Source organism: Ureibacillus chungkukjangi, from assembly GCF_044795995.1.
GTDB classification, from domain to species: domain Bacteria; phylum Bacillota; class Bacilli; order Bacillales_A; family Planococcaceae; genus Ureibacillus; species Ureibacillus chungkukjangi.
This window is the reverse complement of sequence record NZ_CP085009.1, coordinates 1,225,759-1,283,429: the sequence shown is the minus strand read 5'-3', so window position 1 is coordinate 1,283,429 and position 57,671 is coordinate 1,225,759. Positions and strand designations below refer to the sequence as shown.

Below are 57,671 nucleotides of genomic sequence, written 5' to 3'. Positions count from 1 at the left end.
AATCATAACTGGCGGTAGCATCATCATCCCCATAGACATCAGGACGCTGGCTACAATCATATCAATCACTAAGAATGGTATGAAAATCATAAATCCTATTTGAAAGGCTGTTTTTATTTCACTTAAGGCAAATGCCGGTACGAGCATGGTTAGTGGAATATCTTCCACTGAAGCTGGTCTTTCGGCTTGGTTGTAATCTAAGAAAAGCATTAAATCCTTTTGCCGTGTATGCTGTGCCATAAACTCTTTAAAAGGGAGGGCAGCTTTTTCGTACGCCTCTTCCAGACCTATTTCTTCATTAAATAACGGCTGAAGTGCTTGTTCGTTTACCTGTTGGAAGGTTGGGGCCATTATGAAGAACGTCAAAAACAATGCTAATCCAATTAGCACTTGATTTGGTGGAGAGGTATTGGTTGCCAACGCGGTTCTTGTAAAGGAAAGCACAATCATAATTCGTGCAAAGGATGTCATCAAGATTAAAATACTTGGTGCTAATGATAGTACAGTTAATAATAGAAGTAACTTAACAGAAGTCGAAACATTGGTCGGATCGTTTTCAGAAAAGAAGGACATAAAATCTTCCATTACTTATCCCTCTCCTTTTCCTTCCATTTATCCAATTCGCTTTTACGTGTCTTTGTAAGCTCTGTAAGTCGTTTATTGAACATTTCACCAAAGTTTTGATTTGACTTTTTTTCTTCTGTTTGTTCTTCTGTATTTTTGCCTCTTAGCTTTTTAACTAGGTCTAAAATATATGGTGTCGTGCTATCTACAAATGATTGCTTCTCATTATAAATTTCTAATAATCGCTCAATTTCTTCTGGATTATCAATTTCTTTAATGAGTTGTACATCGTCTCCAACACCGACAATATATAATTTATCGCCAATATGAAGCAATTGAACTGATTTTTGTGCCCCAACAGAAATGCCGCCGATATTTTGCACGACACTGTTTTGTTGATAGCTTGCACTTTTTTTGTTGAGAAATTTAAGAACAAAGATTAAAAGTGCAAGTACAAAGACAAGGGAGAATAACATTTTCATGTAATCCCAAAGACCCAGACCCACGTTTGCCGAAGTAGAATTCTCATCTTCGGCAGCAGGGTTTGAGTCTTCACAACCTTCTGCTTCAGGATTTTGCCAGCATTCAGTAACCGATTGGCTACCTTTTGCTGCAGATGCAAAATTCATTGGTGCTAGAAAAGCTAATGCTATCATGATCGCAAAAAGAACACGCGCTATTGCAAAACCTTTTCTTTTCATTTTATCAACCTAATGCTTTTTGAATTGCTTCGATTACACGATCAGCTTGGAATGGTTTTACGATAAAGTCTTTTGCTCCAGCCTGGATAGCGTCGATTACCATTGCTTGTTGTCCCATTGCAGAACACATAATTACTGTAGCATTTGGGTGTGATGATTTAATGGCTTTAAGAGCCGCGATTCCATCCATTTCAGGCATCGTAATATCCATTGTTACTAAATCCGGATTAAGCTCGTTAAATTTTTCTACAGCTTGAAGTCCATCTGCTGCTTCTCCAACTACCTCATAACCGTTTTTAGTTAGAATATCCTTAATCATCATGCGCATGAATGCTGCATCGTCTACTATTAAAATCCTTTTAGACATGTAAATTCCCTCCAAATAATCCTATTTCAAATTGTTTAATCGTTCTGCCTGACTCATAATGTCCGTAATACGTACACCGAAGTTTTCATCGATTACGACTACTTCTCCTTTTGCTATCAAACGGCTATTCACCAAAATATCCACTGGTTCACCAGCTAGCTTGTCCAGCTCAATAATTGAACCTGATGCTAATTGTAATATTTCTTTAACCGAATGCTTTGTACGTCCAAGTTCAACCGTCACTTGTAATGGGATATCAAGCAGCATATTTAAGTTGCGTGCCTCATCCTGTGAAATTGGTGCGTTTCCAAAGGATGCAAATTGTGCTTGTTGAACATTCACAGGCTGCTGCGGTTGTTGATATGTAGGCATCGCATAGCTTGTTGGTGGTTCTTGGTAAGTTGTAGCAGCTTGTTGTTGGTAAACAGGTGGCTGCTGATAAGTAGGCTGTTGCTGTACTGGCGGCTGTTGCATTTGCTGTTGTACCGGTTGTTGTGCTATTGGTGCAGGTGCAACAGGCTGCGTTGGCTGCTGTACTTGGGCTTCTCCTGCAGAATCGTCTTCACCAAGTAGTGACTTAACAAGTTTTTTCCCAAATTGAAGTGGGAATAATTGCATTAAGTTTGAGTCGATTAATGACCCAATTTTAAGTCGGAATGATACCTTCACTAATAGGTCATCTTCAGGAATTTGATCAGTTCCCTCATTTTGTGAGATATTCATTAAATCAATTGATGGTGGTGAAATATCTACTTTTTTGTTAAATACAGTTGACATTGAAGTAGCAGCTGAGCCCATCATTTGGTTCATCGCTTCTTGAACTGCACTAAGCTGGATTTCACTTAAATCAATACTTGGGTTTAAACCATCTCCACCAAGCATTAAGTCTGCAATAATTGCAGCATCCTCTTGTTTAATAACTAAAAGGTTTGCTCCAGATAAGCCTGTCGTATATTCCACTTGTACGGCTACATAAGGGTGTGGAAATTCTTCTTCTAAAAAATTTCTATTAAGAATTGAAACGACTGGTGTTGTAATATCTACTTTCTGTCCTAAAAGTGTAGAAAGAGCTGTTGCTGAGCTACCAAACGAGATATTTCCTACTTCACCCAGAGCATCTTGCTCCATAGGATCTAAATAGTCTTCAACACGTAGTGGTTCGTTTTCTGTAGAAGATTCAGATGCTAAATCGTTAATCTTATCGTCTAACGATTCACCCCTTAATAACGCTTCAATTTCTTCTTGGGAGAGCATACCATCACTCATCTTCGTCTCCTCCTTCTAATGGTGCGATAATTTGGATTGCCATTTTTTTATTTCGTTTTCCTGGCTGTGCAGTAAATTTCGGTATACTACCTACTTTTAAAACAAGTGGTTCTTCAATATTTTGGTCTAATTGAATGACATCACCAAAGCTCATATAAAGAAAATCTTCAATTGTAATATTAGTTGTACCAAGTTCGGCAATCAAAGGTAATTCTGCTTGCTTTACTCGTCTTTCTAACATTTGTGCCTGTTCTGGTGAAGCTTCTTTTGTATTAGATTGCATCCAATATTGAACTGATAAATTTTGAATAATCGGCTCTAGCACAACATGTGGAATACAAATATTAATCATTCCAGTTGTATCGCCAATAATTGTATTTAACGAAATAACGATTACCGTTTCATTTGGTGAAATCATTTGTAAAAATTGCGGATTCACTTCTAGTTCTACTAAGATTGGGTCAATTTCAGCAATTGTATCCCAAGCTTCTCGTAGGTTATCAAAGGAACGCTCAAATAAACTAGTCATTATTTTTTGTTCAATTTCAGTTAAATTAGCTACATTACTATAGCTTGAACCACTTCCGCCCATTAAACGATCTAGCATGGAGTACGCGATATTTGGATTGATCTCCATTAAGATATTACCATCTAGCGGCGGTACTTCAAACACATTTATTAATGTCATGTTAGGAATTGACCGAACAAATTCTTCAAAAGGTATTTGGTCGACAGAGGCTACTGTAATTTGTACATAGGTTCTCAATTGTGCTGAGAAGAATGTTGTTAATAGCCTTGCAAAGTTTTCGTGTATACGGGTCAAACTTCGGATTTGATCTTTTGAAAAACGAAGAGCTCGTTTAAAGTCATAAATCTTAACTTTTTTCGTTTCATCTTCTTTTTTCATTTCATCCGCTGACATTTCACCGGTTGATATTGCAGAAAGTAGCGCATCAATTTCGGATTGGGATAATACATCTCCTGCCATTTGCCCACCTCCATTTCAAGATGTTTCACATTTGGGTTACTGTATGATGTAGGAGGTAATGTAAACTTCCTTAACTTCTCCCTCTTGCATCAGTTCATTTAGTTGTGATTTTAAAGTAGATTCAAAAGTTGCTTTACCATCCTTACCTTTTAAATCGGCCTCTGTCATTTCAGACAGCTGTGTAATGATAAGATTCTTTGCTTGGAAATCACGCTTTGTTAATTCAGCAGCAGCTTCTTTACTATCAGTTTGAATTTTTAGTGAAAGCATAATAATTCGATTATCAGCTAAATTTGTTGTGATTTCTGTTACATCAACAGAAGATTCTACAATCTCATCAATTGTCGGCTCTTCTGAAGCTGTTGTTGTTTGTTTATTAAATTGTGTTAATAAAACAAAAACTACAACCCCTATTAATGTAATAGTTACTAAAATAATCAGCATTACAGTTAATAATTTATTGTTTTTCATCGTCATCACCTCGGATATGCGGGTTGGATAATACTTGAATACTTTGATAAAATTTTGCTATTTTACTTACTACCACTTCTTCACTTTCAACGACAATATATTTTCTACTATTTGTTAATGTAATTGTTGTGTCCGGAAATGACTCAACTGATTCTATGTATAATGCATTTAATGAAAAAGTTTTTCCATTTAATCTTGTTAATTGGATCATTATAATTGGGCCGGGACTCGTGTCCTGTGAAGCCGACCCGACCCTCCCTTATTAGAAAACTTGGGTAATCGCCTTACCTTTTTGCGTTGAGCCTTAGTTGCAATTATACGGATAAGAAAGTTTTACGCTAACTTATCCGTCAAATGAATTATTTTTATCTAGATTATCGTTTTAAGTTAACAAGCTCTTGCAGGATTTCGTCTGAAGTTGTAATGATACGAGAGTTTGCTTGGAAACCACGTTGTGTAACGATCATGTCTGTAAATTCTTCAGAAAGGTCAACGTTTGACATTTCTAGGAATCCAGATTGAACTGAGCCGATACCTGATTCAGTCGCTGTACCAAATAATGGGTCACCAGAGTTAGATGATGGTTGGTAATAGTTAGAACCAGTTTTTTCTAAGCCTCCTGTATTAGGAAACTTCGCTAATACAAGCTTACCTGCTGTTTGTAAATCTCCAGTTGAATCTACATAGCTTACAGTACCATCTTGTCCAATACTCATAGATTGAGCATCAGTTGGGACCTGTATTCTCTCTGTAACAACTTGAATATTTGGAGCAGTACCAGTTCTTGACTTTTCACCAGCTAAATATTTACCTTCACCGTCAACAATATAGCCTTCAGCATCCATATAGAAGTTTCCTGCTCTTGTATATCTCACGTTATCTACTTCATTGACAGTAGAAGTGGCTGCTGCGCCAGTGTTATCACCAACCATAAAGAATCCATCGCCAGAGATAGCTAAATCTAATGTGCGAGATGTTGTTTGAAGTGCCCCAGTACCATGAATTGTATCAATTGCAGCAATTTGTGAGCCTAACCCAACTTGTTTAGCGTTAACTCCCCCGCGTGTATCAGTTACACCAGAAGCACCAGCAGTTGTTTGTGAGATTAAATCCTTGAATACTACACGACCCTTTTTGAATCCGTAAGTATTTACATTTGAAATATTATTCCCGATTACATCAAGCTTAGTTTGGAAGTTTTTTAAACCAGAAATACCTGAATACATTGAACGTAACATTGTTATGTTCTCCTCTCGATTTATCCGTTATTTTTGTTTGTTTTTTGTTTTGGTGTGCTACGTCTGTCATTCGGCAACACGGAAGGCATCCTATCTGAAGCTTTTTGTTACTTCATACTGGTCCTGCCTTTATAAGACGATTGTTCCATCGATATTTGTAAATAACTGATTCTTTGTTTCTGAGCGTTCCATCGCTGTTATAACCGTTTCATTTTTAGCACTTACGATTAATGCCGCTTGATCCATCAAGACTAGTGGTTGATTTACGCCCTTTGAACGTGCCTCATATACCTTGTCCGACACTTGCTGCCACTCTTGGTCTGAAATTGAAATTTTTCTTTCTAGTATTCTATCATTTGCATGTTTACTGATTTTAAGCTTTTTGCTGCTTACCTCATGTAAATGATCGACAAAAGTTGGATTTCCTTGAGTGATTGCTGTCGATTTCTTTTGAGTCTGTACAGTTGGTTGTAATGGCAAGTGCTGAATAGAAAATCGATTCATCATTGTCACCAACCTATTCACTTAATAAATTAAATTGATCCTTTTGCAAACGTGTACCGTTCGTTAAAATATATTCTATTAAACTACCATTTGTTGAAACTGACTCTATTTTTGCAGTTAGCTGTTCACCGTTTAATTGGTATTGCGCCATTTGCCCGATTAACTGACTAGCTGCTACTAATGGATTTTCAGTAGTTTCGTTTGTTTTTGAGCTATTATTTAAAAGTGATGAGATATTTCCTGCTGTAATCTCTTTTCCATCAGCTAGAATGAAAACAGGCTCACCATCTTTAAATTTCAGTTCATTAATTACCCCAGTACCTTCGTTAACTATATAGTTTCCTTTATCGTCAAATTCAGATGTTACTTCGTTCCATTTCACTTCTTTTCCGATAAATGATGTATACCCCATTAGTTGAGTTTCATTCTGCGAAACTAGTAAGTTCTGCATGGATGTCGTCATATTTTGCATTTGCTCCAAAGAAGAGAATTGAGCCATTTGAGATATAAATTCTTTATCGTCCATCGGCTTTGTTGGATCCTGATTTTGTAATTGAGTAATTAGGATGTTCAAGAATGCATCTTTACCTAAAGTAGAATTATCACCCGTTGTACTAATCTTTGGCCCTTTAGTTGAAGCTAAGTAATAATCATTAGTAATACCTGCAGTTGCCATTCTCTACACCTCCTCGTTTATTAGATAATCACTAAAGGATAGTTTTTCTGATTCCTCTTCGTGGTCATCCTGCTCATGCTCTTGTTGCTTTGACTGTTGCTTAAACTGCTGACCAAATTGATTTTGTTCCTTGTTACGGTCGGTTTCCTGAAGACTTTGTGCTATATCAATGCGATCCATTTGGATATTCGCATTTGCAAATGCATTTTTCAGCTGGTTCAATTGACTATCTAGTAGTTCTTTCCCCATTGCTGTTGTTGTCAGCAATCGAGCAGATAGAACGCCATCCTGCTGCATAATCTCAATTCGAATTGACCCTAGATTTTCTGGATATAACTTGAGTAGAAGCTTCGTCATACCAGGTGTGCTAGAAATTTGACTTCTATTAAGCAAGTTTTGCATTTCTTTAGCAAGTGCTTCCGATTGCGCGCCCTTTTCTGTTGGAAGCGTAATCGTTATGGTTTTTGTTGCGTTTGTCACACTAGTTGTTGGAACCACTGTTGCTTTATTAGTATCGGCTGTTTCTGTTTTTTCTACAGTTTCAGTAGTTGTTTTAACTATTTTTTGAACTACCAGCTCAAAGCCCTGTAAAGATACTTTATTTTCAGTAGTTTGTGTAATCTGTGTACTAGCTTGTGCTGCAACATTTTTTAGCATGTTATTTAACTGATCCAAAGTAGCAGCTTGTCCACTAAACAAGTCTGTATTCTTCCCACTTACTTGAGCTAGTTTTAAAAACTGTAATAGCTCCTCTGCTTGCTTTGGGGTCACCTTTTGTTCACCCTGTAAAGCAGTTATTAGCTGTTGTACGATTTCTGTATCTTGCCCTAACACTTCGTTAATAAGCTGCCATAAATCCTGTGAGCCTTCCATTTCGCTACCTGTAAGCTGCTTGATAGTTTCTACTAATTGCGCCTGTTCAATTCCTAACACTGCTAATAGGCTATCTAAATTCATGAGCTCCTCTGTTGCAACTGCTTGACCGTCCTGAAGCATTAGTAGCCCTTCATCCTGTGGAATGCCCAGTAAATCTAGTACTTCTTCAATAGATTGAGAGTTTAATAGGTCATCTAGCTTTTCCACATCTACAGATTCAATCTTACTTTCCTTTACAGTTGTCTGTTCAGTTTTAGAGGAAGCATTAATCACTTTGTTAAAAACATCGCCAAAGCTATTTGTCTTCTCAGCTGTTTGAGTTGAAGTAGCTGATCCTTGGCTTTTAGCAGTTGGTTTAGAGCTGATGCTAATATTTGATAATTGCATGATTCCGATATTCACATTTTCACCTCCTTAAGGTCTATTTCGATAATAGTTCAGTGTAACGAGCCGCATCTGCTGGACTCATTTTAGCTAATATTTCCGATAAAACATCTGGCGTCATATTGGCTAAAATTTTCACTGCCTCATCATCGCTCATTTCAACTAAGATTGGTGCAGCTGATTTTGCAGACATTTGTTCAAAGGATTTTAAGATATCCTCATATTCTTTCTTCGCTTCTGTTTGATCACGCTGAAGCTTATCAATCTCGTATTGTAGCTGCTCTTGTACTATAAGACCTTCTTGATTTTCAGCCTTCGCCTTCTCTAAATCTCCTTGCAGCTTTTCAATTTCAGCTTCTTTTTCTTTAACTTCTGCTTCTAAGCCTACGATTTTCTCATTATATTGCTCCGTATCATTGCCTGCTGTTGTTTCCTCTGTAGTATCCTTTAGATTCGTAAGCTCTGCTGCTTTCTCAAAAACATTAAAGTTAGTAAAGGTAGCTACTACTAATAGAATCGCAACAACAAATAATAACGGGATAATGAACCAAAAGATGAGCTTTTGAAAAATACCTGGTGAGTTATCTTCATGCGTTGCTGTATTTACTTTTTTAGTTTTACTCTTTGCCATGAAATCACCTAAATTCTTTTTTTGAGTACATAAGTGTTGAGAGCTCATCTAGATAAAGCATTTCTTCTCTATCCTGCTCATTCTTGAAGGTTGCAAAATCTTTTTCTTTCATTTTTTCAAACTTACGTATTTCTAGATTTTTCTCTAATAACTTTTGTTCATGCCAAGTCATCTTCGCACGAGCCTGAACCACTTTTTGCTGAACCTCTGCAATTGAGCGCTCTAAAGTATCTATAAAAGTAGCAAAATGGTGAATTTGATCAATAGACGAGCCAACAGCTAAACGATCATTTTGATAGGTAATTAAATCTTCCTTTTTCTTTAAAAGATCGTATAGTTTAGTAGCTACTTCCTCAAAGGCACGTACCGCCTCTTTATAGCTTGCCTCTGTTTGTTGCTTCTCTTGCTCACGGATCGTCAATATCTTCTCAAAACGATATGTATATTGAACCATTACCTACCTCCACCATTTGATAATGCGATAATTTCTTCTACAGTACTTTCTAGCGATACTTTATCTTTATAGCCTTGTTTTAAAAAGTTAGTAATCAGTGGTTCATATTGAATTGCTTCATCTATTTCTCTTGAGGTACCTCGTTTATAAGCACCGATATTTATTAAATCCTCAGATTTTGCATACGTATAATATAGTTCTCGAAGTCTTTCAGCTGCCTTGACGTGTTCTGGTAGAGATATATGATTCATCAAGCGGCTTACACTTTTGAGAACATTGATAGCTGGATATTGTCCTTTGTTTGCTAATGTACGGTCTAAAACTATATGTCCATCAAGTATTCCTCGAACAGTATCAGCGATAGGCTCATTCATATCATCACCATCTACTAATACTGTATAGAATGCAGTTATGGAGCCATGTTGATTTGTACCTGTTCGTTCTAGTAGCTTCGGTAGAATCGAAAACACAGATGGCGTATACCCTTTTTGAGCTGGTGGTTCACCTGTTGCAAGACCGATTTCACGTTGGGCCATCGCAACACGAGTAACTGAATCCATCATTAACATGACATTCATTCCTCGATTTCTAAAGTACTCGGCAATTGCAGTTGCTGTAAAAGCTCCTTTAATACGCATTAGTGCTGGCTGATCACCTGTAGCTGCTACTACAATCGAGCGCTTCAAGCCTTCTTCACCTAAATCTCTTTTGATGAATTCTAGTACTTCACGTCCACGCTCTCCGATTAAAGCAATAACGTTTAAATCAGCCTTGGTATTTCGAGCTATCATTCCAAGCAATGTACTTTTACCAACACCCGAGCCAGCAAAAATCCCAACTCGCTGACCATTACCAACAGTGAGCATTCCATCAATTGCTTTTACCCCAACCTCAAGCTGATCTTCAATGGGTGGTCTCTTTAAAGGATTAGGAGGCTCCTGCTCAGTTTGAACAGTTGCTAATCCTTTGGGAAGAGCTGAACCATCAAAAGGATTACCCATCGAATCTAGTACTTTTCCGATAAGCTCAGGACCAACTTTTACTTCAAGTGGTTTTCCTGTCCCTTCTACAAGACATCCAATTGATATCTCACGAATTGAAGTATACGGCATTAGAACAACAAATTCATTATTAAATCCTACCACTTCTGCTAAAATTATTTGGTGACCATTTTTCGGTGAGTGTACATGAATTTTACACACATCACCGATTGAACTTTCAGGACCTTGAGACTCAATCATCAGACCGACAACTCGATTAACTTTACCGAATTTCTTGAACGTTTCAATAGCTGGAATTGTATCTATTAATTGAGCCGCTTTCATCCTATCATTCCTTACTGTCTAAAATTTCATTTAGCTTTATACGTAGTTCACTTAACTGTTCATCTACTGATACAACGATTCGACCATGGTTAGTTTCTATATAACACTCGGTTTCGTTCAATTCTTCATCAACAAAAACTAGTAATGGAACATCTGTTGGGAACATTTCAACTAGCTCCTCGCGATGCTGTGAAACAAGCTGATGGTATCTTGGTGAAACATAGATTTTAACTTCTTTCATTTCTCTAGCTTCTTTTACACCTCTTTTAATGATTGATAAGAAAACCTCATCATCTCTATCTAAAGAAGTGCCAATAATACGTTCAGAGGCTGATATTGCAAGCTCTAAAATAACTCGCTCCTGCTCTTCGATATAGCTTTGTGCCATTGAACGAGAATCATCAATGATTTTGTTTGCAAGAGAATATGCTTCCTGCATATCGACTTGAGCTTTTTTCATACCCTCTTCATAGCCTTGCTGGAAGCCTTGATCGTAAGCATTTTGCTCTAAAACAAGTTTTTCTTCTTCCCACATTTTTCTGAGCTGATCAATATTTTCTATTTGTTCCTGTCGATATCGTTCAAATTCTTGCTTTTGAGCTTCAATTTCCATTTTGGCAATGGATAAAATCTGGTCTCTTTCCGCATTAATTTCCTCCATCGTTAAGGTTGGTTCTTGAAAATTATCTTCTCCTTCATAATCAACCTTGAACAAATTACGCACCTGGATTTTTACTTGTTCTTGTTTTTTTTGAGTTGCATTGTTTGAGCGGATGATTCTAGACAATTACGTCATCTCCTCCACCACGAGCTATGATGATTTCTCCTGCATCCTCTAGGCGGCGAATCACACCCACAATTCTTGATTGGGCTTCTTCAACATCGCGCAGTCGAACAGGTCCCATAATTTCCATTTCTTCTTTAAATGTGTCAGCCATACGCTGTGACATGTTGCGGAATAGAATATCCTTAACTTCCTCACTGCTTACCTTCATGGATAATAGTAAGTCTTCGTTTTCACAGTCACGAATAACACGTTGAATCGAGCGATTATCCAATGTAACAATATCTTCGAATACAAACATTCTCTTTTTAATTTCTTCAGCTAGCTCTGGATCTTGAATCTCTAACGCATCGAGAATTGTTTTTTCTGTTTGACGGTCTACTCCATTTAATACATCAACAACTGCGTCCACGCCACCAGTTTCTGTGTAATCCTGTGTAACAGTGGATGATAATTTACGTTCTAGGATGGATTCAATTTCACTGATTACTTCAGGAGAAGTAGAATCCATCATGGCAATACGTTTTGCTATATCAGCCTGAACTTCCTGTGGTAAAGACGACAAAATGACACCAGCTTGTCCAGGATCTAAATAAGATAAAATAAGTGCAATTGTTTGAGGATGTTCATTTTGTATAAAGTTAAAGATTTGTCCAGGGTCAGCTTTTCTAGCAAAGTCAAACGGGCGTACCTGTAGAGATGATGTTAAACGGTTAATAATTGCTTGTGCTTGATCTTGCCCCAGTGCTTTTTCTAATACCGTTTTTGCGTATCCAATACCACCCTGCGAAATATAATCCTGTGCAAGCGCGATATGGTGGAATTCTTCAATGATATCTTCCTTAATACCGGGTTCTACTTTTTTGACACTTGAGATTTCTAACGTAAGACGTTCGATTTCCTCTTCGTTTAAATGCTTATATACAGAAGCAGAAACTTCTGGCCCTAAAGAAATTAACAGCAAAGCAGCCTTTTGCTTTCCTGACAATTCTTTCTCCTTTTTGGACATGTTCGAACACCCCCATTAATCTTCGGTAATCCAACTGCGTAACAACTTTGCAAAGTCTTCTGGTTTTTCCTTCGCCATTTTTTCAAGCTGTTTACGACGTATTGTTCCTTCAGTTTCTTTTTCTTGATTTATGTCACTAACTATTAGCTCTTCTTGTTCTTCGATAATTGAGTAATCTTCTTCTGCTTCTTTACGTCTTCTAGAACGAACGATAAAGAATACAAGTAATAAGATTACAGCAACTAGGATTCCACCGACTACCCAAATCCACCATGGAATGATTGGTGTTTCTTCACCTGTTGCAGCGTCATTACCATAGAATGGCTGAACTGAAACAACTACTTTGTCATTGATTTGTTCGTTTGTTAGCTCCCCGGCAGCTTCCTTATCAATCGATGTACGAACAATAGTTGTAAGGATTTGCTCGATATCATTTACTACATCCTCAGAAAGTGTAGCAGGATCTGTCGGAGTTGGTGGTTCTACCATTACCTGGATTCCGATGTCACGCAGTTTATATGGACTTTCTTGAATATCTCTTGTGATACGATTTACGTCTTTGTTAATCGTTTCTTCGACTCTTTCGTAGTCGCCATCACCGCTACCTACTGAACTATAATCGACAAAGTTATCTGTTCCTGCACCTGCTTCAGGTGTTCCAGCAGCAGCATCTACACCAGAATAGGATTCAGTGATTCGTTGAGCACTAATTTCAAGTCCTTCCATGTTTTCCTCGTCTACAGGCTGAACTAGATTCTCTTGACGGTTCTCTTGTTTGAAATCGATATCTGTTGTTACTGAAACAACTACCTTATCATTCCCCATTAGAGTGCCAAGCATTTGTTGAACTTGTCTTTGTAAATCACGTTCAATAGTTTTCTTCACTTGCATTTGACCATCAACAGAATCAATTGAATTAGACCCAGAGGATGCAGATTCTAAATCGAAATACTCTGAGTATTGGTTCGTGATTACAATATTTTCTGGACTAAGGTTTGGAATACTTTTGGAAACTAGATTATATAAAGTGGAAATTTGTTCATTTGAAAATTGATGACCGGGCTCAGTATCCAATACGATGGATGCACTTGCCTCTTGTCCTGTGTCATTAACAAATACACCTTGTTCAGGCATATTGATCATTACATTGGCATTTTTCACACCATCAATTTTTCTGATCAAGTTTGCTAATTCTGTTTGTGTAGCAGCAAGCTTAATTACGTTAAATTCATTATCTGTCATACCAAATCCCGCATTTGAAGTGAAGAAGGAGTTGTTAATCTCTCCTGATTCAGGATATCCTTGTGCAGCTAGTGATACCGTTAATGAATCGACCTGCTCTTCAGGCACTAAAATATTCGTTCCACCTGGAGCGATTTCATATTTTACACCCTGTGCAGTTAAAACCTCAGCGATTTCTCCTGCTTCAGTAGCTGATAATTCAGTAAAGAGAGGTACCATTTTTGTTCTTGTTGAGAAGTATGTAAGTATAGCTGCAAGTGCAATTACACCTATCAATGTCCCGACAATTGCAACCTTTTGATTTTTAGTTCGACTCTTCCAAAATTGAGTCGAGTCGCTTTTCACTCTTGTAAAACGTTCATTCATTAGCTATCCCCCGATTTTTATGAATACACCTTTATTCGACTTACATTTGCGCATAATAATTTTACATAACGTAAGTTAAACGGTGCAGATAAAGAGTTGCTAAATGAAGTTAAATAGACATTCGCATAATTTCTTGGTATGCCTCAATTGCCTTGTTGCGAACTTCCATCGTAGCATTTAAAGTTACACTCGCCTTTTGAGCGGTGATCATTACTTCATGTAAATCAACATCTTCACCATTGATTAACTTTTGCGTCATTACATCTGATTGAACTTGTTGAGTATTAACAGAAGCAATAGCATCTTTTAATGTACTAGCAAAAGATTGCTGTGCCTCAAACGGTGTAGCAGCTGGTTTTATTTTATTTGTTTCATCTATTATTTGCGTATTTGCAACAGATAATGATACTGGATTTATTGCCAAATTAACTCATCCTTTCCACGTCTATTATTTTCCTATTTCTAATGCTTTCGTTAGCATAGATTTACTAGCGTTAAATACAGTTACATTTGCTTCATAAGAACGTGTAGCGGAAACTAGATCGACCATCTCAGTTAGAAGATCGACGTTTGGCATTTCAACATAACCATCCTCGTTCGCATCTGGATGTGTCGGATTGTAAACTAATTTGAAAGGTGTTTGTGTATCATCGTTGATTTTTGTCACCTTCACACCATTCCCCGCATTTTCCTTTTTCCCCATAGCTTGGTTTAGGAAACTAGAGAATTGTCCATTTTCTTCAGATAACGTTACAGATTTACGGCGATAAGGCTCCCATTCACCATTCACCTGTTTAGCGCGAGTCGTGTCGACATTTGCGATATTTGACGAAACAACATCCATTCGCAAGCGTTGAGCTGTTAAAGCTGAGGCAGTTGTATTCATGCTAGTAAATATAGACATATCTATCTACCTCCTTTAATAACTGTGTTAAGAGTGTTGAACTTACTAGAAACTCGTTCTACTAACGCATTATAGTAAATTGTATTTTCTGCTAGGCTTGCTTGCTCAGCATCCATATCAACACCATTCCCATTACTGCGATAGTTGAAGTTATCATAGCTGTAAACACCTGGAGTTGATTGTTGTATTTGAAAATCATAGTGTCTTGCATCAGTTCTTTTTGCAGATATAGTAGAAGCTTCTTTAGCATCCGACAACATTTGCTCAAAATTGACATTTTTCGCCTTATAATTAGGAGTATCCACATTCGCTATGTTCTGAGCGATTGTTTTATTCTTTAACGAAGCATAATTCAGACCTTTTTCTAGGCTGCTGATTGTTCCTCCGAATAAATTCAAACCATTCACCTCAAAATCTATTTTTATATTACATTATATTTCAATTCAATAACTTAATTTTAAAGTATAATACTACAAAGTGTCTATTGCCAATTGCTGTTTTTTAATAGTTAATCTGCACTATTTTTGCGCTTTTTAGACTTATTTCGATTCACAATTCTCCATAATTTCCATTATTTCGACAGTGTAAACCAGTAAAAATCTAAGCATCTTGGTCAGCTAATCTATTATCTATTATTAACTAGTAAATTGCACCCAGTAAAATATGTATATTATTTTAGACATAAAAATAAGGCTCTGCCATTTAAATGTGACAGAGCCTTTACTATTGTTTCGTAATTATTTCATCTTAATTTCAGCTAATGCAGTTAAGAACTTATCATTTAATACTTTAATATAAGTCCCTTTCATACCTAAAGATCTAGATTCAATCACACCAGCTGATTCTAATTTACGCAAAGCATTTACGATTACTGAACGAGTAATTCCAACGCGATCCGCAATTTTAGAAGCTACTAGTAAACCTTCGTTACCATCTAGTTCTTCAAAGATATGCTCGATAGCTTCTAATTCACTATATGATAATGAATTGATAGCCATTTGTACGACTGCTTTACTACGTGCTTCTTCTTCAATTTCTTCTGATTTTTCACGTAAAATTTCCATACCAACTACTGTTGCACCATATTCAGCTAAGATTAAATCGTCATCTTCAAAGCTTGCAGTGATACGACCTAAGATTAATGTACCTAAACGCTCACCACCACCGATGATTGGAACAATTGTTGTTAAGCCGTTTTTGAAAAGATCACGGTTTTCCGTAGGGAACACTGTATGCTCGCTGTTGATATCAATATTTGGTGACGTTTCAGAGATATCGAAAAGGTGCTGTGCATAGTCTTCCGGGAATTGACGATCTTCAACCATTTTTTGAATACGAGCATTTTCAATTTGTTGGTGAATTGAAATACCTAGCAATTTCCCTTTACGACTTACGATAAATACGTTGCTATCTATAATATCACCAAGAGTGTCTGCCATTTCTTTAAAGTTTACAGGTTTTCCAGCTGATGCTTGAAGCATCGAGTTAATCTTACGTGTTTTTGCTAATAAATTCATTTTGAAAATTTCCTCCTAAGGGGTGCTTATAATAATTCACTTAATATTCTAAAGGTTTCTACAATTTATTGTAACTAATAATGCTCGATTTATAAGATAAATTGTGACAAATCTTTGTTTTTTGAAATTTTTTCGAGTTTTTTGTCGACATATGCTGGTGTAATTTCGATATGTGCAGGTGTAATTTCAGATGCTTCAAATGATAATTCCTCTAAAAGTCGCTCCAAAATAGTATGAAGTCTTCTAGCACCAATATTATCAGTTTCTTGATTTACTTCTGTTGCAATCTCAGCAATCCTGTCAATTGCATCATCTGTAAACTCAATTGTTACACCTTCTGTTTCTAACAATGCTTTATATTGCAAAATGAGCGATTGATCTGGTTCTTTCAGAATTCGAACAAAGTCATCTTTTGTAAGCTTATCTAATTCGACACGAATCGGGAATCGACCTTGCAATTCAGGAATAAGATCGCTTGGTTTTGACATATGGAAGGCACCTGCTGCAATAAACAGCATGAAATCTGTTTTAACAGGACCATATTTTGTCGTAACTGTTGATCCTTCGACAATCGGTAAGATATCACGCTGCACGCCTTCACGTGACACATCTGCGGAAGATGCGCCTCCTCGACTAGCGATTTTATCAATTTCATCTATAAAGATAATCCCTGATTGCTCTGCACGACGAATTGCTTCGGCGGCTACCTCATCAGAATCGATTAGCTTATTCGCTTCTTCGATGATTAGTACTCGACGTGCATCCTTCACCTTCATCTTACGCTTTTTGGTTTTCTTCGGCATAAGACTAGAAAGCATGTCCTGCATTCCAGAAGCACCCATATCCATTCCCATACCTGGCATCATATCTAAAAATGGTGTATTTTGTTCAGTTACCTCAACAGTTACCCATTCTTCCTCAAGTTTACCCGATTTCAAATCTTGCGAAACTTGCGAACGTTTTGAACGAACCTCTGTTTCTTCATGAGTTGAATCCTCATCAGTTGTCTCATTTTTTTGACCAAAAAGCATTTCTAATGGGTTTTGAGCCATTTTCGATTTCACTTTTGATGGAACCAGTAATTTTACTAATTTCTCATTTGCATTTTGCTCTGCAACATCTTTTACAGCTTCCGTCATTTCGTCTGTAACTAATCTTTTCGAGCTTTCAACTAAATCACGTACCATCGATTCAACGTCTCGACCAACATAACCAACTTCCGTGAATTTAGTTGCTTCTACTTTAATGAAAGGTGCATTCGTTAGTTTGGCAATACGGCGTGCAATTTCTGTTTTACCAACACCAGTTGGACCAATCATTAAAATATTTTTTGGAATAATTTCATTTTGCAAATCTTCACTTAGAAGTGAGCGGCGATATCTGTTACGAAGAGCAATCGCAACAGCTCTCTTCGCATTATTTTGTCCAACTATGTGTCGATTTAACTGTTCTGTAATTTGTCTTGGCGTTAAATTTTGTTTTGTCATTCTTCAAGCGCCTCCACTACAATATTATGGTTTGTATAAACACAAATATCAGCAGCTATTGTAAGAGCAGCTTTTGCTATTTCACTAGCTGTTAGGTGATCTCCAGAGTATTGTTTTAACGCTCTCCCTGCAGATAGTGCATAATTACCGCCCGAACCAATTGCTAATATACCATCATCAGGTTCAATTACTTCACCAGTACCAGATACAAGTAAAAGTGTCGATTGATCCATTACTAAAAGAAGAGCTTCTAGCTGGCGTAGCATTTTATCTCCTCGCCACTGCTTTGCAACCTCGACTGCTGCTCGTTGTAAATTCCCACCATATTCATTCAGCTTCGATTCGAACATTTCAAATAACGTGAACGCGTCAGCTACTGAACCTGCAAATCCAGCTAATACTTTACCATTGAATAGACGTCTGACCTTTCTAGCGGTATGCTTCATGACAACTGAATTTCCTAATGTAACCTGCCCATCTCCTGCCATCGCACACTTTCCGTTGTGATGAATAGCAAATATGGTAGTTGCATGGAATTGTTCCATTTTCATTCCTCCTAAAATCAAGCTCGTGGATGAGTATTCATATAAGTATTTCGAAGATGTTCTTTCGTAACATGTGTGTAGACTTGTGTTGATGACAAACTTGCGTGACCTAGTAGTTCTTGAACTGTTCTTAAATCTGCTCCCTGATTTAACAAATGTGTGGCAAATGAATGTCTCAACATATGAGGGTAAATTTTCGTATGCATTGATGCATTCTTTATCATGTCGTCAAGTATATAACGTACACCTCGAGGAGTAAGTTCTCCTCCGCGCATATTCACAAAAAGCTTTTTGTGATTTTGATTTTTCATAAGCTTTGGACGAACCGTTTCAAGATAGATACTTAAAGCCTCGTGTGCATACTGACCAAAGGGGATAATCCTTTCTTTTCTACCCTTTCCCATTACTCGAATAATTGAATAGTGAAAATCAATATCTTGCATATCGATTTCTGTACACTCACTTACACGGATACCTGTGGCGTACAATAATTCAAGTAAAGCCATATTGCGCACAGATTTGTCATCAGCGCCAATATTTCTTTCGAATAACTGTGAAAGCTCTTCTTCATAGAAAAAGTTAGGCAATCGCTTTTCCTTTTTCGGATGATAAAGTGAACGGAATGACGAATCATCTAAATTAAATTCCCGATTTAAGTATTTAAAAAAGGAACGTATCGAAGAAATCTTTCTAGAGATCGAATTTCTTGCCTTCTGTTCATCGTAAAGCTTAGTTACATATATCCGCGCATGGATATATTCAACTTCTTCTAAATTAGAAATTCCTTCTGATTTTAAAAAGTTAAGAAAATCATTTAAATCAAACTCATATTCCCTAACAGTATGTACTGAGAAGTTTTTTTCGAGTTGAATATATTTGAGAAACTTATCTAGGCTTTCTGCAAATGTTAGAAACAATAGCAAAACACCTCCAACGAATTCACATGAAATAAGGCGCTACATAAAAAAATGATTGTGTTTATAAATGGACCATAATTTTATTCACTATTTTTGTGGCTGTAAAATTTTCTATCACCTTTTGAAAACATACATTATGACACTAAACCTATCTTGGAAAGATATCAAGTATTTAGTAAATAAAATTTGTAAAATATTTGTGAACAAGCATCATTTTAACTATAAACCTGTATAACGCTTACTTATTTTTACTGAATTGGTTATTATTTTTGGACAAAAAGAAAATGCCTCATAAATTATAACAATTTATAAAGGCATTTTGCAATTATATTGTGTGAGAATTCATAAAATTTAGAATTATGCTTCAGTCAGTATCTACGTCTCTACATAGCAAAGTATTTTTTCTTAATAGAATCTCCCGAGTATAAGAGAAAGCTCATTGTAAACAGGTAAGCCTCTTATTGTGTCGGCGCTTCTTCATAATCACATTTAGTACATTGAATTTGAGTACCTTTTTTAATCTTCTTCTCAACTAATAATGAGCTACATTTTGGACAAGGTCTGTTGATTGGCTTATCCCATGAAACAAAGTCGCACTCTGGATATGTGTTACATCCATAGAATAAACGCTTTGTTTTACTTTTTCGTTCCACAATTTCGCCTGTGTCACAGCTTGGACATTTTACGCCAATCGGTTTCATGATGGCTTTAGTATTACGGCAATCAGGGAAATTCGAGCAAGCCATGAATTTTCCGTATCTACCTAGTTTGTAAACCATTGGAGATCCACATTTCTCGCAATCTTCCCCAGCTGGTTCATCCTTGATTTCAATTTTCTCCATTGCATCGTCAGCGTACTTTACTCGAGGTTCAAAATCTTTGTAGAAAGCATCAATGACTTCTACCCATCTTCGTGCGCCTTCCTCGATAGCATCTAAATCATGCTCCATTTGTGCTGTAAACTCAATGTTGATAATTTCCGGGAAAAACTCCAATGTTGCTTGATGGACGATTTCCCCAAGCTCTGTCGGTACAAATCGTTTTGCGTCTAATTGAACATAGCCTCGTCTTTGAATGACATCCAGAGTCGGTGCATACGTAGAAGGGCGTCCAATGCCTCTTTCCTCAAGCTCCTTCACTAGACGTGCTTCTGTGAAGCGTGGAGGCGGTTGTGTGAAGTGTTGCTTCGGTTCAATCTCTAACGACTTCACCGTATCTCCAACTTCCATCTCTGGAAGCAGCTTTGTTGTTTCCTCTGTTTGGTCATCAGTTCCTTCAATATAAAGCTTCATAAAACCTGGGAACTTTACATGAGACCCATTTGCACGGAATTGAACATTGCCATTCACTAAATCTACTGTTACTGTATCTAAAACCGCAGGAGCCATTTGACTTGCGATAAAACGCTCCCAAATTAGTCGATATAGTCGAAGCTGATCACGGCTTAATACTGCCTTTAGCTCCTCTGGCGTACGCATTGTACTTGTTGGGCGGATTGCTTCATGGGCATCTTGAGCATTGGCAGCCTTTTTAGCTTGCTTTGCTTCTCCAACAACATATTCTTTACCATATTTTTCATTGATATAATTTACCGCTTCAGCTTTAGCAGTGTCCGAAATTCGAGTAGAGTCAGTACGCATATATGTAATTAACCCGACAGTACCTTCTTTTTTCCCGATATCAATACCTTCATAAAGCTGTTGAGCCAGCATCATTGTTTTCTTAGCACGGAAATTTAATTTTCGTGCAGCCTCTTGCTGAAGAGAGGAGGTTGTAAATGATGGTGCCGCATTACGTTTACGTTCCTTTTTCACCACATTGGCAACACGGAACGCATCACCTTTTAGGCCACTTAAAACCGTCTTCACTTGCTCTTCGTTTGTAAGCTTTACTTTTTCTTCACCATTGCCATAGTAATAAGAGTCAAATTGCTTTTTCCCTTTTTCAAAAATGGCTTCAATCGACCAGTACTCTTCAGGAACAAAGTTTTTAATCTCTTCTTCACGATCAATGATAAATCTTAGTGCAATGGATTGAACTCGTCCTGCGGATAATCCTTTTTTTACTTTTTTCCAAAGGATTGGGCTAATGTTATACCCTACAAGCCTGTCCAAAATACGTCTTGCTTGTTGTGCATCCACTAAATCCATATTGATGGGACGTGGACTTTTGAAGGATTCTAAAATAGCATCCTTTGTAATTTCATTAAATACCACACGACAATCGGAAGTTATTTCAATATTTAATGCTTGGGCTAAATGCCAGGCTATTGCTTCTCCTTCGCGATCGGGATCGGCTGCGAGATAGATTTTTTTTGCTTTTTTAGCAGCTGATTTTAGATCCTGCAATACAGGACCCTTCCCACGAATGGTAATGTATTTTGGTTCATAGTTATTTTCAGTATCAATACCTGTTTGACTTTTTGGTAGGTCTCGAACATGACCAATGGAAGCTTTGACTTTATATTTCTTCCCTAGGTATCTTTCAATTGTTTTCGCTTTTGCTGGTGATTCTACTATCACTAAATAATCTGCCATCTATATTCTTCCCCCTTGTAGAGGTTAATTGTTTATTTTTGTATAGACATACTTTGGTAAGTATCCCTAAAAAATGTATCTGTTGCAAAATGTATAACAGTTTTTATAAGAATGCAACTTTTTTTCAATATTTACCTTCAAAACAATTTTAATTCCTCTATGATTTGATACCCGTCCCAAATTGGAATAGCCCCTTCTCGCAGTAGACTATTTGTTCCTTTTGACTGTTCTTTTAAAATAGGTCCAGGAACTACAAAAATATCTTTTCCGTGTTCTAAAGCATGCTCGGTTGTGATGAGTGTCCCACTTTTTAGAGAAGCCTCTGTTACAACGAGGGCATTGCTGATACCGCTAATAATACGATTTCTCATTGGAAAATGCCATTTCTGGACCCCAACATATGGAGGATATTCTGTTAAAAGTAAATGATTCTCCCCTATTTCGCAAGCAAGGGCCTTATTTTCTGGCGGGTAAAGATGGGAAAAGCCATGTCCTAAAACTGCAATGGTTTTGCCTCCATACTGAATCGTAGCCCGATGCGCCAAGCTATCTGCTCCCATTGCAAGACCGCTTACTATAACAATATTTTGTTCAACAAGTGGCGGTATAATATATTCCAACGCTAGACTAGAGTAATTTGTTGCTTTTCTTGATCCAATAATGGCAATTTTTTTAGGCTGAGTGAGTAAAGAAATATCCCCTTTGGCATAAAGAACTGTTGGAGGGTCTAACAAATCGTGTAAGCTTTCAGGATAAAATTCACTATTAAACGTAATGGCCTTGATAGAGGAAGAATGATATACATCTACTAAATTTATATCTAATACCTGCTGATAATTCTTTAAAATAGTTCGTGCGTGATTTGTCGAAATCGAAAGAATTTTAGCTAATACCAAGGGAGAAGTTTCTATTATATTGCGCGTAGATTCGATAGATTTCATCAGAATTTGAAATTTGTTTAAGGGAAGTGGATAAACGTAATGAAAAGAGAGGATTTCATGTAAATTGTTCAATATATCACTCCTTATTATAATAGAAGAAATTTCTTCGTTTTTTATAAAAAGTGACCGCAAATTAGGGAAGGGTGGAGCGTTATAACACGCCCCACCCTCTATTTTAATGAGTTTTACATTGTTCGTATAGACCTTTTTCTTTGATAACCTTAATTAATGTCTCACCTATTACAGATGGAGTAGGCGCAACCTCAATTCCAGCATCATTCATAGCTTTAATTTTGTCTTTTGCTGTTCCTTTACCGCCGGAAATAATTGCACCAGCATGCCCCATACGCTTACCTGGAGGTGCTGTTTGTCCACCGATAAATCCAACAACAGGCTTTGTCATATTCGCTTTAATCCATTCAGCAGCTTCTTCTTCTGCTGTACCACCGATTTCACCAATCATCACAACTGCATAAGTTTCTGGATCATTGTTGAATTCTTGTAGTACATCGATGAAGTTTGTTCCATTTACAGGGTCTCCACCAATACCAACAGCAGTTGTTTGACCAATTCCTGCTTGTGTTAACTGGTGAACTGCTTCATATGTTAACGTACCAGAACGAGATACAACGCCTACATGACCTTTTGTATGAATGTATCCTGGCATAATTCCAATTTTACATTCATCTGCACTAATCACACCCGGGCAGTTTGGTCCAACTAAACGCGTTTTCTTGCCTTCCATATAACGCTTTACTTTTACCATATCTAATACCGGGATATGCTCTGTAATACAAATTGTTAAATCTAAGTCAGCGTCCACTGCCTCCATAATTGCATCAGCTGCAAATGGTGCTGGTACGTAAATAACTGAAACATTAGCACCTGTTACCTTTACTGCATCCTCTACAGTATTAAATACAGGCACGCCTTCAATAACTTGTCCACCTTTTCCTGGTGTAACACCTGCTACAATTTTCGTGCCGTATTCCAGCATTTGCTTTGTATGGAAAAGTGCAGTTTCCCCTGTGATTCCTTGAACAATTACCTTTGTATCCGCATTAATATATACACTCATGAATTGTCATTAGCCTCCTTAACCTACAAGCTCTACAATTTTTTCAGCGCCATCTGCCATTGAGTCGGCCGCTACAATATTTAAACCAGATGCATTCAATAGTTCTTTACCAAGTCCTACGTTTGTCCCCTCTAAACGTACAACTAAAGGAACTTTTAACCCTACTTCCTTCGCAGCAGTAATTACTCCCTCTGCAATGACATCACATTTCATGATGCCTCCGAAGATATTAACGAAGATTCCTTTAACATTTGGATCTGATAGGATAATTTTAAATGCTTCTGTTACTTTCTCTGCTGTAGCGCCGCCCCCAACATCCAGGAAGTTAGCCGGTTTTCCGCCGTAATAGCTGATTGTATCCATTGTGGCCATAGCAAGACCTGCCCCATTAACCATACAGCCAATGTTGCCATCTAATGAGATATAGCTAAGATCGTATTTAGAAGCTTCGATTTCTTTTGGATCCTCTTCATCATAATCTCTTAGTTCAACGATATCTTTATGACGATATAAGCCATTTCCATCGAAATTAAATTTCGCATCTAGAGCGACAACCTCTTCACTACCTGTTACTACAAGTGGGTTGATCTCTAAAATAGAAGCATCCTTAGTAACAAAGGCTTCATATAAACCTAGCATTAGTTTTGCTGCTTTGTTTACAAGCTTTGCCGGAATATTCATACTAAAAGCCATGCGACGTGCCTGGAATGGAAGCAGTCCTGAAACAGGATCGATTACTTCTTTAAAGATTTTCTCTGGAGAGTGCTCTGCTACTTCCTCAATATCCATGCCGCCTTCCTCAGAGCCCATTAAAGTAACTCGAGAAGTTGCTCTATCTAAAACAAAGCTCAAATAATATTCTTTTTTAATGTCTGACCCCTCTTCAATGTAAAGACGTTTAACCTCTTTACCTTCAGGACCAGTTTGATGAGTTACTAAGATTTTTCCTAATAACTCCTTCGCGTAAGTTCGGACTTCCTCCAAATTCTTCGCGATTTTTACACCCCCAGCTTTACCACGTCCACCCGCATGGATTTGAGCTTTGACAACGATTACATTTGAACCAAGTTCCTTTGCAACCTTTACAGCTTCCTCCGGTGAAAACGCAACCTTCCCATTTGGAACACTTACTCCATATTTTCTTAGGATTTCTTTCCCTTGATACTCATGGATATTCATGATACATCCTCCAATCAACCTTTGTGGAAATTATTTTCTTAACATAATCCATTCTATACAAACATTCTGACAATGTCTATCCTTGTATCATTTGTATAAAAATAGAATATTTTATTACAATATTATCTATCTTTTGTATTTTCGTCTATAGTTTCTTGAAGATTTATTTTGTTTTTGTTTGATAATTGCGATCCAATCGATAAATAAAAGCAAATACTTCTGCTACTGCCTCATACAATTCTTCAGGAATAGATTCGTTTAAATCAAGGTTCCCTAACAGTTCAACAAGGTTTTTGTCCTCATATACTGGTATATCATTTTGCGCTGCTTTTTCTAGGATATTATCAGCGATTTTCCCTTTTCCCTTTGCGATTACAGTCGGGCTATTATTATTCTCTGGATTGTAGGTTAGTGCGATTGCTTCTTTTCTGACATACTTTTTATCGTTCATATTCGAATATCCACTCCACTATTCAATTTCGATTCATCACCTTTTTTCATCGTGACAGTTTGAGGAGCAGTAGTTTTTTCAAAAGGCTTCACAAATAATCCGGATAGCTGATAGTCTTTATCTGATAATCCCTTTTTTAATACAGCTTTCAAGGGCTCGGCTAAATTCTCAAGCTGTGGCTGATTATTATATAAATGAATGGTAATGATGCGATTTTGAACCTGCATATCCACCATTGTTTCTTCTAGAGCCTCCATATTTAAGTAAAATAAAACCCGCGCGTAGTTGGCATCAATTTTGCCATTTTCCTTCATTCGGCCATTCCATTGAAGAGTTGCCTCTGTTTTTTTACCTAAAAACTGCAACGGAATTTGCATGACTAATTGATGCTGATGACCGTTTTCTCCTGAAGTTAACTGCATCCCATTTAACCTTGATAGAATATTGTCCGTTGCTTCTCTGACATTTGAGGAAATTTGAGAATCATGTATAAGAGATAAGAGCTGCGGCTTTAACGATTGGGCCAGTTCTTGCATATCGGACATTTTACTATTTAAGGACGCCTCGTAGCTCATGCCCAAGCCCTTTAGGACTGTTTTAATCGCTTGTTCCATCATTTTCCCATCCATTGCTGACAATACTTCTGCATCTGCTTGCAGCTGCATATTTTGGACGGTTGCTACAGTTGATTCTCCTGCTGTTCTCACTAAATTTAACAAAGTAGACTGAGTAGCTTGGGGATAAGTAGCTTCAGGCTTCAGCAGGGAAAGTAATTGGTCCCTAGGTGTTGTAGTAGAAGTCTCACTCGATTGGGCTGCAAACGCTTTGACGAGCTGCTCATGGAGTTGCTTTGTGAACATCTCGAGTAGTGTTGAAGCGTTTTTTGGTAATGCTTCATAGCGATTTACGAGCTGCTGTAATTGTGTTTTTTGCTGCTCTGATAAGTTTGTCTGATCATTAATCCATGTTTGTACCTGCTGGATGATTTGTTGCGAATCTGCCGGTTTTGAAGTCATCACCGTTTGAATCAGCTGACTCGCAGATGGTTTAATCGATTCATTTGCCAGGTTTTGATGCTGCTTTAAGCCTTGAGATAGCCAATTCTCTGCCGTTGCATTCTTTGGGACTATATCTGCATTTTTTAAGAGGTTGAGCACCTGTGATTTTTGGGAAGCACTTGTTTCTGTGTTAAACAAATTTTGCACAGCCTTTGAAAGTAGGTTGCCACCTGTTTCTTCTGCAAGGGGCTTAGAAATCAGTTGAAGTTGCTGCTGAATAGTTGATTTTATGGCAGGTTCAATACTTGTATCCTGAGCTAATAATGTCGACAAATTGGCAAGAGCAGAAGTCATCCCATTACTTTTGGAACCAAATATTAAACCTTTAAATATTTCGTTTGTGAATGGAAGCTTTAGCTCCGCCATTTTTTGAATAGCCTGCAATGCTTCCTGCTTTGTAATGGATTCTGGCAAATTCTTCAGCCAATTTTCAGCCTGTAAGAGCGTTTCCTTCGAAAGAGGTAGCTGATTTTTCACAAAATGGGAAAGCACTTGCTGCATTTCTTGTGTTTTTGGCAGATTCATGGTGTCTAATAGCTGATTTAACTGCTGAGCTGTTGTTTGAGATTGCTGCATTGGCCCTGTAACCACTTTTAACTCTGCTTGAGGATTCATGTTCGTTACTTGAAAAAAATGCGAATCTCCTGCTTTTAAAGGGGTTTCAAGCTTTGCATACAATTTGTTTTGTCCAACCTGTATTTCAGCCATTTGATCTGGGTATAGTTTTTTGATGGTCCCATGGAATACTTGTCCCTGTTTTAGGGATAGGGGTTGATTTTGTTCAATTGTTGTTTGCTGTATTTGTATTGGATTAAAAGATGTGGATGTCATATTAATACCCGCTCCTTTACTTCAACCATTGATTTAATCGGTTCAAAGCTTTTTCGGTGTTCTTCCATAAAGCCATATGCTTCGAGCGCTTCCAAATGCTGCTTAGTGCCATATCCAGCGTTTTGGTCAAAGCCATAGACTGGGTATTTTTCGTGAAGCTGTTCCATATATTCATCTCGCGCATTTTTCGCTAGAATGGATGCTGCAGCAATGCTTAAGCTTTTAGCATCACCTTTGATAATCGAGCTTTGAGAGATATCAATCGGCAATGTCATAGCATCCACAATACAAAAGTCTGGGCAAATCTCTAATCCTTCAACGCTTTTTTTCATGGATTGCTTTGTCGCTTCATAGATATTAAGCTCATCAATTACTGCTGCACTCTGAAAATGAATGGCATAGGCCAAGGCGTGCTCTTTAATGATGGCTGCAAATTCTTCTCTTGCTTTTTTTGTTAACTGCTTCGAATCATTGATGCCTATAAATTTTTCACAGTTTTTTGGCAGAATCACGGCAGCTGTAACAACAGGACCAGCTAAAGGACCACGCCCTGCTTCATCAATACCGGCTACATGATGTTCTGGTGAGGCTAAAAAGCTTTTGTCGAAATTAACCTTACTTTCATGCTCTTCTAGCATTTTCTTTTCTTTTTCCATACGATTATTCCATTGCTTCCAAGCCTTTATAACTCCTGCACGTTCATCGGCTTCGATTTCCTTCATCCAGGCTTCGTATTTTTGCGCTTCGTTTAAAGCGATTGTAATTTCTTTTATTGTTTTTACCATATGTATGACACTTCCCTATTTTATCTCTTTATATATATCGGCATTTTTCCTCAATTTAGAAGAAACTATTCGAAACTTCCAATTAGATTTTCTCTACTATCAAATTAACACAGTTCCTTGTCCATCTGGTAAATTTCAGTCTATAATTAACTTGAACTGATTGGAGGAGAACTTATGAAAAAACTTTTCCCTCTTTTTGCTAGCATACTCCTTATATTGTCCGCATGCGGGAATGCTGCAAAAGATGAACATACAAAAGAAGAGCATGAGGCTAGTGGAGATCATGGTGATGATACGGGTACAAGCCAAGCGAGTGATAGCCACGATTCCCACGATCATGCTTCTGGCGACATTCAAGAAATGACTGCATCAGCTGATATTTTACCAAGCTTTTTAGACGGTCAGCATGAGGATATTCGTCTAGTCTATCAGGTTGCCGGTAAAGCTACAGATATTTTAGAATGGATGCCTTGCTATTGTGGGTGCGGGGATTCAGTAGGACATCGCAGTAACTTAAATTGCTTCATAGCAGAGACGCGCGAGGATGGTTCCGTAGTTTGGGATGATCACGGAACACGCTGCCTTGTTTGCCTAGAAATTGCTGTAGAATCCGTGCAAATGGCTCAACAAGGGAAATCATTAAAGGAAATTAGAGATGCCATTGATTCCAAATATAAAGAAGGCTATGCTGCACCAACTCCAACGGATATGCCAGCATAAGTTTAAGTAACGTGAAGGGCGAAGGAGAAACGATACCGTTTTTTCTTTGCTTTTTTTGCTGGGGTTTTTGGGGTGGGGATGGAGATGTGGGGTTACGTGCGGGTTTGGTCTGGTTACGTGCGAGTTTGGTTGATTTACGTGCGACTTTTCCCTGATTACGTGCGAGTTTCACCCGATTACGTGCGACTTCTCTCTTTACGTGCGAGTTTCATCGTTTTACGTGCGACTTTCATCTCGTTACGTGCGACTTCCACCCCGTTTCGTGCGACTTCTCTCTTTACGTGCGAGTTTCATCGTTTTACGTGCGACTTTCATCTCGTTTCGTGCGACTTCCATCTCGTTACGTGCGACTTTCACCCGATAACGTGCGACTCCCCCACTCATTACGTCCAAACCAATCTAACCGCGCAAATTTTACTAAAAGCACGAGCTATTTTTTCACCTCTCACTTTAATAATTAAAACGCACTTCATACAAAGTACGAAGTGCGTTCAAAGACTACTATTGAGTTACTCCAGCGACTACTCCTCCGCCAAAGCTTCTTTTTCTAATTGTTCAGCGACAATATCGAATGTAATTTTGCCGAAGTGCTGGTTACGGATATCACGAACGATGATTAGAGCCACTTGATCGTAGTCGATTTCTCCACCAGGTCCGAAAACTTTTCTGTGTTTACCGATATGGTCAAAAGTATCTATTAGTTCATCGTGAATTGCTGTTAATCCGTAGCGTTCTTCCATACGATATGGGTAGTGGATAGAAAGGAACTTCAGTCCGTAAACTGCAAGGTCCTCCATGTTAATGATTGTGTCCTTAATGGCACCTGTTAAAGCTAATTTCAAACCGACTTCTTGGTCCTCGAACTTTGGCCAAAGAATTCCTGGTGTATCTAGTAGCTCGATATCTTTTCCTACTTTAATCCATTGCTGAGACTTTGTTACCCCAGGCATATTCCCTGTTTTTGCGATATTTTTCTTCGCTAATCGGTTGATCAAAGTGGATTTCCCTACGTTTGGAATTCCTACAATCATGGCACGAATCGCACGCGGCTTCATACCTTTCGCTCTCATTCGATCCCATTTTTCAGCTAAAATTTCTTGTGCCGCTTTTGTTACCTTTTGCAGTCCTTTTCCTTCTAAAGAGTTTATGGCTACTGCTGTGTGTCCTTGCTTTGCAAAATATTGCACCCATCTATTTGTTTCAGTCTCATCGGCCATATCTGCTTTATTTAAAATTAATAGACGCGGTTTTTGATTGATCACCTGGTCAATCATTGGATTTCTTGAAGAAAGGGGCAAACGCGCATCGATAAGCTCAAAAATGATATCTACTAGTTTGAGTTTTTCTGAAACTTCACGTCGCGCTTTCGCCATATGTCCCGGAAACCATTGTATAGTCATGTTGTATTCCTCCTTATATGTATTCCTAAAATTATTATGTCCAAAAATTTTTATGTGCTATGTCTTGATTCCAAAAAGAAAAGGAGATTGCAAAAGAACCCCCTTCACTCATTCAATATTATTTTACAATTGTAATATCACCGATTGGCCAGAAGATAATGCTTGTATTTCCAATAAGCTCATCCTGACTAACGATGCCAATATGACGACTATCTTTACTATAGCGTCGGTTATCTCCCATTACAAAGACATACCCTTCTGGAATGACGTCAAGCGTTGGGTCAATTTCTTGTAAAGTGAAGTCTTGTGTTAGAGTGCCCTCTGTTATTTGTGATTTATACTCATCTAAATATGGCTCATCATAAGCCTTGCCATTTATATAGAGCTGGTCGTCCTTATATTCGATTGTATCACCAGGAAGACCTATCACACGTTTAATGTAATCTTTGCCCTCTGGAGCATGGAATACTACGATATCAAAGCGATCCGGTTTGCCGATTGTATAGCCAATTTTGTTTACTATCATTCGGTCGTCATCTTTTAAGGTTGGCATCATCGAATCTCCATCCACCACGATTGGTGTAAATAATATGTAGCGAATGAGCACAGCAATAACAAATGCAATTACAAGCGCTTTAATCCATTCCCAAAGTTCGTTTTTTTCTTTTTTTGTATTCTCCACGGAAGATTCCTCCCTATCTAACATCATTTTATTGTAAATGAATTATGTATACAAGTTTGAAAACTCATGAATATCTTCTCCAATATGGAGCTATATCTTTTGTTGCATTTATTAGATAAGAAGCCTATTGTTTCCATTTCTTTTTTACCAAAAAGAAAGAGAGCTTGAAAACAAGCCCCCTCTCAAAAAGTTATTATCGGATTTCTTTAATACGAGCAGCTTTACCACGTAGGTTACGTAGGTAGTAAAGTTTAGCACGACGTACTTTACCACGACGGATAACTTCTAATTTAGTGATTTTTGGAGTGTGAACAGGGAATGCACGTTCAACACCAACACCGTAAGAAATTTTACGAACTGTGAAAGTTTCGCTAATTCCGCCACCACGACGTTTAATAACTACACCTTCGAATAATTGGATACGCTCACGAGTACCCTCTACAACTTTAACGTGTAGGCGAACAGTGTCACCAGGACGGAAAGATGGTAGATCAGAACGAAGCTGTTCTTTTGTAATTTCTGTAATAATGTTTGACATTTATTTTCTCTCCTTAGACAGATGCTCTTACAGTCCTCTAAATGGACTCAGCGGAACACCGTAATTCAGCACTTCATATAGAAGCACAACTTGAATAATACCATATTCTTTTTATTGTTTGCAAGTATTATATAGATTCTAATTCGACTTATTTTGATACACCAATTAGTTTTAAAAAAGAATTAATAGCTTCCACAATAAACCTATGCTGCTACTTGGACTTCAAGCTTTCGACAAAGGCTTTTTGCTGTGGTGTTAGCTCCATTTCATCCAGAAGGTCCGGACGTCTTTCAAATGTGCGTTTTAAGGACTCCTGTTCACGCCATTTATCGATATTAGCATGGTTCCCTGATAACAATACATCAGGCACTTTCATTCCTCTAAATTCAGCAGGACGAGTATAGTGTGGATGCTCTAATAGCCCTGTTGAAAACGAATCCTGAATATGAGAGTCTTCTTGTCCTAACACACCAGGCAAAAGACGTACAACAGCATCGATTACAGTCATAGCAGGCAATTCCCCACCAGTTAATACAAAGTCCCCGATAGAGATTTCATCGGTCACAAGATTTGTACGAATCCGTTCATCGTAGCCTTCATAATGCCCACATAAGAACACAAGCTCATCTTCCTTAGCAAGCTCCTCTGCTTTTTTTTGAGTAAAGCGCTCACCCTGAGGACACATAAGAATAATTCGAGGTTTTCGTCCCTCTGTAATAGATTCTACGGCCTGGAACATCGGCTCTGGCTTTAACACCATACCTGCACCACCACCATAAGGATAATCATCTACTTGTTTATGCTTATTTGTACTAAAATCCCGGATATCAGACACCGCCAATGAAACAGCATTTTTTTCCTGTGCCTTTTTCAAAATCGATGAACCGAATACACCGGTAAACATATCTGGAAATAAACTTAGGACATGAATATTCATTACAATAAACCTTCCAGCACGTGAATAACGATTTTCTTTTCTTCTATGTCGATTTCTTTTACTACATCCTCAATATAAGGGATATAGTGTTTTTTACCGTTAGCATTCTTCACTTCCCATACATCATTAGCACCAGTTTCAAGAATCTCCGTAATCGTTCCAATTTGCTCGCCTTCTTCAGAAAAGACCTCACAGCCAATTATTTCGAAGTAGTAGTATTCGTTCTCTTCAAGTACATCCTCATCTAATTGGTCCTTTGACACTTTTAATAGACCTTCTTTAAAAGGCTCCACAAAATTGATGTTATTGTAGCCTTCAAAGGTTAATAAAATAAAGTTTTTATGTCGACGGGCACTTTCTATCGTTACCCAAATTGGTTTTTTATCATCTTTTTTGAAAACCGCTAATTTGTTTCCAATCGCAAATCGTACGTCTTCAAAGTCTGTTGTGGAAAGGACGCGTACCTCTCCGCGAATTCCGTGTGTATTAACGATTCTACCTACATTATACCATTCCATTAATTAAGCCCACCTTAAGTTAAATATCAATTGCTTATATCGACATTATCATACTAAAAAAGTTAATAAAAAAGAAGGGATAGCATTTAGCTCCCTTCTTTTATGTAAGCTTTGAACGGCATTTACTACCGTTTTCCGCTTTATTGTCTAGTTTCGCACGTTAACCGCTCGAGGTCACTTCGACTTCTTCTGTGCATGCAAGCATGCCCTTCAGCAGTCTCCAGTGCTTGTCGCGGTTGAACAAACGCGCTCCACTTTTCAGTCTAATATGTCGACGTAAGTCTTTTTCTTGTGATGACTGCCAGCAGCTGAATAAACAATTGTACGAATTGCCTTTGCAACGCGACCTTGCTTGCCTATTACTTTTCCTCGATCTTCTGGATGAACAAAAAGTTTATAAACAACTCGACTTGAATTCTCGTCCGTTTCGACACGAACTTCTTCTGGATAATCGACTAACGGTTTTACGATTGTTTCAATCAGCTTCTGCATCGCGTGTCACCTCTAGAATTATTTACTGAATTTTTGGTTGTGGAATTTCTCCATGATACCTTGTTCTGAGAACAGGTTACGTACAGTATCAGATGGTTTTGCACCATCAGCTAACCATTTAAGAGCTTTCTCTTCATCGATGTTAACTGTTGCTGGTGAAGTAAGTGGGTTATAAGTACCAACTGTTTCGATTTGACGTCCGTCACGTGGAGAACGAGAATCAGCAACTACGATACGATAGAAAGGAGATTTGTTAGCTCCCATACGTTTTAAGCGAATTTTAACTGCCATTATTTATTGCACCTCCGAATAAGTTTCACACAAGATAGTATATTATCAAGTTTATTTTGGTTTGTAAAGTGTTTTTTCTTAACACCTAATATTTTAGCAAACTTTTTTTATTTAAACAATGAATCCAGGCCAGGTAGCTTCATTTTTTTCTTTCCTTTACCTTGAGTCATACCTGTCATTTGCTTCATCATTTTCTTCATATCCTCAAATTGCTTAAGCAATCTGTTGACTTCCTGCACAGATGTACCAGATCCTTGTGCAATACGCTTTTTACGGCTTGCATTCATGATTTCTGGATGGTTTTTTTCTGCCTTAGTCATGGAATATATAATCGCTTCCACACGCCCCATATGCTTTTCATCGACCTTCACATTATCAAGGCCTTTGATTTTGTTGGCACCTGGCAGCATCTTAAGCATATCCTCAAGCGGCCCCATTTTCTTAACAGCTTGAAGCTGCTCCACAAAGTCATCAAGAGTAAAGCTTTGAGACATAAATTTTTCTTCAAGCTCTTTTGCCTTCTCCATATCTACATTTGCTTGCGCTTTTTCGATTAACGAAAGAACGTCACCCATCCCTAAAATACGAGACGCCATACGTTCAGGGTGGAATGTCTCAAGAGCATCCATTTTTTCACCCATACCGACGAATTTAATCGGTTTTTCTGTAACAGCACGGATAGATAGTGCAGCACCACCACGAGTATCGCCATCTAATTTTGTTAAGACAACGCCCGTAATACCGATTGTTTCGTTAAAGCTTTGAGCAACATTAACAGCATCCTGACCAGTCATAGCATCGACAACTAAAAATACTTCGTCTGGTTCTTTAAGTGCTTTAATATTTTTTAGCTCATCCATTAGTGTTTCATCAATATGCAGTCGACCTGCAGTATCGATAATAACCACATCATGATGCTCTTCTTTTGCATGCTCTAATGCTTGACGAGCAATCTCAACTGGAGATACTTCTGTTCCTAGAGCAAAGACAGGAATAGACAGCTGCTTTCCTAATGTTTCAAGCTGTTGAATAGCGGCTGGACGATAAATATCGGCAGCAACTAATAAAGGCTTACGATTATATTTTTTACGTAATACATTCGCTAATTTACCAGTAGTAGTTGTTTTACCAGCACCCTGCAGCCCGACCATCATAATGACAGTTGGCGGCTTCGTATTAAATTTAATAGGGCTTTGTTCCCCACCCATTAATAATGTCAGCTCATCCTGAACGATTTTAATAACTTGTTGACCAGGAGTTAAGCTTTTCATCACTTCTGAACCAACAGCTCGTTCGCTAACTTTTTTGACAAACTCTTTAACAACCTTTAAGTTAACGTCTGCTTCGATTAATGCAAGACGAACCTCTCGCATCATCGCTTTAACGTCTTGTTCGGTAACTAACCCTTTACCTTTTATCTTTTGGATTGTTCCTTGGAGTCGTTCCGCTAACCCTTCAAATGCCATGTATTAGCCTCCTAATCCGTTTCTTTTAATCGTTTCACCAATTCAAGACGGTATTCTATAGTAGAAGCTTCGTCCTTGATTGACTTAGTTAACAGTTCAAGAATTTCTTGACGTAGACCAAATTTTTCAAATAAACGTAATTTATCTTCATATTCTTCAAGCATTGCCTCTGTACGACGAATGTTGTCATATACAGCTTGGCGTGAAACTTTATAGCTCTCTGCAATTTCCCCCAGTGAATGGTCATCTAGGTAGTAAAGTTCCATATAACTTCTTTGTTTATCAGTTAATAATGCTTGATAAAAGTCGAAGAGAAAGTTCATGCGTGTTGTTTTTTCAAGTAGCATTAAATATCTCTCCAATCATATTTTGTCTACTGTATCATATACGTTTTCAAAAGGTGTGTCAAGGAAATTTCCTTGTCCACATTTTCAAGTTTTAATATGCCTAAAATCAACCTATTTTCTCTGCATTTGCTTGTCTTGTTCTCGCTTTTTTACCATGCAAGAAATAATATATTGCTATAGCAACAACAAACCACACGACCGTCCAGCTATACATCGATTGATAGCTCATATAAGCCAATAAAACCCCATATAGATACGGGCCAATTCCAATTGCTAAGTCCATCAGGATGAAAAATGTTGATGTGGCAGTAGCCTTCCTATTTTTTAACGCTTCTTTAATGGCGATCGCTAAATAATTGGATTGCACTGTCCCATAGCCGATTCCGATTAAAGCACTAGCTAACAAAATCATCCACCCACTGCTCGCTTGACTTAAGACAAAATAGCCAATAACTAATAAAACAAGCATCGGATAGGTTAATTTATTTTCCCCTAAGCGATCAAATAGCCTACCTGTAATAGGTCGCGTGAGTACTAACGCAACAGCGTAAACAACAAAAAAGTATGTAGCTACTTCCCCATGCCCGATTTCGTCCGTATAAGACGCTAAAAATGATAATAAGCTCGAATAGCCTAAAGCTAACGAAAACATACAGATGGCAATCGGTAATGCCTGTTTTTCAAACATATCACTGATTGAAAAGGTAAGCTTTTGAGTATGCTGTGTTTCCCTTTTTGGCGCTGGAACTTTTAAGAAGATTCCAAGCAGATTACAGAAAGCCGCGAAAACCAATACCCATATAAACATATCGAAAGTTGTGATACTTAGCATAAATAGGCCAATAAACGGTCCTGTCGCCATCGCGATATTCATTGCGGTAGCATAATAGCCTGTTCCTTCTCCCCTACGTTCATCGGGTACAACATCTGCCATAATCGCATTAGTAGCAGTCATTAAAAATCCAAAGGTAAGCCCGTGAATTGCCCGAACAATCATAAATAAAGTAAAGGTCGTTGCAAGCTGATAGGCTAAAACAGCCAAGAAGAAAAGCACTGTAGAGATAATAAGTATTTTCTTACGCCCCATCATATCAACGATTTTCCCAGCAAAAAGCCGCGCTACAACCGCCATAATTACATAAATCCCAACAGCGAGCCCAGCATCACTCTGACTTTTTCCAAAGTGTCCAATGACATACTGCGTAACAGTCGCAAGCAAACTATAAAATACAAGATGCGTGAAAAAATTAACGCCACATATCATAAGGAAATTCTTAGTCCACAATTTTGGACGATCCATTTGTAACCCTTCTTTCAAAACATTCCATTTGTATACAATTAAATTATACTAAACAATTGGTAGGTTAAGTAGGGGGATTTTGTGGTTGGGGATGGTTGGGGGATGGAGATTGGGGATTGGTTTATTCGGCAGCTTGTTTATAATTTTGGTTCGGGATGCTGGTCATTTCTCTTATGAACTGCATCGCGTTTACCTTTTTGCTTCGGGATGCAGTTCATTCCTCTTATGAACTGCATCGCGTTTACCTTTTTGCTTCGGCATGCCGTTCATTCCTCTTATGAACTGCATCGCGTTTACCTTTTTGCTTCGGGATGCAGTTCATCTTCCCTATGAAACTCGTTTCAAACGGTCTCCTTGTTCACGATGCGATTCATTTGTTCGATGAACCGCATTTGGATTGTTTACCTTGCTCGTAATGCGTTTCATCCACCTTATGAAGCTCGTTTCATTCGTTTTCCTTCTTCGCAATACGGTTCATTCCCACTATGAAGCTCGTTTCATTCGTTTTCCTTGCTCGTAATGCGTTTCATCCACCTTATGAAACTCATTTCAATCGTTTTCCTTGCTCTCAATACGTTTCATTCACTCCATGAAACTCGTTTCAAACACTTACCTTACTCGCAATACGTTTCATTCACTCCATGAAAACTCGTTTCAAACACTTACCTTGCTCTCAATGCATTTTATCCACCCTATGAAACTCATTCCAATCGTTTTCCTTGCTCTCAATACGTTTCATTCACTCCATGAAACTCGTTTCAAACATTTACCTTGCTCTCAATATGTTTCATTCCCACTATGAAGCTCGTTTCAATCGTTTTCCTTCTTCGCAATACGTTTCATTCCCCCTATGAAACTCATTCCAATCATTTTCCTTGCTCACAATACGTTTCATTCACTCCATGAAACTCGTTTCAAACACCTACCTTGCTCGCAACGCGTTTCATTCCCCCTATGAAACTCATTCCAATCGTTTAGCTTACTCGTAATGCGTTTCATTCCCCCTTTGAAGCTCGTTTCAATCGTTTTCCTTCTTCGCAATACGTTTCATTCCCCCTATGAAACTCATTCCAATCATTTTCCTTGCTCACAATACGTTTCATTCACTCCATGAAACTCGTTTCAAACACCTACCTTGCTCGCAACGCGTTTCATCCCCCCCTGTGAAACTCGCTTCCAAAATCACCTGTGCTCCCAATACGTTTCACGAACAAAATCCGTACGCTTTTCACACACGGCACTTTTAAAACCACCCCAAAACAAAAAACTACTCCAGCACCCGCGTGTGGCAGGATACTGAAATAGTTTTCTGGCTTGGTTAGTCTTCGATTTTTTCTAATTCTTTTTCTAAGCCTTCTGCGAATAGGCCGTAGACGTAGCGTTCTGCGTCGAATGGTTGTAGGTCATCCATTTTTTCGCCAAGTCCAACGAATTTTACTGGGATGTGCAGTTTGTTGCGGATGGCTAGGACGATACCGCCTTTTGCCGTTCCGTCTAGTTTTGTTAACACGATACCTGTTACATTTGTTGCTTCTTTGAATGTTTGGGCTTGAATAAGAGCGTTTTGGCCCGTTGTTGCGTCAAGGGCTAGTAATACTTCATGTGGTGCATCTGGAATTTCACGTGAGATTACGCGGTGCACTTTTTCTAGCTCTTTCATTAGGTTTACTTTGTTTTGTAGACGACCAGCTGTATCACAGATCAATACGTCTGCGCCGCGTTTTTTCGCTGCAGCAATGGCGTCATAGATAACAGCTGCTGGATCTGAGCCTTCTGATTGCTTGATAACCTCACAACCAACACGGTCTCCCCAAACTTGTAGCTGGTCAATTGCTCCTGCGCGGAATGTATCCCCTGCCGCAAGTACAACTGATTTTCCTTCTTGTGATAAACGGTGAGCTAGTTTACCGATTGTTGTTGTTTTACCAACGCCGTTTACACCAACGAATAAGATGACTGTTAGCTCGCCTGCTGGCTGGATATTTAACTCGGTAATATTATCCTCGCCTGCTTCGTAAATCTCAACAAGCTTTTCAGAGATAATGGATTGAATGCCTTCTGTATCCTTGATGTTTTGGCGTTGTACTTCGAAGCGTAATTTGTCCATAAGCTCCATTACTGTTTCGAAGCCAACATCGGCTTGAAGTAAAAGCTCTTCTAATTCTTCAAAGAAGTCTTCATCCACTTTACGATAACGTGCTACAAGATCATTCACTTTTGATGTGAAGGAATCACGCGTTTTCGCTAAACCATTTTTGAATTTTTGAGTAATTGACCATGCTGATGGCTTTTTCTCATCTTCCACTGCCTCTTCAACAGCAGCAGGTAGATTCTCATCCTCAACAACCGATTCTTCAGCTGTTTCTGCTTCAGCCTCTTCAACTTCTACAATTTCTTCGATTACCTGTTCAATTACCTCGTTAGTAATAACAACAGGCTCTTCTTGTTCAACTTCTAAACCGTCGACTTCATCGATTTCCACCGACTCAGACTCAAGGTTTTCAGCCTGTTCTTGTTGGACTTTTTCTTCTTCTGTACTGCCAGTTAACTTTTCTTTTAGTCGTTTAAAAAAGCTCATTCACTTATCGCTCCTTATGTCTATTAGAAAATGGGCTTATCGCCAATGCTTAATTAGCGATAAGCCATAATAATCACATTCTATCTAACAAGTGCTGGTTCTTCTTCAAGTTTTACTGAAACCAGCTTAGATACTCCAGATTCCTGCATCGTGATACCGTATAGTACGTCTGCACCTTCCATCGTACCTTTACGATGGGTAATGACGATGAATTGAGTTTCACTGCTTAATTTCTTTAAATAATCACTATAGCGTTGGACATTTGCTTCATCCAATGCAGCTTCTACCTCATCCAGAATAACAAATGGTACTGGACGAGTATTTAAAATAGCAAACAGTAATGCAATTGCCGTTAAAGCTCTTTCTCCACCTGATAAAAGACTTAAATTTTGAAGTTTTTTACCTGGTGGCTGGGCGACAATTTCAATTCCCGTATCCAAAATATTCTCAGGGTTCAACAAGACTAAATCAGCTTGTCCACCACCAAATAATTCACGGAATACGTGTCTAAACTGAGTTTGAATCATCATGAAGGATTCTCTGAAACGTATCGACATTTCTTCATCCATTTCACGGATTGCTTCATGCAAGGTCTCTTGAGCCTCTAGAAGGTCATTACGCTGCTCTGTTAAGAAAGTATGGCGTTCTAAAACTCTATCATACTCTTCAATTGCTGTTAGATTAACAGGTCCAAGCTCTTCAATCGATTGTTTTAACAGCTTTACCTTACGGCGAACTTGGTCAACATCCTCGATTTCGATCGCTTGTTCACGCGCCTCTTCAAATTCAAGCTCGTATTGCTCCTCAAGAACTGTATGTAGACGATTCATTTCGAATTCAATTCGGCTCGCCTTAACCTCCACAGTTCGTAAGCTTTCTAAAAAGCCTTTATGGATTCGCTGCAATTCCTTTAGCTGCACTTCTAATTGCGTTAAAGCTTGCTGCTGAGAAGAGCGCAAATTACGGTTGGTCTGTATTTTAGCAGTTAGAGCTTCTTTTTTCGCTGTCCACTCTATAACAGTCATTTCAATTTCTTCATCGGTAGGACCGTTATTATCCTCACTTTGAAGCCAGTTAATCTCCTGTGAAAGAGAAGTAACCTGCTGCTGGGCTTTAGAACGCTGTAAAGCAAGCTCAGCCGTTGCAATTTGCAGCTGGCTAACCTGTTCTTGCACTACTGCAAGCTCTGATCGCTTTTGAGCTGAGGACTCTCTTAAAGAATCCTTTTCACTTTCGCTTTTCGTTTTTAATTCGCTTAGCTGAGCTACTTTTTCATTAATCTCTTCAAGCTCCTGCTTTAGCTGCACTAAACGTTTTGTAGCTTCTTCTTTTTGCTCAAGTAATGTAGTTTTTCTTGATGTCATGGAAGTTTGCTCGCTCGATGTAACATTGACCGTTGCTTTTAAGTTTTTCTCTTCCATACCAATTTCAAGTAACTGTGCACGCAGGGTCATTTCCTCTTTACGAAGCACTTCCCCTTCTAGCTTTAGTACTTCAAGCTTTTCACGTAAAGTAGCCACTTCTTCCTTCTCAGCAGCAACCGATTTTTCAGCCTGGACAATGGAATTCTCCATTTTTTCAAGATTACCTGTTAGCTGATCAAGCTCAGCCTTACGAGAAAATAAAGAGGATTGCTGCTTGGATGCACCACCAGTTAAAGAACCACCGGCATTTACAATATCGCCATCGATTGTTACAACGCGATATCTAAACCCACTGCTTCTTGCAATTTGGCTTGCTCCTTCAAGATTTGAAGCAACAAGAACATTTCCTAGTAAGTTTTCAGCGATTGTTCGATTTGACTCATCGAAATCAACTAAATCAACTGCAAGACTTATAAAAGCCGGATGGTCGGCTGCTGATCCAAATTGAGAAATGGAAAGCTTTCGAGACTTCATTACCGTTTTCGGTAAGAAAGTAGCTCGTCCTGCTCGTTTTGCTTTAAGCCAGCCAATCGCTTTTTGAGCGTCTGTTTCTGTGTTCGTTACAATATGCTGGGATGCGGCACCTAAAGCTGTTTCAATCGCTTTTGAGTACTGCCCCTCCACTTGAATTAACTCTGCAACGGCTCCTTCAATCCCTGAGAGCTCGCCACGTTCACGAGCTAAAAGAATTTCTTTTACCCCCTGGAAGAAACCAGAAAAATCAGCTTCCAGCTCAGCCAATGTTTCTTTACGGCTCTTAAGTTGTTGCTGGTGCTGGTAAGCTTGATAAAGCATTTTCTGCTTCTCTTCAAAGGATGTTGCAGTTTTGTTGAGCTTCATTTGAACAAGCTCATGCTGTTCAAGCTTTTGCGTCAGCTGCGCATCGACCTTTGCAAGCTCGGCTTCTAGCTCCATTTTCACTGAAGTGATTTCCTCCAGCTTTTTCACCATTTCAGTAGAACGGTCATTCATACGTTCTGCTGATTCTAGCTGTTGCGTCAGCTGCTGCTCAATATGCTTTAGTTCATTTTTGATAGTTGCTTCTTCATTTAACAAATCGATATATAAATCTTTTGATTGGTCAATTTCTTTTTCAATTTCAGAGGCAGAAGAGTTTAAAGTGAGTTCTAGTTGCTTAATTTCTAGCTTTAACTTTTGAACTTCCTTTTGTTTGACAGTAAATTGTGCTTTTTTCTCTTCCTCACTAATTGTAAGAGAATGTTCTTCCTCTTGTGCAAATAGTAGTGATTGCTGTAATTGATGTAACTGCTTTTCTGCGTTGGAGCGCTTTTCCTTCATAAGGGCTTTACGACCTTCCCAACGCTCAACTTCAGAGCTTGCTTCCACTAGTTGCTCCTGAGCAGTATCCAATACAGCATCGATTTCTTTTAATTTCAAACGGATTGCGTCTAGCTTTGCCTCATCCTTTGAAATTTCTGCTGCATGCTCTTGCTCTGTAGATTTTAATTGCTGATATTCTACATTGATGCTTTCTAGAGTCTCTGCATGGAACATTAAATCGTTCACCGTTAGGGCAATGTCAGATTCCTTAAGCTCATCTGTCATACGTACATAATCCTTTGCACTGGATGCTTGGATTTGCAGTGGCTCAAGGCGACTATCTAGTTCATGTAGAATATCTAAAACTCGATGTAGGTTCTCATCTGTTTCAACTAGTTTATGCTCAGCTTTTTTCTTGCGGTTTTTATACTTCAAAACACCGGCTGCTTCTTCAAAAATCGTTCTTCGATCATCTGGTCGGCTATTTAAAATTTCGTCTACGCGTCCTTGTGAGATAATCGAGAATGCTTCTTTTCCTAACCCAGAATCCATAAACAAGTCCGTAATATCCTTCAGGCGACATTGCTGGTTATTCAGCAAATATTCGCTATCACCTGAACGATACACACGTCTCGTTACGCTAATTTCAGTAAAAGGTATTGGTGCTTGCTGATCCTCGTTATCGAGTACAAGTGTTACCTCAGCAAAATTTAGCGGTTTTCTTGAATCACTTCCAGCAAAAATTACATCTTCCATCTTGGACCCACGTAGTGATTTCGCGGATTGTTCCCCTAAAACCCATCGTATCGAATCCGTTACATTACTCTTCCCACTACCATTTGGGCCAACTACTGCTGTTACACCAGGAACGAAATCAATACCAATACGATCAGCAAACGATTTAAAGCCAATTACTTCAAGTCGTTTAAGGAACATACTAATCCTCCTTAATGCTAGACTGATTCAATGTCACCATCGCATTTTGCGCGGCTTGTTGCTCAGCCTCTTTCTTTGATTTTCCTCGTCCAATTCCTAGTTCCTTGTCATTTAATAAAACGCGGGAAACGAATGTACGATTATGTGCCGGTCCTTTTTCATCGACAATTTCATAATGCAATGTACCATTGTTTGATTGTTGAACCATTTCTTGTAGCTGACTTTTGAAATCCATCACATGCGAAAAAGCACCGACTTCTACTTTTGGGAATACAATTCGTTCTAAAAATTCAACAACATTTTCTAAATCTTGGTCTAAATAAAGTGAACCTATAAATGATTCAAATACGTCTGCTAATAGTGCGGGACGCTCACGACCACCTGTTAGTTCCTCACCTTTTCCTAATAATACATATTTACCAAAGTTTAATTCATTGGCAAAAATAACAAGAGATGGCTCACAAACAATTGAAGCACGAAGCTTTGTTAGCTCTCCTTCACTCATATGCGGATACTTTTCAAAAAGGTATTTAGATACAGAAAGCTCTAGTACAGCGTCTCCCAAAAACTCTAGTCTTTCATTGTCGGTAAATAATTTTCTACGATGCTCATTCACATAAGATGAATGCGTAAAAGCTTGGTAAAGTAAACTTTTATTTCGAAAATAAATATTTAACTCCTCTTGCAGAAATTCAAATTGATGTCTTACTTTTTCAGGTAATACACCAGCTTTTTGATTATTACCTTTTTTTCTTATTGTCATGAACAATCGGCCTTCCTAATAGATTCTAACGTATAGTTTACCTTGTAAACCGTTAGAAATTCAACTTTTCTTTAATTATACTGCAAACTAATATAAAAAGAGGCACAAAGTTTTCGCTTTTCGCTTAAACTGCACCTCTTTTATCGATATATATCGATTAGCTTACTTTAGTTTCAATGTAACTGATAGCGTCGCCAACAGTTGCGATTTTTTCAGCATCCTCGTCTGAAATTTCCATATCAAACTCATCTTCAAGTTCCATTACTAACTCAACAACGTCTAATGAGTCTGCGCCTAAATCCTCACGGAAAGAAGCTTCTACTTTTACTTCGCTTTCGTCAACACCTAATCGGTCAACGACAACTTTTGTAACACGTTCTAATACTGTAGCCAAATCGTTCACCTCCCCTCAAAAAAGTATTATAGAAAACTATATTTGCCAAACTAAGAACAATAATATTATTCCATTAATATTTACAAACATAGTTTAATAATAGATTCATTGTCAAATACCATCAATATTACATATACATTCCGCCGTCTATATGAAGGGTCTGACCTGTCATATAGCTTGCGTCATCTGAAGCTAGGAATACTACAGCCTTAGCGACATCCTCTGGATTACCAAGTTTTGCAAGAGGAATTTGGTTTAGCATCGAGCTCTTTACATCCTCTGGTAAAGTATCTGTCATTTCAGTCGTGATAAAACCTGGTGCAATAGCATTAACTAAAATATTACGAGAAGCAAGCTCACGAGCCGTTGTTTTTGTTAAACCAATCACTCCAGCCTTTGCTGCTACATAATTCGCCTGGCCTGCATTGCCCATTACTCCAACAATAGAAGAAATATTAATAATACGCCCTGCACGCTGCTTCATCATTTGACGAGTAACTGCTTTTGTACATAGGAACACACCTTTTAAATTGGTGTTGATGACATCATCCCACTCATCTTCCTTCATACGCATTAAAAGATTGTCGCGAGTGATTCCAGCATTATTAACCAAAATATCAATTGCTCCAAATTGTTCCATCGTTGCATTCATTAGCTCTTGAACAGAATTATTATCTGATATATTAGCTTGTACAGCAATTGCTTGTGAGCCAAGATTTTGAATCTCTTTAACTACTTCACTAGCTTTTTGCTCACTTCCACTAAAATTCACGACAACATTAGCACCCTCACTAGCAATCTGTAGTGCAATTGCTCGTCCAATTCCGCGAGATGCTCCTGTAACGATCGCTGTTTTTCCGTCTAATTTACCCAATTTGGCTCACTCCAATCGCTTCGATGACTTCCTCAAGTGTCGCTTCATCATGCACACAATATGTTTTGACAGAACGGTCGACTTTTTTTACAAGCCCTGAAAGTACTTTTCCTGGCCCACATTCGATAAAGGTAGTTACACCAAGCTCTAACAATTTACGAACATCGTCTTCCCATAAAACTGGGCTATATACTTGTTCAATCATTTCGTTTCGAATTGCTGCTGGATCCTCTAAAAGCTCTGCACCAACATTACTGATAATCGGTGTATGTGGAGCTTGAATCTCAATCGCATCAATTACCTCTTGCAGTTTTTCTGCTGCCTCACGCATTAGCTCAGAATGGAATGGGCCACTTACTACTAAAGGAATGGCGCGTTTTGCCCCTGCTTCTTTAGCTGCTACAGATGCTTTTTCAACTCCTTCCTTAGTGCCCGAAATAACAATCTGGCCAGGACAGTTTAAATTAGCTAGCTGAACTATATTTCCTTCAGTCGTGATCTGATCACAAACCGCTTTTAGGCTTTTTGCATCCAAGCCTAAAATTGCAGCCATCGCACCTTCACCTGCAGGTACAGCCTCATTCATGAACAAGCCACGTTTATGAACCGTTAACACTGCATCTTCAAAGGATAGCGCACCTGAAGTAACAAAGGCACTATATTCACCTAATGAATGTCCTGCTGTATAATCTGGTTTAATGCCTGCATCGATTAGCTTTTGTGCTACCATTACTCCTGTTGTCAATAATGCCGGTTGGGCATTGTAAGTAAGTGTTAACTCCTCAGCAGGACCATTTAGCATTAAGTTTGATAATGAAAATTGAAGTACTTCATCACACTTTTCATAAAAAGCTTTACTTTCCTTACTAGTTTGAATGAATTCTTGTCCCATTCCTACCTGCTGCGAGCCTTGACCCGGAAAAATAAAAGCTATTTTCGTCATATCCAATCCCCTTTTCTAACGTTTCATCCCTTTATCCCCTTAAAATAAATGGAATTATTGTTCTTGGCTTTGTGCAATTGTTTCGGCAATATCTTTTGTTACATTATGTTCAGCCATAATAGATGCTTGTCGTATTGCACTATAGATTGCTCTTGCATTTGATGATCCGTGGGCTTTAATAACAGGTGCTTTAAGACCAAACAGCGCCGCTCCACCATGCTCAGAATAATCTAATTTACCTTTAAGCTTTTTCAGCTCAGTTTTCATAAGTACAGCACCGATTTTTGTTTTAGCAGAAGCCATAAAGGCTTCTTTTAGCATAGACATCATTGCGCCAGCCGTACCTTCAATCGTTTTCAAAACCATATTTCCTGTGAAGCCGTCAGTCACCACAACATCAGCTACATTGTCTAATAAATCACGAGACTCAACATTGCCAATAAAGTTAATGTCAGCTTCCTTTAACAAAGTAAACGCTTGCTTTGTTAATTCGTTCCCTTTTTTATCTTCTGTACCGATATTTAATAATCCTACTCGAGGATTGTCGATGCCTCTAACTTTTTTTGCATAAATATAGCCCATTATGGCGTACTGTACAATATTCTCAGGTTTTGCATCGGCATTAGCACCCAAATCAAGCATTAAAAAGCCTTGGCCATCAATTGTCGGTAATGTTGTAGCTAATGCTGGACGAGCAATACCCTCGATACGTCCTACTTTAAATAAACCTCCAGCCATTAAAGCTCCCGTATTTCCTGCAGATAAACACGCATCTGCACGCAGATCTGTAACTGCTTCAAGAATTTTCGTCATCGATGAATCCTTCTTGCGACGAACAGCACGAGCTGGATCGTCCTCAGCTTCAACAACTTCTTCACAATGAATTACTTCAAGACGGGCATGCTCTTTCAAAAAAGGCTGCATTTCTTGCTGTTTACCATATAACTGGACCTCTAGGTTTGGAAAATCTTCTAATGCAAGCAATACACCTTCAACGATTGCCTTTGGAGCATTGTCCCCACCCATTCCATCAATTGCTAACTTCATTATTGTCACCTGAACCTTTCGTGCGGTACATTTCAAATTCACCTTTAAACACTGTTTCATTATTTACAGTTGATACTACATCTATATATGTACGATTTTTTTCACTATTCCTATTACGAACAATTGCTTTTGTAATTACACGATCTCCTGCTTTTACAGGCTTTACAAACACCACGTTTGACTTAACGGTAAGCGCTAGTTCATCATTGATAACGGCTACAGCTAGCGAATTTGCCTGGGCAAATAAATGATGCCCCCTTGCAATGCCGTTACGTTGAAAAACATGCTCATCCTTTACATCAAAAATGGATAATGCTCGTTGATCTAATTCTATATCAATAATTTCACCAATTACTTCGTCTAATGGTAAAGATTTTACTTCATTCTCATAATTTTGTGCTGCAACGTCTTTAATACGTTCGCGCAATTCAGGAATAGATAGTTCCATGCGATCGAGGCGAATGGTTTGAACGCTGACTCCAAACTGTGAAGCTAATTGTTCATCAGTGACGAATGGGTTATCTTCAATTGTTTCAGTTAGTAGTCTTTGCCGTTCTTTTTTGGTACGCTTCAAAACACTCGTCACCTACTTCTAGTTTTTTTAGCACTTGGTACTAATACCAGTATACATTTCTACAAAAAGGAACGCAAGAGAGAATTTAGATGTTTCTCGTTCTTGCTGGTGGATTCTAGGTGGGGTTTGTAATAATTTAGACACTTCCCCTAGGAATTCAGCCACTTTGAAAGATAATCTAGCCACTTTACGCTATAATCCTGGTACTTTTTCAAATAATCTCGCCATTTCATATTTTACAAAAAAAATAAAACGATTCCCGCTAATAATAGCGAAAACCGTTAGATCAATCTATTCGTTCTCCATTTAAGACACCAGACTCTTCTAGCATTTCACGTAAATGCTGATATTCGTCAGAGTTCCAGAATTCATCCTCATAAATAAGCTTTGCCGCATCCTGTCTAGCCACTTCTAATGTTCGGTAGTCATGCACGAGATCGGCCATTTTGAACTCAGGGAGCCCGCTTTGCTTTTTCCCGAAGAAATCACCAGGTCCACGAAGCTCTAAATCCTTTTCCGCAAGCTTGAAGCCATCATTCGTTTGTGTCATAGACATCATACGTTCTTTACCTTCTTCTGATTTAGGGTCAGCTAAAAGTACACAATACGATTGATGCTCGCCTCGACCGACACGACCGCGCAATTGGTGAAGCTGTGCAAGCCCAAAACGATCTGCATCATAAATCATCATAAATGTAGCATTCGGAACATTAACCCCTACCTCTACAACCGTTGTGGAAACTAATACGTCAATCTTTCCATTAGAGAAATCACGCATCACGGCATCCTTTTCATCAGAATGCAATCTTCCGTGCATTAAACCAACTTTAAATCGACCATTAAAAATTGTAGCGAGCTGCTCATAAACCTCGACGGCATTTTGAACATCTAATTTATCTGATTCCTCGATCAGTGGACATATTACATAAGCTTGTCTGCCATGGCGCAGTTCAGATTCCATTTTCGTTATGCTCGAATTCAATTGTTCTTTTTTCAGCCAATGTGTCTCAATCTGCTTACGTCCCGCAGGTAGCTCATCGATAATGGAAACGTCCATTTCACCAAAAGCAGTGATTGCTAGCGTTCTAGGAATTGGTGTAGCCGTCATGAACAGTACGTCAGGGTTCATTCCCTTATCACGTAAAATTCTACGCTGCTCTACACCAAAGCGATGTTGCTCATCGGTGATGACGAAGCCAAGATTTTTAAAGATTACATCCGGCTGAATTAAGGCATGGGTACCGATTAAAATATCAATTTCCCCATTATGTAATTGCTCTAGGAGGATTCTTTTGTCTTTTGCTTTCGTTGAACCAGAAAGCATAGCCACCTTCACACCAATCGGGTCAAACCAGCCTTTTAAGGATTCAGCATGCTGTTCAGCTAAAATTTCAGTTGGCGCCATTAGTGCCCCCTGATAGCCTGCTGTTACTGCTGAATAGAGTCCTATAGCCGCGACAATTGTTTTCCCTGAACCAACATCCCCTTGTAAAAGTCGGTTCATGCGGTGCGGCTCTTTTAAATCCTTGCTTATTTCATTGACTACTCGCTTTTGAGCATTTGTCAGCTCAAAAGAAATACTTTGAATAAATTCACGAACCTTTTTCACATCATACTGAATGGAGATACCTTGTTCGTTTTCCTTGCGAATTTTACGTAAGGATTGAATTCTTAACTGGAAATGTAATAATTCCTCATAAACAAAGCGTCTTCTTGCTTGTTTTGCATGATCTGCATCCTTAGGAAAATGAACACCCTCCAAGGCATCTGTTATTGTTGGCAATTGATATTGCTCAATCAAATGACTTGGAAGTGTTTCAGCCATTTCACCATCAAGTAAATCTAAAGCCTGACGCATATACTTGCGAAATCTATTCTGATGAATATTGCCCTTTAAGCTATAAACTGGCTCAAAATCAGTATTATCTGTTTTAGGTCCAAATTTTATAGACGTGCCATTAATGACTTGTCGACCACGGTCCCATTTTCCTGAGACCGTTACGATTTCACCTGGCGTAAGCTTAGTTCTTAAATAATTTTGATTAAAAAATACAACCTTCACAAGATGTCTTCCGGCTAGCACTGTTACTTGTATTCTAGATTTATTTTTCCCTAGATAAAGAACTGAAGGAACACTTTCAACTCTTGCTTCAATTGTTACTTTTTCATTATGCGGTGTTTCTGCTAAATCCTTTAGCCGAAAATCTTCATGACGATAGGGGAACGTCCAAATTAGATCTTCGATAGTGTAAATACCCATTTCACTTAGGTGCTCAGCCGTTTCTTTTCCAATACCCTTTAATGCCGTAATTGGTTCTAATACATTAGTCAACTTGTACTGCACTTCCAAAAATTTTGGCAGCTAGTGCTTTACCTGTTGGTGTTGCAGCAAGTCCTCCACGAGCTGTTTCTTTTAAGCTTGGATGCATCGTTTGACCGATTCTAAACATTGCTCCAATTACTTCATCACAAGGAATTCGGCTAGTTATTCCAGCAAGCGCCATATCTGCAGCGACCATTGCATTTGCTGCCCCCATTGCATTTCGTTTTACACATGGAACCTCTACAAGCCCTGCAACTGGGTCACATACAAGCCCTAGCATATTCTTTAATGTAATTGCAAACGCTTCCGCAGTTTGGGCAGGCGTGCCACCAGCCATCTCTACAATTGCTGCTGCTGCCATACCAGCTGCAGAACCAACTTCAGCCTGACACCCACCTGCAGCTCCAGAGATAAAGGCGTTATTAGCTACAACAAATCCATATGCCCCAGATGTGAATAGGAAATTAATCATCTGTTCACGTGTAGGATTTAATTTATTTTTTACAGCAAATAGTGTACCTGGTACGACTCCAGCAGATCCAGCGGTTGGCGTTGCACATATTGTTCCCATTGCTGCATTTACTTCGTTTGTTGCTACTGCTTTACTTACAGCATCTAATAAAAGGTCCCCAGAAAGACTTTTACCTGAAGCAATATAGTTTTGAAGTAAAACTGCATCGCCGCCCGTTAAGCCCGAAACAGACTGAACCCCGTTTAGCCCACGTTCAACTGCTTGCTCCATAACAACTAAATTTCGGTCCATCTGAGCGAAAATCTCTTCTCTCGTGCGACCAGTCATATTCATTTCTTGTTCTATCATGATGTCAGAAATGAGCTTATTTTCTTTTTCAGCAAGTTCAACCAATTCTCTTACATTGTGAAATAATACGTCCACAAAGCTCACTCCCTAGTTATTAATTTTTGATACTTTTGTAATATTAGGAATCAATGAAATCTGTTGCAAAATACGTTCTTCAATATTTTGATCGACTTCAATTACCATCAATGCTGTTTGGCCACGTTCAATTCTCGATACTTCCATATGCCCAATATTTACATGGTGCATCGCTAAGCAGTTTGCAACGTTTGCAATACATCCAGCACGGTCGTCATGGACAACCAATATTGCTGGCATCCCACCATTTAATCGAAGCTTAAAGCCGTTCACTTCACTAATTTCGATTTTACCCCCACCGATAGAAATCCCTTCTACCGACATTTCGCTTGTTTCGTCACCCATTACTATTCTCGCTGTATTTGGATGCTCTTTATTTGCTGTTTCTGGTATGATTTCAAATTCAAGTCCTTCATTCTTTGCATGCTCAAAGGCTGTTTTTATGCGTTCATCAAATGTATCAAAATCTAATAATCCACCAACTACCGCTACATCTGTACCATGTCCTTTATATGTCTCGGCAAAAGAACCATAAAGATGGATTTTCGCCCATTTAGGTTTTCGGCCAAATAAATCTCTTGCAACTCGTCCGATACGAGCAGCACCCGCTGTATGAGAAGACGATGGTCCAATCATTACTGGACCGATAATGTCAAAAACTGAAGTAAATTTCAACCTACTCTCCCCCTTATTCTCAATTATATTAAAATCTGAAATGATTTGTTATCGAAATTAAATCTATTATTTTAAGCATAGTTTATCATGAAGGATCATAGACACACAAAATATATATTTTTTTGAATACTTCTTTTTTCAGAAAATCGATTAAATAACCTTGAGGGCACGCCACTTGGTGAATATTGGATTGATATTAAGGGTTATTTTAAATTGACTTCTTTTTGATGTTTTTCTTTAAAATACAAAAAAGCTAACCACAAAAAGAAGTTTCTTGTACAACTTTTTGAGGTTAGCTTTTTATTTAGCCTTAAAATATATTCCGACCAATTATTCAATCGAAAGGATAAATGGATATAACGATTGTTTTCCTTCAACAATTTCAACTTCTGCGTCAGGATAGTTTTCTTCGATGAAGCTTGCTAATTCGTTAGCCTCTGCTTCAGAAGCATCTTCACCGTAAATGATTGTGATGATTTCTGAATCCTCATCCACTAAATCAGTTACAACCTTCTGTGCTGCATCCAGCATTTTAGGTGTCGATAAAATGATTTTACCTTCAGCCAATGCCATGTAGTCATCCTTGCGAATTTCTACACCATCAATACTCGTATCGCGAACAGCAAAAGTCACTTGACCCGTTTTCACGTGTGCAAATGCATTCGTCATGCCATCTTTGTTATCGGCTACAGAGCTTTCAGGGTTAAACGCTAGGATAGCTGCCATCCCTTGTGGAATTGTTTTAGTTGCAACAACTGCAGCTTCAATATCTAATAACTCAACTGCTTGTTCAGCAGCCATTACGATGTTTTTGTTATTTGGTAAAATCAGGACGCGTTCAGCATTAATTTCTTTCACTGCCTTAACGATATCCTCAGTTGAAGGGTTCATTGTTTGTCCACCTTCAATAACATAAGATGCGCCTATACTGCGCAGTAATTCAGAAATTCCCTCACCCATAGCAATTGTTACTACAGCATAAGGATGCTTTTCTAGTTTCTTTGGTGCAGGGGCTTGCGTATCTTGATCATTGACAATCGCAGAATGCTGTTCACGCATATTGTCTACTTTGATCTTAATTAGGCTTCCGTATTTCTGACCTGCTGCAAGTACCGCACCTGGCGTTTCAGAGTGGATATGTACTTTTGCAATTTCATCATCCGAAACTACAAGTAATGAATCACCCATTACATTTAGTTCTTCACGGAATTTTGCTTCATCAAATGGTTCCTTCTCTTCTTCAAGTCGAACCATAATTTCTGTACAATAGCCAAACTCAATATCCTCTGTGCTCATAAAATCTTGTGCACGATGATGCTCAGCGCTAATTAAATCATCTAAAGAAGCGTCGTTTTTAGCTGGAAGCGCTTCACCTTTTAATGAGGCAAGGAATCCCTCGTAAACGAATAAAAGTCCTTGGCCACCACTATCTACAACACCAACCTCTTTTAGTACTGGTAATAGGTCTGGTGTACGATCTAGTGAGTTTTTACCTTCACTTACTACTGCTTCCATAACAGCAATGATACTGCTTTCTTCTTGTGCAACCTCAACAGCCTTTGCTGCCGCTTCACGAGCAACTGTTAGAATAGTTCCTTCAACCGGTTTCATAACCGCTTTATAGGCCGTATCTACACCTGCTTGGAATGCATTAGCAAATTGAATCGCATCAATTTCACTGTCTTTTTCAATTGCTTTTCCGAAACCACGGAATAATTGAGATAAGATTACGCCTGAGTTGCCTCGTGCCCCCATTAGTAATCCTTTTGATAAGCTTTGTGCTGTTTTCCCAATATGTTTCCCTGCATTACTTTCTGTTTCTTTTGCACCTGATGTCATGGACAGGTTCATATTTGTACCTGTATCTCCATCTGGAACCGGGAATACGTTTAGAGAGTCAACATAATTTGCATTTTGAGATAAATTATGGGCACCCATTTGCACCATTTCTGCAAATTTGATTCCGTCTAGTGACTTCATCCGATTTAAATCCTCCTCTTACACATTCATAACACGAACGCCTTGAACAAAAATGTTAACTGATTTAACGCTCATACCTAATGTTTTGTTTACTGTGTATTTTACTTTTGACTGAACTTGGTAAGCCACTTCTGAAATTTTCGTTCCATAGCTAACGATAATATACATGTCAATATGAAGGTCTTGTCCTTCTTGACGGATAATTACACCTTTTGCAAAGTTTTCTTTTCGTAAAATATCTGTTAATCCATCACGAATTTGATGTTTAGATGCCATTCCAACAATACCATAGCATTCAATTGCTGCTCCACCAGCAATTTGTGCAATTACATCGTTTGAAATATCGATATGGCCGAAATCATTATTAATTTCTACTGACATGACTTTGCCCCCTTGGCTCATTTTCACTAAATTCTATTGTACTACACAAAAATTGATTATAAAAGAAAACCTTGGTATTCGTCTACATATTGTCTAGTTTTCCTAACTTTTTACAGATAATAAAGTATAACCTATTTCCCACTTCATTAGGCAAATAAGCTTAATATTCTTCTAGTATTTTATAAATTTAGCCTTAATAATATCATAAGTGTTTTTTTAGAAGAATTCCATTTTTAACACTCTATTTCATACTGTAAAGGAATTTTTCTTGAAAGGTTATGTGAAAACTGTTGCATAGCCTTGTTGTGTATGTTAAATTATTAAAGTATGTGAAATAAAGAACTGAAAAACAATCTTTCAGATTCATCTGTAAGGAGGGAATATACATGCCTAAACAATGTGTAGTAACTGGTCGAAAAACTCGTTCAGGCAACAATCGTTCACACGCAATGAACGCTAACAAACGTACTTGGGGTGCAAACTTACAAAAAGTTCGTATTTTAGTGAACGGTAAACCAAAACGTGTATGGGTTTCTGCTCGTGCGCTTAAATCTGGTAAAGTTGAACGCGTTTAATTGTTCGTATTTTAACCTGTAAAACATCAATTTTTACTTTTGTAGAAATTGATGTTTTTTTCTATTGTGATGATAAAAAAGAACTGTCCATGAAGCTTAAAGGACAGTTCTTTTTTTGTTTTAGCGGAAATACCATATGCTACATTAATTTTAAATTTGAAAGCTTTAAAACGAAACTCCAATCAATGGGGAGGTAAGAAACACATGGATGAAAGAATAAAGACATTAGACAAAAAAGTCAGATTAAGTTTGCTCTCGTCCCCACTGATTAGCTACTAAATCAAGAGCTAAGTGCATCACAACACAGCGATTACCAACATGTTAAGATTGGCCACTTTGTGATATCACTTATGTAACCAATTTTCATATTGGCCAATTCAAAGCATGCTTTACTTGCAGCCGTCCCCACCTAATCTTAGTCAATCTAAACTGATACATGATCAGGTTGGGGACTGTGAAATGCAAGCAATTAGACTATTTTTTCTCTTTGTTCTTTCCGCCGCCTGTAAATAAATTAATGCAGCTTCGTGTAAGACTACTAACAAATTTCGGCAATTGAAATGTATAAACTCTCAAATGCTGGCCCTCCTTTTTAGTCACTGCTTCTTATCATTAAACATATGCCTGATGAAAAGGAGATATACCCAAGGCTAGAAATCAATTCATTACTAGTAAAGCGAGAAGTGCCAATTTCAATGCATTCTTTGGTAGTCTCGTATTTTAGACCTCGTATTGTTACATTTTCTACTTCATCCTCATAAGCAAAAAATGAAATATATCGAAACTTTTCATCTCGTATTATAGTATGTTCCCCAGGGAATAGTATGCGAATTTCATTATGAGAGTTTATAATTTTTATGTGAATTTGTGGGTGCTCTTTTTGTAATCGGTACATAGAACGAAGAGCTGCCTCAAAGTGATCTAGCCTTCCTCCTGTAACTCCTGTTAAAAAGATTTCTGTTGGATTATAGGTTAATGCCTTCAATAATGCCAAATCCGTATCTGTCTCATCTTTTTCAGCCTGTACCTTTTCGGCGTTAAGTGCAATAGTAGAAACCCGCTGCCATTCTTCTTTCGATAATGAATCAAAATCACCAACAATATCAGTAGGTACGATGCCCTCTTCTATTAAATAAAGAGCGCCTTTGTCTGCCCCAATAAAAAGTGCATTTCTAGCTTTGAAATCATCAAATGAGCAAAGTTCTCTCTTAGGCCCACCTGAACATACTACAACGCACGTCATTATTGTAATACAGCCTCACCAGCAGCTTTAATCTCCTGTAAGGCCTTGGCACGATCTTCTTTATTATAAATAGCAGAGCCGGCTACAAACATTGTTACTCCAGCTTTAGCACATTCTCCAATCGTTTGGGCAGTTATGCCGCCATCAACTTCGATTTCGATATTTAACCCACGTTCCTTGATGATAGCTGAAAGAGCCTCAATTTTGGGAACTACAGAAGTGATGAATTTTTGACCTCCAAAGCCAGGGTTTACTGTCATAAACAGAACAAAGTCGATGTCTTCTAAAATATGTTGAATCGATTCAATCGGTGTGTGCGGATTTAATACAACGCCCGCTTTCACATTTAGAGATTTAATTAGTTGAATTGTACGGTGTAAATGTCTACATGCCTCTACATGCACGGAAATGTAGTCAGCACCAGCTTTAGCAAATTGTTCGATGTAGTTATCAGGGTTTTCAATCATTAAATGAACATCCAATGGCAATTGTGTAATTGGACGTAATGCCTCAACAACGATTGGTCCCATTGTAATATTGGGTACAAAATGTCCGTCCATAACATCAATATGGATTAGCTCTGCTCCAGCTGCTTCTACTTCCTTCACTTCTTGTCCTAATTTTGCAAAATCTGCAGATAATATCGATGGTGCAATTTTAATCATCACTAATACCTCGGCTTTCGATCAATAATTTCTTGTAAGAATTGTTGATAATGCTCGTAACGATAGCTCTTTACTTCACCCTTTTCAAGGGCATCCTTTACTGCACATTTGGGTTCTTTTATATGTAAGCACCCTCTAAATTTGCACCCTTCACTCAATTTGCTAAATTCAGGGAAACAAGACGTAAGCTCTTCTTTTTCAATCGTATCAAAGTCAAAGGAGCTAAACCCTGGTGTATCAGCTAAAAGACCATCACAAACCTCTATTAGCTCAACATGACGCGTTGTATGCTTACCGCGACCTAGACTTTGAGAAATCACTCCCGTTTCCAATTGTAGCTCGGGAAGTAAAGTGTTTAACATAGTCGATTTCCCTACACCAGATTGACCTGCCAAAACGGATGTATTCCCTTTCAGAATTGGCTGCAAACGATCCATTAAAGAAGCATCCTCTTTATAGGTTTCAATGATTTCATAGCCAATTGCTTTGTAATCATCGATATAGCTTTGAAGCTTCTCTTTTTCCACGTCAGTCAATAAATCTATTTTCGTTAAACAAATGATTGGTTCTACGTTAAAGGACTCTAAAACAACTAAAAAGCGGTCTAATAAAATCGTATTAAAATCTGGTTCCTTTACTGAAAAGACTAATAGCGCTTGGTCGATATTCGCAACCGGTGGACGTACTAGCTCATTAGATCGCGGATGGATTTTCATGATCGTACCATCCGATTCCCCTTCTTTAGTAAAGTCGACAAAATCACCAACGAGCGGTGATTCTCCTCGATTTCGGAAAACACCGCGCCCACGACATTGTAGCAATTCTCCATTGTAATAGACATAATAATAACCACTTAACGCCTTACGGATTTGGCCTTCAGCCATTGTTTCACTCCTCAACACTTTTATATGGAATCGTTTCTTCAGCAATCCTCATTGCATCACGTTCTATTCGATAAGCTGCTGGTTGATCTTCAGTAATTTCTAATTCAATCTTATAATCTGTATCCTCAGTAATTGTAAACTCAGCAAAAGGCTCAACCATTGTATGGGTTTTATCTTGAATAAAGATTCGGACCTGTTGTTCGTCACCTAAATTGACTGGCTCATAAGGAATCTTAATAGTTTTTACGTATAGCTTAGATTCTTTTTCTTTTGGTCCCAATGATACAACCACATAGATTTTACCGCCAAGCTCTAAGCTTCTGTTTGCTTTTGGATCCTGTTCAATTACCTCACCGGCAGGAACATCCTCTGAATATTCTTCTTTAATATCAACCTTAAATCCAGATCTTTGTTCATAGCTCTTTAATGAGGCCTTATTATAGCCTGAAAGGTCCTCTACTGTACCATA

61 protein-coding genes (2 of these 61 only partly in view) are annotated in these 57,671 nt (G+C 38.3%); 2 read left to right on the top strand and 59 right to left on the bottom strand.

Going from position 1 to position 57,671, the window contains the following annotated elements; genetic code table 11:
* The 31 genes from fliP to LG296_RS06170 all read right to left on the bottom strand — a co-directional run.
* On the bottom strand, window positions 1-585 hold the 5' portion of the coding sequence (gene fliP, locus LG296_RS06320; RefSeq protein ID WP_107934028.1) for a flagellar type III secretion system pore protein FliP. The gene continues 81 nt to the left of window position 1, outside the view; the window shows 585 of its 666 coding nt (coding positions 1-585); the start codon lies at window positions 583-585; the stop codon falls past the left edge of the window.
* Window positions 585-1,265 carry a flagellar biosynthetic protein FliO gene (locus LG296_RS06315; RefSeq protein WP_107934026.1) on the bottom strand — a complete coding sequence of 227 codons (681 nt, stop codon included), beginning with the start codon at window positions 1,263-1,265 and terminating at the stop codon, window positions 585-587. Before LG296_RS06315 ends, fliP begins: the two co-directional genes overlap by 1 nt.
* 4 nt (window positions 1,266-1,269) lie before the next feature.
* A complete protein-coding gene (locus tag LG296_RS06310) occupies window positions 1,270-1,632 on the bottom strand; it encodes a response regulator (protein ID WP_107934024.1) in 363 nt (120 codons plus the stop codon).
* Window positions 1,633-1,653: 21 nt separating this feature from the next.
* Window positions 1,654-2,898, bottom strand: coding sequence for a flagellar motor switch phosphatase FliY (gene fliY, locus LG296_RS06305; protein WP_404427673.1), 1,245 nt, complete (start codon window positions 2,896-2,898; stop codon window positions 1,654-1,656).
* Window positions 2,891-3,886, bottom strand: coding sequence for a flagellar motor switch protein FliM (fliM, locus tag LG296_RS06300; RefSeq protein ID WP_107934020.1), 996 nt, complete (start codon window positions 3,884-3,886; stop codon window positions 2,891-2,893). Before fliM ends, fliY begins: the two co-directional genes overlap by 8 nt.
* A 36-nt stretch (window positions 3,887-3,922) precedes the next feature.
* The gene (fliL, locus tag LG296_RS06295) at window positions 3,923-4,357 is read right to left on the bottom strand and encodes a flagellar basal body-associated protein FliL (protein WP_107934018.1); all 435 of its coding nucleotides are present in this window, start codon (window positions 4,355-4,357) and stop codon (window positions 3,923-3,925) included.
* Window positions 4,344-4,568, bottom strand: a complete 225-nt coding sequence (locus LG296_RS06290) for a flagellar FlbD family protein (RefSeq protein WP_107934016.1) — start codon at window positions 4,566-4,568, stop codon at window positions 4,344-4,346. The genes fliL and LG296_RS06290 overlap by 14 nt, the downstream gene beginning before the upstream one ends.
* 163 nt (window positions 4,569-4,731) lie before the next feature.
* Window positions 4,732-5,595 (bottom strand): flagellar basal body rod protein FlgG, encoded by an 864-nt coding sequence (flgG, locus tag LG296_RS06285; RefSeq protein WP_107934014.1) that lies wholly within the window; start codon window positions 5,593-5,595, stop codon window positions 4,732-4,734.
* Between the two features lie 129 nt (window positions 5,596-5,724).
* Entirely contained in the window at window positions 5,725-6,099 is a 375-nt protein-coding gene (locus LG296_RS06280; protein WP_107934061.1) for a TIGR02530 family flagellar biosynthesis protein, read from the bottom strand.
* A 13-nt stretch (window positions 6,100-6,112) separates the two neighbouring features.
* Window positions 6,113-6,775 carry a flagellar hook assembly protein FlgD gene (gene flgD, locus LG296_RS06275; protein ID WP_107934012.1) on the bottom strand — a complete coding sequence of 221 codons (663 nt, stop codon included), beginning with the start codon at window positions 6,773-6,775 and terminating at the stop codon, window positions 6,113-6,115.
* Between the two features lie 3 nt (window positions 6,776-6,778).
* Window positions 6,779-8,053 (bottom strand): flagellar hook-length control protein FliK, encoded by a 1,275-nt coding sequence (locus LG296_RS06270; RefSeq protein ID WP_107934010.1) that lies wholly within the window; start codon window positions 8,051-8,053, stop codon window positions 6,779-6,781.
* A gap of 19 nt (window positions 8,054-8,072) precedes the next feature.
* Window positions 8,073-8,666: a MotE family protein gene (locus LG296_RS06265; protein ID WP_404427672.1), complete on the bottom strand. Its 594-nt coding sequence runs from the start codon at window positions 8,664-8,666 to the stop codon at window positions 8,073-8,075.
* 4 nt (window positions 8,667-8,670) lie between these two features.
* Window positions 8,671-9,120 (bottom strand): flagellar export protein FliJ, encoded by a 450-nt coding sequence (gene fliJ / locus LG296_RS06260; RefSeq protein ID WP_107934006.1) that lies wholly within the window; start codon window positions 9,118-9,120, stop codon window positions 8,671-8,673.
* Window positions 9,120-10,445 carry a flagellar protein export ATPase FliI gene (fliI, locus tag LG296_RS06255; protein ID WP_404427671.1) on the bottom strand — a complete coding sequence of 442 codons (1,326 nt, stop codon included), beginning with the start codon at window positions 10,443-10,445 and terminating at the stop codon, window positions 9,120-9,122. Before fliI ends, fliJ begins: the two co-directional genes overlap by 1 nt.
* Before the next feature lie 4 nt (window positions 10,446-10,449).
* Window positions 10,450-11,232: a flagellar assembly protein FliH gene (gene fliH / locus LG296_RS06250; RefSeq protein ID WP_404427670.1), complete on the bottom strand. Its 783-nt coding sequence runs from the start codon at window positions 11,230-11,232 to the stop codon at window positions 10,450-10,452.
* Window positions 11,225-12,238: a flagellar motor switch protein FliG gene (fliG, locus tag LG296_RS06245; protein WP_107934001.1), complete on the bottom strand. Its 1,014-nt coding sequence runs from the start codon at window positions 12,236-12,238 to the stop codon at window positions 11,225-11,227. The genes fliH and fliG overlap by 8 nt, the downstream gene beginning before the upstream one ends.
* Window positions 12,239-12,253: 15 nt before the next feature.
* Entirely contained in the window at window positions 12,254-13,846 is a 1,593-nt protein-coding gene (fliF, locus tag LG296_RS06240; RefSeq protein WP_107933999.1) for a flagellar basal-body MS-ring/collar protein FliF, read from the bottom strand.
* Window positions 13,847-13,955: 109 nt separating this feature from the next.
* Complete coding sequence (gene fliE, locus LG296_RS06235) at window positions 13,956-14,270, bottom strand: flagellar hook-basal body complex protein FliE (RefSeq protein WP_107933996.1); 315 nt, start codon at window positions 14,268-14,270, stop codon at window positions 13,956-13,958.
* A 24-nt stretch (window positions 14,271-14,294) separates the two neighbouring features.
* Complete coding sequence (flgC, locus tag LG296_RS06230) at window positions 14,295-14,750, bottom strand: flagellar basal body rod protein FlgC (RefSeq protein ID WP_107933995.1); 456 nt, start codon at window positions 14,748-14,750, stop codon at window positions 14,295-14,297.
* Between the two features lie 2 nt (window positions 14,751-14,752).
* Entirely contained in the window at window positions 14,753-15,148 is a 396-nt protein-coding gene (gene flgB / locus LG296_RS06225; RefSeq protein WP_107933993.1) for a flagellar basal body rod protein FlgB, read from the bottom strand.
* 339 nt (window positions 15,149-15,487) lie between these two features.
* A complete protein-coding gene (gene codY, locus LG296_RS06220; protein ID WP_107933991.1) occupies window positions 15,488-16,267 on the bottom strand; it encodes a GTP-sensing pleiotropic transcriptional regulator CodY in 780 nt (259 codons plus the stop codon).
* An 89-nt stretch (window positions 16,268-16,356) separates the two neighbouring features.
* Complete coding sequence (gene hslU, locus LG296_RS06215; protein ID WP_107933989.1) at window positions 16,357-17,754, bottom strand: ATP-dependent protease ATPase subunit HslU; 1,398 nt, start codon at window positions 17,752-17,754, stop codon at window positions 16,357-16,359.
* Window positions 17,751-18,299, bottom strand: coding sequence for an ATP-dependent protease subunit HslV (gene hslV / locus LG296_RS06210; RefSeq protein WP_107933988.1), 549 nt, complete (start codon window positions 18,297-18,299; stop codon window positions 17,751-17,753). The genes hslU and hslV overlap by 4 nt, the downstream gene beginning before the upstream one ends.
* Window positions 18,300-18,316: 17 nt before the next feature.
* On the bottom strand, window positions 18,317-19,216 hold the full coding sequence (gene xerC / locus LG296_RS06205) for a tyrosine recombinase XerC (protein WP_251397224.1): 900 nt from the start codon (window positions 19,214-19,216) through the stop codon (window positions 18,317-18,319).
* Window positions 19,217-19,674: 458 nt separating this feature from the next.
* The gene (gene topA / locus LG296_RS06200) at window positions 19,675-21,753 is read right to left on the bottom strand and encodes a type I DNA topoisomerase (protein WP_107933985.1); all 2,079 of its coding nucleotides are present in this window, start codon (window positions 21,751-21,753) and stop codon (window positions 19,675-19,677) included.
* A gap of 137 nt (window positions 21,754-21,890) precedes the next feature.
* Window positions 21,891-22,766 carry a DNA-processing protein DprA gene (dprA, locus tag LG296_RS06195; protein WP_306460150.1) on the bottom strand — a complete coding sequence of 292 codons (876 nt, stop codon included), beginning with the start codon at window positions 22,764-22,766 and terminating at the stop codon, window positions 21,891-21,893.
* A gap of 103 nt (window positions 22,767-22,869) precedes the next feature.
* A complete protein-coding gene (gene sucD, locus LG296_RS06190) occupies window positions 22,870-23,772 on the bottom strand; it encodes a succinate--CoA ligase subunit alpha (protein WP_107933983.1) in 903 nt (300 codons plus the stop codon).
* A gap of 18 nt (window positions 23,773-23,790) precedes the next feature.
* Window positions 23,791-24,951, bottom strand: a complete 1,161-nt coding sequence (gene sucC / locus LG296_RS06185; protein WP_107933981.1) for an ADP-forming succinate--CoA ligase subunit beta — start codon at window positions 24,949-24,951, stop codon at window positions 23,791-23,793.
* Window positions 24,952-25,114: 163 nt separating this feature from the next.
* Complete coding sequence (locus LG296_RS06180) at window positions 25,115-25,402, bottom strand: EscU/YscU/HrcU family type III secretion system export apparatus switch protein (protein ID WP_107933979.1); 288 nt, start codon at window positions 25,400-25,402, stop codon at window positions 25,115-25,117.
* The gene (locus LG296_RS06175) at window positions 25,399-27,291 is read right to left on the bottom strand and encodes a hypothetical protein (RefSeq protein ID WP_107933978.1); all 1,893 of its coding nucleotides are present in this window, start codon (window positions 27,289-27,291) and stop codon (window positions 25,399-25,401) included. Before LG296_RS06175 ends, LG296_RS06180 begins: the two co-directional genes overlap by 4 nt.
* On the bottom strand, window positions 27,288-28,076 hold the full coding sequence (locus LG296_RS06170) for a ribonuclease HII (RefSeq protein ID WP_107933976.1): 789 nt from the start codon (window positions 28,074-28,076) through the stop codon (window positions 27,288-27,290). Before LG296_RS06170 ends, LG296_RS06175 begins: the two co-directional genes overlap by 4 nt.
* Window positions 28,077-28,250: 174 nt before the next feature.
* On the opposite strand from LG296_RS06170, the gene LG296_RS06165 reads away from it, so the two are divergent.
* The gene (locus tag LG296_RS06165) at window positions 28,251-28,796 is read left to right on the top strand and encodes a PCYCGC motif-containing (lipo)protein (RefSeq protein WP_107933974.1); all 546 of its coding nucleotides are present in this window, start codon (window positions 28,251-28,253) and stop codon (window positions 28,794-28,796) included.
* A gap of 521 nt (window positions 28,797-29,317) precedes the next feature.
* Here LG296_RS06165 and ylqF read toward each other — a convergent pair.
* The 23 genes from ylqF to LG296_RS06050 all read right to left on the bottom strand — a co-directional run bounded on the left by ylqF (window position 29,318) and on the right by LG296_RS06050 (window position 53,835).
* Complete coding sequence (ylqF, locus tag LG296_RS06160; protein WP_107933973.1) at window positions 29,318-30,196, bottom strand: ribosome biogenesis GTPase YlqF; 879 nt, start codon at window positions 30,194-30,196, stop codon at window positions 29,318-29,320.
* Between the two features lie 118 nt (window positions 30,197-30,314).
* Window positions 30,315-30,878 carry a signal peptidase I gene (gene lepB, locus LG296_RS06155; RefSeq protein WP_404427668.1) on the bottom strand — a complete coding sequence of 188 codons (564 nt, stop codon included), beginning with the start codon at window positions 30,876-30,878 and terminating at the stop codon, window positions 30,315-30,317.
* Window positions 30,879-31,071: 193 nt separating this feature from the next.
* Complete coding sequence (gene rplS, locus LG296_RS06150) at window positions 31,072-31,416, bottom strand: 50S ribosomal protein L19 (protein WP_107933970.1); 345 nt, start codon at window positions 31,414-31,416, stop codon at window positions 31,072-31,074.
* A 211-nt stretch (window positions 31,417-31,627) separates the two neighbouring features.
* Window positions 31,628-32,353: a tRNA (guanosine(37)-N1)-methyltransferase TrmD gene (trmD, locus tag LG296_RS06145; protein WP_107933968.1), complete on the bottom strand. Its 726-nt coding sequence runs from the start codon at window positions 32,351-32,353 to the stop codon at window positions 31,628-31,630.
* Window positions 32,353-32,871 carry a ribosome maturation factor RimM gene (gene rimM, locus LG296_RS06140; protein ID WP_107933966.1) on the bottom strand — a complete coding sequence of 173 codons (519 nt, stop codon included), beginning with the start codon at window positions 32,869-32,871 and terminating at the stop codon, window positions 32,353-32,355. The genes trmD and rimM overlap by 1 nt, the downstream gene beginning before the upstream one ends.
* A gap of 258 nt (window positions 32,872-33,129) precedes the next feature.
* A complete protein-coding gene (locus LG296_RS06135; protein WP_107933964.1) occupies window positions 33,130-33,363 on the bottom strand; it encodes a KH domain-containing protein in 234 nt (77 codons plus the stop codon).
* 18 nt (window positions 33,364-33,381) lie between these two features.
* Window positions 33,382-33,654 carry a 30S ribosomal protein S16 gene (rpsP, locus tag LG296_RS06130; protein ID WP_036202915.1) on the bottom strand — a complete coding sequence of 91 codons (273 nt, stop codon included), beginning with the start codon at window positions 33,652-33,654 and terminating at the stop codon, window positions 33,382-33,384.
* 107 nt (window positions 33,655-33,761) lie between these two features.
* Window positions 33,762-35,120, bottom strand: a complete 1,359-nt coding sequence (ffh, locus tag LG296_RS06125) for a signal recognition particle protein (RefSeq protein ID WP_107933963.1) — start codon at window positions 35,118-35,120, stop codon at window positions 33,762-33,764.
* An 11-nt stretch (window positions 35,121-35,131) separates the two neighbouring features.
* The gene (locus LG296_RS06120) at window positions 35,132-35,467 is read right to left on the bottom strand and encodes a putative DNA-binding protein (protein WP_107933961.1); all 336 of its coding nucleotides are present in this window, start codon (window positions 35,465-35,467) and stop codon (window positions 35,132-35,134) included.
* 106 nt (window positions 35,468-35,573) lie between these two features.
* Window positions 35,574-36,767 (bottom strand): MFS transporter, encoded by a 1,194-nt coding sequence (locus LG296_RS06115; RefSeq protein WP_107933959.1) that lies wholly within the window; start codon window positions 36,765-36,767, stop codon window positions 35,574-35,576.
* A gap of 1,318 nt (window positions 36,768-38,085) precedes the next feature.
* Window positions 38,086-39,345 carry a signal recognition particle-docking protein FtsY gene (gene ftsY / locus LG296_RS06110; protein WP_107933957.1) on the bottom strand — a complete coding sequence of 420 codons (1,260 nt, stop codon included), beginning with the start codon at window positions 39,343-39,345 and terminating at the stop codon, window positions 38,086-38,088.
* Between the two features lie 80 nt (window positions 39,346-39,425).
* A complete protein-coding gene (smc, locus tag LG296_RS06105) occupies window positions 39,426-42,986 on the bottom strand; it encodes a chromosome segregation protein SMC (RefSeq protein WP_107933956.1) in 3,561 nt (1,186 codons plus the stop codon).
* A gap of 1 nt (window position 42,987) precedes the next feature.
* Entirely contained in the window at window positions 42,988-43,749 is a 762-nt protein-coding gene (gene rnc, locus LG296_RS06100; RefSeq protein WP_107933954.1) for a ribonuclease III, read from the bottom strand.
* A 157-nt stretch (window positions 43,750-43,906) separates the two neighbouring features.
* The gene (gene acpP / locus LG296_RS06095) at window positions 43,907-44,143 is read right to left on the bottom strand and encodes an acyl carrier protein (protein ID WP_107933952.1); all 237 of its coding nucleotides are present in this window, start codon (window positions 44,141-44,143) and stop codon (window positions 43,907-43,909) included.
* A 127-nt stretch (window positions 44,144-44,270) separates the two neighbouring features.
* A complete protein-coding gene (fabG, locus tag LG296_RS06090; protein WP_107933950.1) occupies window positions 44,271-45,017 on the bottom strand; it encodes a 3-oxoacyl-[acyl-carrier-protein] reductase in 747 nt (248 codons plus the stop codon).
* On the bottom strand, window positions 45,010-45,960 hold the full coding sequence (gene fabD / locus LG296_RS06085) for an ACP S-malonyltransferase (protein ID WP_107933948.1): 951 nt from the start codon (window positions 45,958-45,960) through the stop codon (window positions 45,010-45,012). Before fabD ends, fabG begins: the two co-directional genes overlap by 8 nt.
* Window positions 45,961-46,014: 54 nt before the next feature.
* Window positions 46,015-47,007, bottom strand: a complete 993-nt coding sequence (plsX, locus tag LG296_RS06080; RefSeq protein ID WP_107933946.1) for a phosphate acyltransferase PlsX — start codon at window positions 47,005-47,007, stop codon at window positions 46,015-46,017.
* Window positions 46,991-47,581 (bottom strand): transcription factor FapR, encoded by a 591-nt coding sequence (gene fapR / locus LG296_RS06075; protein WP_107933944.1) that lies wholly within the window; start codon window positions 47,579-47,581, stop codon window positions 46,991-46,993. Before fapR ends, plsX begins: the two co-directional genes overlap by 17 nt.
* A gap of 286 nt (window positions 47,582-47,867) precedes the next feature.
* Complete coding sequence (gene recG, locus LG296_RS06070) at window positions 47,868-49,913, bottom strand: ATP-dependent DNA helicase RecG (RefSeq protein ID WP_107933942.1); 2,046 nt, start codon at window positions 49,911-49,913, stop codon at window positions 47,868-47,870.
* Window positions 49,906-50,799: an L-serine ammonia-lyase, iron-sulfur-dependent, subunit alpha gene (gene sdaAA / locus LG296_RS06065; RefSeq protein WP_251397185.1), complete on the bottom strand. Its 894-nt coding sequence runs from the start codon at window positions 50,797-50,799 to the stop codon at window positions 49,906-49,908. Before sdaAA ends, recG begins: the two co-directional genes overlap by 8 nt.
* Before the next feature lie 12 nt (window positions 50,800-50,811).
* A complete protein-coding gene (gene sdaAB / locus LG296_RS06060) occupies window positions 50,812-51,474 on the bottom strand; it encodes an L-serine ammonia-lyase, iron-sulfur-dependent subunit beta (RefSeq protein WP_107933938.1) in 663 nt (220 codons plus the stop codon).
* Window positions 51,475-51,804: 330 nt separating this feature from the next.
* Entirely contained in the window at window positions 51,805-53,454 is a 1,650-nt protein-coding gene (locus LG296_RS06055) for a DAK2 domain-containing protein (protein ID WP_107933936.1), read from the bottom strand.
* 18 nt (window positions 53,455-53,472) lie between these two features.
* Window positions 53,473-53,835 carry an Asp23/Gls24 family envelope stress response protein gene (locus LG296_RS06050; protein WP_036202871.1) on the bottom strand — a complete coding sequence of 121 codons (363 nt, stop codon included), beginning with the start codon at window positions 53,833-53,835 and terminating at the stop codon, window positions 53,473-53,475.
* 386 nt (window positions 53,836-54,221) lie between these two features.
* Here LG296_RS06050 and rpmB point away from each other — a divergent pair, with 386 nt between their 5' ends.
* Complete coding sequence (gene rpmB, locus LG296_RS06045) at window positions 54,222-54,410, top strand: 50S ribosomal protein L28 (RefSeq protein ID WP_036202868.1); 189 nt, start codon at window positions 54,222-54,224, stop codon at window positions 54,408-54,410.
* A 474-nt stretch (window positions 54,411-54,884) separates the two neighbouring features.
* Here the strand turns inward: rpmB and spoVM are convergent, their stop codons facing one another.
* The 5 genes in view from spoVM to pknB are tightly spaced (at most 16 nt apart) and all read right to left on the bottom strand, a layout consistent with a single transcriptional unit that may run on beyond the window.
* On the bottom strand, window positions 54,885-54,986 hold the full coding sequence (gene spoVM, locus LG296_RS06040) for a stage V sporulation protein SpoVM (RefSeq protein WP_107933935.1): 102 nt from the start codon (window positions 54,984-54,986) through the stop codon (window positions 54,885-54,887).
* 16 nt (window positions 54,987-55,002) lie between these two features.
* The gene (locus LG296_RS06035) at window positions 55,003-55,653 is read right to left on the bottom strand and encodes a thiamine diphosphokinase (protein ID WP_107933933.1); all 651 of its coding nucleotides are present in this window, start codon (window positions 55,651-55,653) and stop codon (window positions 55,003-55,005) included.
* Window positions 55,653-56,318: a ribulose-phosphate 3-epimerase gene (rpe, locus tag LG296_RS06030; RefSeq protein ID WP_107933931.1), complete on the bottom strand. Its 666-nt coding sequence runs from the start codon at window positions 56,316-56,318 to the stop codon at window positions 55,653-55,655. The genes LG296_RS06035 and rpe overlap by 1 nt, the downstream gene beginning before the upstream one ends.
* A gap of 2 nt (window positions 56,319-56,320) precedes the next feature.
* Entirely contained in the window at window positions 56,321-57,202 is an 882-nt protein-coding gene (gene rsgA / locus LG296_RS06025) for a ribosome small subunit-dependent GTPase A (protein WP_107933929.1), read from the bottom strand.
* 4 nt (window positions 57,203-57,206) lie between these two features.
* A protein-coding gene (gene pknB, locus LG296_RS06020; protein ID WP_107933928.1) for a Stk1 family PASTA domain-containing Ser/Thr kinase crosses the window boundary here: on the bottom strand, window positions 57,207-57,671 show its end. It continues 1,509 nt past the right edge of the window; the window shows 465 of its 1,974 coding nt (coding positions 1,510-1,974); its start codon lies beyond the right edge, outside the window — the gene reads right to left on this strand; it ends in the stop codon at window positions 57,207-57,209.

What these genes read in the sequence shown, in the direction of transcription:
- LG296_RS06315 (WP_107934026.1), bottom strand. Translation starts at nt 1,265, where the DNA reads ATGAAAAGAAAAGGTTTTGCAATAGCGCGTGTTCTTTTTGCGATCATG.
- LG296_RS06310 (WP_107934024.1), bottom strand. Translation starts at nt 1,632, where the DNA reads ATGTCTAAAAGGATTTTAATAGTAGACGATGCAGCATTCATGCGCATG.
- fliY (WP_404427673.1), bottom strand. Translation starts at nt 2,898, where the DNA reads ATGAGTGATGGTATGCTCTCCCAAGAAGAAATTGAAGCGTTATTAAGG.
- fliM (WP_107934020.1), bottom strand. Translation starts at nt 3,886, where the DNA reads ATGGCAGGAGATGTATTATCCCAATCCGAAATTGATGCGCTACTTTCT.
- fliL (WP_107934018.1), bottom strand. Translation starts at nt 4,357, where the DNA reads ATGAAAAACAATAAATTATTAACTGTAATGCTGATTATTTTAGTAACT.
- LG296_RS06290 (WP_107934016.1), bottom strand. Translation starts at nt 4,568, where the DNA reads ATGATCCAATTAACAAGATTAAATGGAAAAACTTTTTCATTAAATGCA.
- flgG (WP_107934014.1), bottom strand. Translation starts at nt 5,595, where the DNA reads ATGTTACGTTCAATGTATTCAGGTATTTCTGGTTTAAAAAACTTCCAA.
- LG296_RS06280 (WP_107934061.1), bottom strand. Translation starts at nt 6,099, where the DNA reads ATGAATCGATTTTCTATTCAGCACTTGCCATTACAACCAACTGTACAG.
- flgD (WP_107934012.1), bottom strand. Translation starts at nt 6,775, where the DNA reads ATGGCAACTGCAGGTATTACTAATGATTATTACTTAGCTTCAACTAAA.
- LG296_RS06265 (WP_404427672.1), bottom strand. Translation starts at nt 8,666, where the DNA reads ATGGCAAAGAGTAAAACTAAAAAAGTAAATACAGCAACGCATGAAGAT.
- fliJ (WP_107934006.1), bottom strand. Translation starts at nt 9,120, where the DNA reads ATGGTTCAATATACATATCGTTTTGAGAAGATATTGACGATCCGTGAG.
- fliI (WP_404427671.1), bottom strand. Translation starts at nt 10,445, where the DNA reads ATGAAAGCGGCTCAATTAATAGATACAATTCCAGCTATTGAAACGTTC.
- fliG (WP_107934001.1), bottom strand. Translation starts at nt 12,238, where the DNA reads ATGTCCAAAAAGGAGAAAGAATTGTCAGGAAAGCAAAAGGCTGCTTTG.
- fliF (WP_107933999.1), bottom strand. Translation starts at nt 13,846, where the DNA reads ATGAATGAACGTTTTACAAGAGTGAAAAGCGACTCGACTCAATTTTGG.
- flgC (WP_107933995.1), bottom strand. Translation starts at nt 14,750, where the DNA reads ATGTCTATATTTACTAGCATGAATACAACTGCCTCAGCTTTAACAGCT.
- codY (WP_107933991.1), bottom strand. Translation starts at nt 16,267, where the DNA reads ATGAATTTATTAGCAAAAACACGTAAGATTAACTCGATGCTTCAAGCA.
- hslU (WP_107933989.1), bottom strand. Translation starts at nt 17,754, where the DNA reads ATGACAAAACAAAATTTAACGCCAAGACAAATTACAGAACAGTTAAAT.
- hslV (WP_107933988.1), bottom strand. Translation starts at nt 18,299, where the DNA reads ATGGAACAATTCCATGCAACTACCATATTTGCTATTCATCACAACGGA.
- topA (WP_107933985.1), bottom strand. Translation starts at nt 21,753, where the DNA reads ATGGCAGATTATTTAGTGATAGTAGAATCACCAGCAAAAGCGAAAACA.
- sucD (WP_107933983.1), bottom strand. Translation starts at nt 23,772, where the DNA reads ATGAGTGTATATATTAATGCGGATACAAAGGTAATTGTTCAAGGAATC.
- sucC (WP_107933981.1), bottom strand. Translation starts at nt 24,951, where the DNA reads ATGAATATCCATGAGTATCAAGGGAAAGAAATCCTAAGAAAATATGGA.
- LG296_RS06180 (WP_107933979.1), bottom strand. Translation starts at nt 25,402, where the DNA reads ATGAACGATAAAAAGTATGTCAGAAAAGAAGCAATCGCACTAACCTAC.
- LG296_RS06175 (WP_107933978.1), bottom strand. Translation starts at nt 27,291, where the DNA reads ATGACATCCACATCTTTTAATCCAATACAAATACAGCAAACAACAATT.
- LG296_RS06170 (WP_107933976.1), bottom strand. Translation starts at nt 28,076, where the DNA reads ATGGTAAAAACAATAAAAGAAATTACAATCGCTTTAAACGAAGCGCAA.
- LG296_RS06165 (WP_107933974.1), top strand. Translation starts at nt 28,251, where the DNA reads ATGAAAAAACTTTTCCCTCTTTTTGCTAGCATACTCCTTATATTGTCC.
- ylqF (WP_107933973.1), bottom strand. Translation starts at nt 30,196, where the DNA reads ATGACTATACAATGGTTTCCGGGACATATGGCGAAAGCGCGACGTGAA.
- rplS (WP_107933970.1), bottom strand. Translation starts at nt 31,416, where the DNA reads ATGTCAAACATTATTACAGAAATTACAAAAGAACAGCTTCGTTCTGAT.
- trmD (WP_107933968.1), bottom strand. Translation starts at nt 32,353, where the DNA reads ATGAATATTCATGTCCTAAGTTTATTTCCAGATATGTTTACCGGTGTA.
- rimM (WP_107933966.1), bottom strand. Translation starts at nt 32,871, where the DNA reads ATGGAATGGTATAATGTAGGTAGAATCGTTAATACACACGGAATTCGC.
- LG296_RS06135 (WP_107933964.1), bottom strand. Translation starts at nt 33,363, where the DNA reads ATGCAGAAGCTGATTGAAACAATCGTAAAACCGTTAGTCGATTATCCA.
- rpsP (WP_036202915.1), bottom strand. Translation starts at nt 33,654, where the DNA reads ATGGCAGTTAAAATTCGCTTAAAACGTATGGGAGCTAACAAATCTCCT.
- ffh (WP_107933963.1), bottom strand. Translation starts at nt 35,120, where the DNA reads ATGGCATTTGAAGGGTTAGCGGAACGACTCCAAGGAACAATCCAAAAG.
- LG296_RS06120 (WP_107933961.1), bottom strand. Translation starts at nt 35,467, where the DNA reads ATGCTACTTGAAAAAACAACACGCATGAACTTTCTCTTCGACTTTTAT.
- LG296_RS06115 (WP_107933959.1), bottom strand. Translation starts at nt 36,767, where the DNA reads ATGGATCGTCCAAAATTGTGGACTAAGAATTTCCTTATGATATGTGGC.
- ftsY (WP_107933957.1), bottom strand. Translation starts at nt 39,345, where the DNA reads ATGAGCTTTTTTAAACGACTAAAAGAAAAGTTAACTGGCAGTACAGAA.
- smc (WP_107933956.1), bottom strand. Translation starts at nt 42,986, where the DNA reads ATGTTCCTTAAACGACTTGAAGTAATTGGCTTTAAATCGTTTGCTGAT.
- rnc (WP_107933954.1), bottom strand. Translation starts at nt 43,749, where the DNA reads ATGACAATAAGAAAAAAAGGTAATAATCAAAAAGCTGGTGTATTACCT.
- fabD (WP_107933948.1), bottom strand. Translation starts at nt 45,960, where the DNA reads ATGACGAAAATAGCTTTTATTTTTCCGGGTCAAGGCTCGCAGCAGGTA.
- plsX (WP_107933946.1), bottom strand. Translation starts at nt 47,007, where the DNA reads ATGAAGTTAGCAATTGATGGAATGGGTGGGGACAATGCTCCAAAGGCA.
- LG296_RS06055 (WP_107933936.1), bottom strand. Translation starts at nt 53,454, where the DNA reads ATGAAGTCACTAGACGGAATCAAATTTGCAGAAATGGTGCAAATGGGT.
- LG296_RS06050 (WP_036202871.1), bottom strand. Translation starts at nt 53,835, where the DNA reads ATGTCAGTAGAAATTAATAATGATTTCGGCCATATCGATATTTCAAAC.
- rpmB (WP_036202868.1), top strand. Translation starts at nt 54,222, where the DNA reads ATGCCTAAACAATGTGTAGTAACTGGTCGAAAAACTCGTTCAGGCAAC.
- LG296_RS06035 (WP_107933933.1), bottom strand. Translation starts at nt 55,653, where the DNA reads ATGACGTGCGTTGTAGTATGTTCAGGTGGGCCTAAGAGAGAACTTTGC.
- rpe (WP_107933931.1), bottom strand. Translation starts at nt 56,318, where the DNA reads ATGATTAAAATTGCACCATCGATATTATCTGCAGATTTTGCAAAATTA.
- rsgA (WP_107933929.1), bottom strand. Translation starts at nt 57,202, where the DNA reads ATGGCTGAAGGCCAAATCCGTAAGGCGTTAAGTGGTTATTATTATGTC.